The sequence below is a fragment of the Acidisphaera sp. S103 genome, assembly GCF_009765975.1.
Taxonomy (GTDB): Bacteria; Pseudomonadota; Alphaproteobacteria; order Acetobacterales; family Acetobacteraceae; genus Rhodopila.
In genome coordinates this window covers 114,872-172,542 of record NZ_LMUJ01000064.1, presented here as the reverse complement: position 1 = coordinate 172,542, position 57,671 = coordinate 114,872, and the positions used below count along the sequence as shown (strand labels likewise).

General features: G+C 63.3%; 53 protein-coding genes (1 of these 53 cut by a window edge). 32 read left to right on the top strand and 21 right to left on the bottom strand.

Features of this window, described 5'->3' with window-relative positions:
- On the bottom strand, positions 1 to 1,491 hold the 5' portion of the coding sequence (locus GSQ89_RS23015; protein ID WP_158929621.1) for a GMC family oxidoreductase. The gene continues 108 nt to the left of window position 1, outside the view; only the first 1,491 of its 1,599 coding nucleotides appear in the window; its start codon is at positions 1,489 to 1,491; its stop codon lies beyond the left edge, outside the window.
- A gap of 89 nt (positions 1,492 to 1,580) precedes the next feature.
- On the opposite strand from GSQ89_RS23015, the gene GSQ89_RS23010 reads away from it, so the two are divergent.
- A complete protein-coding gene (locus GSQ89_RS23010) occupies positions 1,581 to 2,699 on the top strand; it encodes an LLM class flavin-dependent oxidoreductase (RefSeq protein WP_158929619.1) in 1,119 nt (372 codons plus the stop codon).
- Between the two features lie 69 nt (positions 2,700 to 2,768).
- Here GSQ89_RS23010 and GSQ89_RS23005 read toward each other — a convergent pair whose 3' ends face one another.
- Genes GSQ89_RS23005 through GSQ89_RS22990 form a run of 4 tightly spaced genes read right to left on the bottom strand, consistent with a single transcriptional unit; the run spans position 2,769 to position 7,704 of the window.
- Positions 2,769 to 3,785: an Ldh family oxidoreductase gene (locus GSQ89_RS23005; protein ID WP_158929617.1), complete on the bottom strand. Its 1,017-nt coding sequence runs from the start codon at positions 3,783 to 3,785 to the stop codon at positions 2,769 to 2,771.
- A gap of 14 nt (positions 3,786 to 3,799) precedes the next feature.
- Positions 3,800 to 4,864, bottom strand: coding sequence for an ABC transporter ATP-binding protein (locus GSQ89_RS23000; RefSeq protein WP_158929615.1), 1,065 nt, complete (start codon positions 4,862 to 4,864; stop codon positions 3,800 to 3,802).
- A gap of 3 nt (positions 4,865 to 4,867) precedes the next feature.
- Entirely contained in the window at positions 4,868 to 6,592 is a 1,725-nt protein-coding gene (locus GSQ89_RS22995) for an iron ABC transporter permease (RefSeq protein ID WP_158929613.1), read from the bottom strand.
- Positions 6,580 to 7,704 carry an ABC transporter substrate-binding protein gene (locus tag GSQ89_RS22990; RefSeq protein WP_158929611.1) on the bottom strand — a complete coding sequence of 375 codons (1,125 nt, stop codon included), beginning with the start codon at positions 7,702 to 7,704 and terminating at the stop codon, positions 6,580 to 6,582. The genes GSQ89_RS22995 and GSQ89_RS22990 overlap by 13 nt, the downstream gene beginning before the upstream one ends.
- Positions 7,705 to 7,801: 97 nt before the next feature.
- Between GSQ89_RS22990 and GSQ89_RS22985 the strand changes: the two genes are divergently transcribed.
- Positions 7,802 to 8,401 (top strand): TetR/AcrR family transcriptional regulator, encoded by a 600-nt coding sequence (locus GSQ89_RS22985; RefSeq protein ID WP_158929609.1) that lies wholly within the window; start codon positions 7,802 to 7,804, stop codon positions 8,399 to 8,401.
- 49 nt (positions 8,402 to 8,450) lie between these two features.
- On the opposite strand, the gene GSQ89_RS22980 is transcribed toward GSQ89_RS22985, so the two are convergent.
- Positions 8,451 to 9,728: an MFS transporter gene (locus tag GSQ89_RS22980; RefSeq protein ID WP_216856341.1), complete on the bottom strand. Its 1,278-nt coding sequence runs from the start codon at positions 9,726 to 9,728 to the stop codon at positions 8,451 to 8,453.
- 207 nt (positions 9,729 to 9,935) lie between these two features.
- Between GSQ89_RS22980 and GSQ89_RS22975 the strand changes: the two genes are divergently transcribed.
- The 4 genes from GSQ89_RS22975 to GSQ89_RS22960 all read left to right on the top strand — a co-directional run bounded on the left by GSQ89_RS22975 (position 9,936) and on the right by GSQ89_RS22960 (position 14,683).
- Positions 9,936 to 11,153, top strand: coding sequence for an LLM class flavin-dependent oxidoreductase (locus GSQ89_RS22975; RefSeq protein WP_158929607.1), 1,218 nt, complete (start codon positions 9,936 to 9,938; stop codon positions 11,151 to 11,153).
- Positions 11,154 to 11,180: 27 nt separating this feature from the next.
- Positions 11,181 to 12,410, top strand: a complete 1,230-nt coding sequence (locus GSQ89_RS22970; protein ID WP_158929605.1) for a CaiB/BaiF CoA-transferase family protein — start codon at positions 11,181 to 11,183, stop codon at positions 12,408 to 12,410.
- A gap of 103 nt (positions 12,411 to 12,513) precedes the next feature.
- Positions 12,514 to 13,860, top strand: coding sequence for an MmgE/PrpD family protein (locus tag GSQ89_RS22965; protein WP_158929603.1), 1,347 nt, complete (start codon positions 12,514 to 12,516; stop codon positions 13,858 to 13,860).
- 10 nt (positions 13,861 to 13,870) lie between these two features.
- The gene (locus tag GSQ89_RS22960) at positions 13,871 to 14,683 is read left to right on the top strand and encodes a TIGR03084 family metal-binding protein (protein WP_216856340.1); all 813 of its coding nucleotides are present in this window, start codon (positions 13,871 to 13,873) and stop codon (positions 14,681 to 14,683) included.
- A 76-nt stretch (positions 14,684 to 14,759) separates the two neighbouring features.
- Here the strand turns inward: GSQ89_RS22960 and GSQ89_RS22955 are convergent, their stop codons facing one another.
- On the bottom strand, positions 14,760 to 16,094 hold the full coding sequence (locus tag GSQ89_RS22955; RefSeq protein WP_158929601.1) for an LLM class flavin-dependent oxidoreductase: 1,335 nt from the start codon (positions 16,092 to 16,094) through the stop codon (positions 14,760 to 14,762).
- An 82-nt stretch (positions 16,095 to 16,176) separates the two neighbouring features.
- Complete coding sequence (locus GSQ89_RS22950) at positions 16,177 to 16,626, bottom strand: GNAT family N-acetyltransferase (protein ID WP_158929599.1); 450 nt, start codon at positions 16,624 to 16,626, stop codon at positions 16,177 to 16,179.
- Positions 16,627 to 16,713: 87 nt separating this feature from the next.
- Between GSQ89_RS22950 and GSQ89_RS22945 the strand changes: the two genes are divergently transcribed.
- The 19 genes from GSQ89_RS22945 (at position 16,714) to GSQ89_RS22855 (ending at position 35,660) form a co-directional block, all read left to right on the top strand.
- Positions 16,714 to 17,607, top strand: coding sequence for an NAD(P)-dependent oxidoreductase (locus GSQ89_RS22945; protein WP_158929598.1), 894 nt, complete (start codon positions 16,714 to 16,716; stop codon positions 17,605 to 17,607).
- Positions 17,604 to 18,143 carry a 3-phenylpropionate/cinnamic acid dioxygenase subunit beta gene (locus GSQ89_RS22940; protein WP_158929596.1) on the top strand — a complete coding sequence of 180 codons (540 nt, stop codon included), beginning with the start codon at positions 17,604 to 17,606 and terminating at the stop codon, positions 18,141 to 18,143. The genes GSQ89_RS22945 and GSQ89_RS22940 overlap by 4 nt, the downstream gene beginning before the upstream one ends.
- Before the next feature lie 60 nt (positions 18,144 to 18,203).
- Complete coding sequence (locus GSQ89_RS22935) at positions 18,204 to 19,583, top strand: aromatic ring-hydroxylating dioxygenase subunit alpha (protein WP_158929594.1); 1,380 nt, start codon at positions 18,204 to 18,206, stop codon at positions 19,581 to 19,583.
- Complete coding sequence (locus GSQ89_RS22930; protein ID WP_158929592.1) at positions 19,580 to 19,780, top strand: hypothetical protein; 201 nt, start codon at positions 19,580 to 19,582, stop codon at positions 19,778 to 19,780. Before GSQ89_RS22935 ends, GSQ89_RS22930 begins: the two co-directional genes overlap by 4 nt.
- Before the next feature lie 67 nt (positions 19,781 to 19,847).
- On the top strand, positions 19,848 to 20,924 hold the full coding sequence (locus GSQ89_RS22925) for an amidohydrolase (protein ID WP_158929590.1): 1,077 nt from the start codon (positions 19,848 to 19,850) through the stop codon (positions 20,922 to 20,924).
- Between the two features lie 20 nt (positions 20,925 to 20,944).
- Positions 20,945 to 21,778: an SDR family NAD(P)-dependent oxidoreductase gene (locus GSQ89_RS22920; protein WP_158929588.1), complete on the top strand. Its 834-nt coding sequence runs from the start codon at positions 20,945 to 20,947 to the stop codon at positions 21,776 to 21,778.
- Between the two features lie 20 nt (positions 21,779 to 21,798).
- The gene (locus GSQ89_RS22915) at positions 21,799 to 22,755 is read left to right on the top strand and encodes a peptidyl-alpha-hydroxyglycine alpha-amidating lyase family protein (RefSeq protein ID WP_158929586.1); all 957 of its coding nucleotides are present in this window, start codon (positions 21,799 to 21,801) and stop codon (positions 22,753 to 22,755) included.
- A 114-nt stretch (positions 22,756 to 22,869) separates the two neighbouring features.
- Positions 22,870 to 23,904, top strand: coding sequence for an ABC transporter substrate-binding protein (locus GSQ89_RS22910; RefSeq protein WP_158929584.1), 1,035 nt, complete (start codon positions 22,870 to 22,872; stop codon positions 23,902 to 23,904).
- 4 nt (positions 23,905 to 23,908) lie between these two features.
- The gene (locus GSQ89_RS22905) at positions 23,909 to 24,682 is read left to right on the top strand and encodes an ABC transporter permease (RefSeq protein WP_158929582.1); all 774 of its coding nucleotides are present in this window, start codon (positions 23,909 to 23,911) and stop codon (positions 24,680 to 24,682) included.
- Positions 24,669 to 25,484 (top strand): ABC transporter ATP-binding protein, encoded by an 816-nt coding sequence (locus GSQ89_RS22900; RefSeq protein ID WP_158929580.1) that lies wholly within the window; start codon positions 24,669 to 24,671, stop codon positions 25,482 to 25,484. Before GSQ89_RS22905 ends, GSQ89_RS22900 begins: the two co-directional genes overlap by 14 nt.
- Positions 25,485 to 25,506: 22 nt before the next feature.
- Positions 25,507 to 26,313, top strand: a complete 807-nt coding sequence (locus GSQ89_RS22895; protein ID WP_158929578.1) for an ABC transporter permease — start codon at positions 25,507 to 25,509, stop codon at positions 26,311 to 26,313.
- A gap of 470 nt (positions 26,314 to 26,783) precedes the next feature.
- A complete protein-coding gene (locus tag GSQ89_RS22890) occupies positions 26,784 to 27,797 on the top strand; it encodes a hypothetical protein (protein WP_158929576.1) in 1,014 nt (337 codons plus the stop codon).
- A 124-nt stretch (positions 27,798 to 27,921) separates the two neighbouring features.
- The gene (locus tag GSQ89_RS22885; protein ID WP_158929574.1) at positions 27,922 to 29,226 is read left to right on the top strand and encodes a hypothetical protein; all 1,305 of its coding nucleotides are present in this window, start codon (positions 27,922 to 27,924) and stop codon (positions 29,224 to 29,226) included.
- 29 nt (positions 29,227 to 29,255) lie between these two features.
- Complete coding sequence (locus tag GSQ89_RS22880; protein ID WP_158929572.1) at positions 29,256 to 31,124, top strand: hypothetical protein; 1,869 nt, start codon at positions 29,256 to 29,258, stop codon at positions 31,122 to 31,124.
- Entirely contained in the window at positions 31,124 to 31,987 is an 864-nt protein-coding gene (locus GSQ89_RS22875) for a hypothetical protein (RefSeq protein WP_158929570.1), read from the top strand. Before GSQ89_RS22880 ends, GSQ89_RS22875 begins: the two co-directional genes overlap by 1 nt.
- Before the next feature lie 51 nt (positions 31,988 to 32,038).
- Positions 32,039 to 33,154, top strand: coding sequence for a hypothetical protein (locus tag GSQ89_RS22870; RefSeq protein ID WP_158929568.1), 1,116 nt, complete (start codon positions 32,039 to 32,041; stop codon positions 33,152 to 33,154).
- A gap of 45 nt (positions 33,155 to 33,199) precedes the next feature.
- Positions 33,200 to 34,060, top strand: a complete 861-nt coding sequence (locus tag GSQ89_RS22865; protein ID WP_158929566.1) for a hypothetical protein — start codon at positions 33,200 to 33,202, stop codon at positions 34,058 to 34,060.
- Positions 34,041 to 35,054, top strand: a complete 1,014-nt coding sequence (locus GSQ89_RS22860) for a DUF4438 domain-containing protein (protein ID WP_216856339.1) — start codon at positions 34,041 to 34,043, stop codon at positions 35,052 to 35,054. Before GSQ89_RS22865 ends, GSQ89_RS22860 begins: the two co-directional genes overlap by 20 nt.
- 138 nt (positions 35,055 to 35,192) lie before the next feature.
- Positions 35,193 to 35,660: a LuxR C-terminal-related transcriptional regulator gene (locus GSQ89_RS22855; protein ID WP_174254912.1), complete on the top strand. Its 468-nt coding sequence runs from the start codon at positions 35,193 to 35,195 to the stop codon at positions 35,658 to 35,660.
- 186 nt (positions 35,661 to 35,846) lie between these two features.
- On the opposite strand, the gene GSQ89_RS22850 is transcribed toward GSQ89_RS22855, so the two are convergent.
- Entirely contained in the window at positions 35,847 to 37,013 is a 1,167-nt protein-coding gene (locus GSQ89_RS22850) for a cobalamin-independent methionine synthase II family protein (RefSeq protein ID WP_158929562.1), read from the bottom strand.
- Positions 37,014 to 37,161: 148 nt separating this feature from the next.
- Between GSQ89_RS22850 and GSQ89_RS22845 the strand changes: the two genes are divergently transcribed.
- Entirely contained in the window at positions 37,162 to 38,265 is a 1,104-nt protein-coding gene (locus GSQ89_RS22845; RefSeq protein WP_158929560.1) for a Gfo/Idh/MocA family protein, read from the top strand.
- Positions 38,266 to 38,343: 78 nt separating this feature from the next.
- Positions 38,344 to 39,267 (top strand): hypothetical protein, encoded by a 924-nt coding sequence (locus GSQ89_RS22840; RefSeq protein ID WP_158929558.1) that lies wholly within the window; start codon positions 38,344 to 38,346, stop codon positions 39,265 to 39,267.
- 36 nt (positions 39,268 to 39,303) lie between these two features.
- On the opposite strand, the gene GSQ89_RS22835 is transcribed toward GSQ89_RS22840, so the two are convergent.
- Both GSQ89_RS22835 and GSQ89_RS22830 read right to left on the bottom strand, forming a co-directional pair.
- Positions 39,304 to 40,452, bottom strand: coding sequence for a mandelate racemase/muconate lactonizing enzyme family protein (locus tag GSQ89_RS22835; RefSeq protein WP_158929556.1), 1,149 nt, complete (start codon positions 40,450 to 40,452; stop codon positions 39,304 to 39,306).
- 19 nt (positions 40,453 to 40,471) lie between these two features.
- Positions 40,472 to 41,692, bottom strand: a complete 1,221-nt coding sequence (locus tag GSQ89_RS22830; RefSeq protein ID WP_158929554.1) for a serine hydrolase — start codon at positions 41,690 to 41,692, stop codon at positions 40,472 to 40,474.
- Positions 41,693 to 41,905: 213 nt separating this feature from the next.
- On the opposite strand from GSQ89_RS22830, the gene GSQ89_RS22825 reads away from it, so the two are divergent.
- Positions 41,906 to 42,757 carry a thioesterase family protein gene (locus tag GSQ89_RS22825; RefSeq protein ID WP_158929552.1) on the top strand — a complete coding sequence of 284 codons (852 nt, stop codon included), beginning with the start codon at positions 41,906 to 41,908 and terminating at the stop codon, positions 42,755 to 42,757.
- A gap of 222 nt (positions 42,758 to 42,979) precedes the next feature.
- Here GSQ89_RS22825 and GSQ89_RS22820 read toward each other — a convergent pair whose 3' ends face one another.
- From GSQ89_RS22820 to GSQ89_RS22790, 7 genes are all read right to left on the bottom strand, one after another.
- Positions 42,980 to 43,804, bottom strand: coding sequence for an LLM class flavin-dependent oxidoreductase (locus GSQ89_RS22820; RefSeq protein WP_158929550.1), 825 nt, complete (start codon positions 43,802 to 43,804; stop codon positions 42,980 to 42,982).
- 115 nt (positions 43,805 to 43,919) lie between these two features.
- Complete coding sequence (gene clpS / locus GSQ89_RS22815) at positions 43,920 to 44,225, bottom strand: ATP-dependent Clp protease adapter ClpS (protein WP_158929548.1); 306 nt, start codon at positions 44,223 to 44,225, stop codon at positions 43,920 to 43,922.
- 63 nt (positions 44,226 to 44,288) lie between these two features.
- Positions 44,289 to 45,458 (bottom strand): beta-propeller fold lactonase family protein, encoded by a 1,170-nt coding sequence (locus GSQ89_RS22810; RefSeq protein ID WP_158929546.1) that lies wholly within the window; start codon positions 45,456 to 45,458, stop codon positions 44,289 to 44,291.
- Between the two features lie 13 nt (positions 45,459 to 45,471).
- Complete coding sequence (locus GSQ89_RS22805; protein ID WP_158929544.1) at positions 45,472 to 46,725, bottom strand: MFS transporter; 1,254 nt, start codon at positions 46,723 to 46,725, stop codon at positions 45,472 to 45,474.
- An 18-nt stretch (positions 46,726 to 46,743) separates the two neighbouring features.
- On the bottom strand, positions 46,744 to 47,703 hold the full coding sequence (locus tag GSQ89_RS22800) for an SMP-30/gluconolactonase/LRE family protein (RefSeq protein WP_158929542.1): 960 nt from the start codon (positions 47,701 to 47,703) through the stop codon (positions 46,744 to 46,746).
- Entirely contained in the window at positions 47,700 to 49,043 is a 1,344-nt protein-coding gene (locus tag GSQ89_RS22795; protein ID WP_158929540.1) for an MFS transporter, read from the bottom strand. The genes GSQ89_RS22800 and GSQ89_RS22795 overlap by 4 nt, the downstream gene beginning before the upstream one ends.
- A gap of 140 nt (positions 49,044 to 49,183) precedes the next feature.
- The gene (locus tag GSQ89_RS22790) at positions 49,184 to 50,833 is read right to left on the bottom strand and encodes a carboxylesterase/lipase family protein (protein WP_158929538.1); all 1,650 of its coding nucleotides are present in this window, start codon (positions 50,831 to 50,833) and stop codon (positions 49,184 to 49,186) included.
- 200 nt (positions 50,834 to 51,033) lie between these two features.
- On the opposite strand from GSQ89_RS22790, the gene GSQ89_RS22785 reads away from it, so the two are divergent.
- Entirely contained in the window at positions 51,034 to 51,813 is a 780-nt protein-coding gene (locus GSQ89_RS22785) for a DUF169 domain-containing protein (RefSeq protein WP_158929536.1), read from the top strand.
- A gap of 2 nt (positions 51,814 to 51,815) precedes the next feature.
- Here GSQ89_RS22785 and GSQ89_RS22780 read toward each other — a convergent pair whose 3' ends face one another.
- The 3 genes from GSQ89_RS22780 to GSQ89_RS22770 all read right to left on the bottom strand — a co-directional run bounded on the left by GSQ89_RS22780 (position 51,816) and on the right by GSQ89_RS22770 (position 54,771).
- Positions 51,816 to 52,820, bottom strand: a complete 1,005-nt coding sequence (locus tag GSQ89_RS22780) for an LLM class flavin-dependent oxidoreductase (RefSeq protein WP_158929534.1) — start codon at positions 52,818 to 52,820, stop codon at positions 51,816 to 51,818.
- 76 nt (positions 52,821 to 52,896) lie between these two features.
- Positions 52,897 to 53,466, bottom strand: coding sequence for a hypothetical protein (locus GSQ89_RS22775; protein WP_158929532.1), 570 nt, complete (start codon positions 53,464 to 53,466; stop codon positions 52,897 to 52,899).
- Positions 53,467 to 53,478: 12 nt separating this feature from the next.
- On the bottom strand, positions 53,479 to 54,771 hold the full coding sequence (locus GSQ89_RS22770) for an MFS transporter (protein WP_158929529.1): 1,293 nt from the start codon (positions 54,769 to 54,771) through the stop codon (positions 53,479 to 53,481).
- Positions 54,772 to 55,150: 379 nt separating this feature from the next.
- On the opposite strand from GSQ89_RS22770, the gene GSQ89_RS22765 reads away from it, so the two are divergent.
- The 3 genes from GSQ89_RS22765 to GSQ89_RS22755 all read left to right on the top strand — a co-directional run.
- Entirely contained in the window at positions 55,151 to 55,864 is a 714-nt protein-coding gene (locus GSQ89_RS22765) for an SAM-dependent methyltransferase (RefSeq protein ID WP_216856338.1), read from the top strand.
- Positions 55,865 to 55,980: 116 nt separating this feature from the next.
- The gene (locus tag GSQ89_RS22760) at positions 55,981 to 56,757 is read left to right on the top strand and encodes a PIG-L deacetylase family protein (RefSeq protein WP_216856337.1); all 777 of its coding nucleotides are present in this window, start codon (positions 55,981 to 55,983) and stop codon (positions 56,755 to 56,757) included.
- A 2-nt stretch (positions 56,758 to 56,759) separates the two neighbouring features.
- Positions 56,760 to 57,671, top strand: a 912-nt coding sequence (locus GSQ89_RS22755; protein ID WP_158929527.1) for a glycosyltransferase, incomplete at its 3' end; no start/stop codon positions are given.

The following is a 57,671-nucleotide window of genomic DNA, read 5'->3' as shown; positions in this document are numbered from 1 at the left end:
GCCATCGACGATGAACAGGTTCTTCACGTCGTGGCTGCGGCCCCACGCGTTAACGACGGAACGTTCCGGATCATCCCCCATGCGGGCCGTGCCAAGCAGATGACCCGGACTGTTGAGCGCGACACGGGCCGCGTGCAGGTTGGTAGCGCCGGCGGCGGTCAGGATTTCCTCGGCTCGGGCGATGCCGTGTTCCATCATGCGGCGGCAGTTTTCGGCGATGACGTAGTCGATCCTCGGGGCCGGGATGCCGTGGCTGTCCTTCAGCACCGGGTCGAGCGTGACACGGTTGTGCTCCTCCGGCAGATCCTCGCAGGCGATGCCGATTTGCAGCCGCTTGTGAAACAGTTTGCGATAGGTGCTGTGGTGGTCCTGGCCCCAGGGCAGGCGTCCGGCGGCGGCGCTGGTGATCGCTTCGTTGACGATACCGGTGCCGCGGGTGAACTGCAGCGTATAGCCGCGGACGAAATCGCGGTTCGGATCGGTCTCGTAAAACTCCTTGCTCCATATCGACAGCATTGGCGCTCGGTCGCCATCCACCCGTTCGTCGACATAACCGAAGACCTGCGGCCACGGGTGCAGCATCAGGTTCTTGCCGACCAGGCCGCTGGAATTGGCCAGCCCGTTGGGGAACCGGGACGACGCCGAATTCAGCAGCAGCCGAGGTGTACCGATGCCGTTGCAGGCCACGATGACAACTTCGGCGGGTTGGAACTGCTCGACCCCGTCGGCATCGTAATAGATCGCACCAGAGGCCATACCATGTTCGTTGGTGGTAATCTCCCGCACGCGGCAACGGGTCCGCAGTTCCACCCCTGCTCGTATGGCATGTGGCCAATACGTGATGTCGGTGCTGGCTTTCGCGCCCTGGGCGCAACCGGGGGTGCAATGACCCAGGTTGATGCAGGGCGCTCGGCCGTCATACTCGGTGGTCGCGATGGTGGTGTCGGATGGCCACCAGTGCCAGCCCAGCTTGTTCATCGCCTTGGCATAACGGGCGCCGGTCTTGCCCAGCGGCAGCGGCGGCATCGGCGGCTGATGCGGCGGATAGGCGGGGTCGCCGGCCAGGCCCGAAACGCCCATCATGCGGTCATTCTCGGCGAAAAACGGCTCCAGCGTCGCGTAGTCGATCGGCCAGTCGTCGGCGACTCCATCCAGCGTGCGCACCCGGAAATCCGACGGGTGCATGCGCGGATAATGCGCCGTGTACATGACGGTCCCACCGCCGACGGCATTGAAGTTGGCCACCTTCATCGGGGAGTTGTCATCGTTCACCGGGTAATCCGTGTCCCGCGCCCGCCGGTTCGGGCTGATATCGAAATCGGCGTATCGCCGAGCCTCCCAGTCCCGCCCGTTGCTCGGGAAGTCGGACGGTTTCATCCAATCGCCCTGTTCCAGGCACAGAATGCGCATCCGCGTGTCGGCCAGGCTCCACGCCGCCGCGGCGCCGGACGCGCCGGAACCGATGATCAACACATCCACCATTTCGTTCATGCGGCGGCCCCTGCCCGGCAAATTGTTATGGGCGGAAGGATGCCTCCAGAATCGCAAAAGGTCGAGACGGTTGGCCAGACCCGCGCCGCATGCGTTACAGTCGTCCCGACGACAAGGGAAGCACCGCCGTGCGGACACCGCTCGAATTCGGATGGTTTTTGCCCACTTGGGGCGACACGACGTGTTATGGCGACCGCGAGGCGTTCATTCCGCCATCGGCGGCGTTGTTCGACCGTGTGATGCTCGCCGCCGAGGACGCCGGGTTCGAGTATTTCCTGGTTCCCGTCGATGCCGCCTGCTGGGAAGCCTGGATCAGCGCGGCCATGGCGGTGGCGAAGACCAAACGCATCACGGCGCTGGTCGCCGCCAGGCCCGGCTATGTCAGCCCGGTGCAACTGGCGAAGATGGGCGCCACCTTCGATCGGCTGTCCGGCGGCCGTCTGGCGGTGAACCTGATCGCCGGGCAGAGCGAGGCCGACGCGGCGGCCGAGGGCATCGTTATGGCCAAGGAAGACCGCTACGCGCTGATGGAAGAAGACGTCTCCATCATGAAGGCGCTGTGGACCACGCGCGGGCCGGTGCATTTCGAAGGCCGTTTCCACACCTTGAAGGGCGCCCGCATCTCACCCCACCCGTCGCGGGTGCCGCGGTTCTACCTCGGCGGCGGGTCGGCGGAGGCGTGGGCGCTTTCGGCGAAGCATTCCGACGTCCATCTGTTCTGGGGCGACACGCCGGACCGCATCGCCGACAACATCACCAAGATTCGCGGCATGGCGGCTCGGCATGGAAGGGCGGACACCATCGGCTTCGGCATGCGGCTGCAGATTCTGTGCCGCGAGACCGAGGCGCTGGCATGGGACGCCGCGCATGAACTGGTGCGCGGCGTGACCGAGGCGCAGACTCGTTTCATTCGCACCCATTATGCCGGCTCCGCCGCCAACCAGCGGGTGCAGCAACTGGCGCAAGAGCATGGCGACCTGATCGGCCCGCATCTGTGGACCGGGGTGACCCGGGTGCGGCCGGGGGCTGGGATCGTCGTGGTGGGCAATCCGCGTCAGTGTGCCGACACGCTACAGCAGTTCATCGACCTGGGCTGCACATCGTTCTGCCTGTCCGGCTACCTGCACGATGAGGAAGCGACGCGCTTCGGACGCTGGGTGCGGCCGCTTCTCGCCGAACGCAATCCAGACCGCATGCATGCGGCGTAACGGTGGTCGATGCGGACTCTTCGCCCGGCGGCCTGAGCATCCTCACGGCCTGAACGGCCTCCATCGCCCTCACAGCGCCCGCAACGACTCCACCACCACGCGGTCCAGCACGATTCCTTCCTCCCGCCGCCGGGCACGCTCGTGAAATGCACGTTCGGAGGGGATGCGTATCCCGTCGACGCCCGAAGCGAGCGGCGTTGCCTTCATGCGCTCCACCAGCTCCGACATCTGGCCCGCGAACACGCCGGGGCCCAGCAGGATAGCCGGGTCGATCGCGATGAACAGGAAGCCATAATCCTGCACCTGCCCACGCGGGATCGCTGCGCCGGCAAGCAACCCCAGCGCCTGTATGGCGAATGACAGCCCGTAACCCTTGTGGCCGGCGAAGGGCACGACACCGCCCTTGACGACTTCGTTGGCGTCGGCGGTGGGTTGTCCCGCCGCGTCGAACCCCACGCCGTCGGGGATCGGCAGCCCGAGCTGGGCGTGCAGCAGCACCTCACCCCACATCATCGATGCGGTACCGATATCGTAGACGACAGGCTCCCCCTCGCTCGGGAACCCGATTGCGATCGGGTTGGTGCCCAGCGCCGGCCGTGTGCCACCCGGCGGCAACACCCGCGGTTTGGCACTGGCTGTATGGATGGCGACCAGCCCCGCTCGGGCAATCATTTCGACATAGTATGCGTTGCGGCCACTGTAATAGCTGTCGGACACACCAATGACGGCGATCCCGGACACTTTCGCCTTGTCGATCGCCATCTCGGCACCACGATACGCGGCGACGTAGCCGACGTTGTTGCCGCCATCCAGCAAAGCCGAAACTGGCGTCTCGCGGATCACCGTCACCGGCCGGCGCGGCTGCCGCGTTTTCTCGTCGCCGGCGATGGCAAGAATACGGGGCAGGCTGGCAAAGCGGTAGCCGCACAGCGCGTTGTCGATAAGCTGGTCGGTGATGATCGCCGCCTCGTCCTGAGGATAACCAAGCCGGCACAACGATTCCTCGCCGAGGGCACGCGCCTCGTCAGGCGTCATGCGCACCGTGTCCGGGCCGTCCGCATCGAGCAACGCAGGCTGCTGGGCCATCTCTGATGTTCTCCCTAAATAATGATGCACAACGCGGCCGGCAGGACGGCGCGGATCCGGCTGCCCGGCATGGGTAAGCCGGGTGAGGCAACAGCATCGGCAATCAGCGTCAACCCGCAATCGGCCTGCAACGTGAAACGAACGCGATCGCCCAGGAACACGGCGTCACGCACGGTCGCGTCGATCGCGTTGCAGGCCGTCGCGTCGGCGGGCAGCAACTGAACATGGTGATGGCGAATGACAAGGCGCGACGCCGAACCCGCATTCCAGTTCGCGACATGAATGCGCACGCCGCCGGCAATGCCGACCTGCTGCCGAGCGCGGTCCTGTTCGACGATCGGCAGTGCGTTGGCGCCGCCGATGAACTCAGTCACGAACATGTTGCTGGGATTGTCGTACAGCGCGCGGGGCGTCCCCTGCTGCACGATGCGGCCGGCCTGCATGATGCAGACCCGGTCCGACAGCACCATCGCCTCGGTCTGGTCGTGGGTCACGTACAGCGCCGTCGTGCGGATGCGGCCATGGATGTCGCGCAACAGCGTGCGCATGGCGTCGCGCAAGCGGGCGTCCAGGTTGGACAGCGGCTCATCGTACAGAATGACATCGGGATCGGCCACCAGGGCGCGGGCCAGCGACACGCGCTGCTGCTGCCCGCCGGACAACTGGCTGGCGTAGCGGTCGGCGAAGTCGGAGGCTGGCAGTTCCACCAGATCCAGTATCCGCCCAACACGGGCCTTCTCGTCGGCGCGCGAGACACGTTGCACGCGCAACGGAAAGGCAACGTTCTGATAGACCGTCCGATGCGGCCAGACGGCATAGCTCTGGAACACCATGCCCATGTTGCGCTTGTGTGGCGGGACGAACACGCCCGGCCCGTTCATCACCCGGCCGCCCACCTGTATCGTTCCCGAATCCGGCCGTTCCAACCCCGCCAACATCCGCAAAGTCGTTGTCTTCCCCGAACCGCTCGGTCCCAGCAGCGTCAAAAACTCCCCTGCCGCAATCTCAAGGTCCAAGCCCTCGACCGCAAAAGCAGGTCCAAAACGGCGATTGAGGCCGGCGATACGGATCGCGGTCACTGGCTACTCCGACCGAGCACGGATGTCGGCCCCGAACAGCCAGCGCAACAACATCACAACAAGTCCAACCGCGACCACCTGCACGATCGCCAGCGCGCTGGCGGTGCCGTAGGAACCATCGTTCAGATAGTTCCACGTCAGAATCGGTACCGTCACCGAGTCAGCGCCATACAGGATGACACTGGCGCTGATCTCCCGCATCACGATCAGGAACACCAGAAGCCAGGCCGATGCGATCGCCGGCTTCAGCAAGGGAAGATCGACGAACAGGAACGTCCGTAGTGGCGTGCCGCCGGCGATCGCGGCGCTTTCTTCCAGCACCGGATCGATCTGCATCATGCTGCCGCCGACCGTACGAACGGCATAGACCAGATAGCGCACCGTGAACGCCAGCAGCAGGATCCACAGCGTCAGGTAAAGTGGGGTCCGGACATACGCCCACAGCATGCCGACGCCGAACACCGTGCCGGGGATGCCGATCGGCAGTGCCACCAGATAGTCCAGCGCCGACAGTCCAGCGGATCGGCGACGAACCAGCAGCGATCCGATCAGCAGGCCAAGTCCCGCACAGATCGTGGCGGCACCGAACGCCAGCCAGGCCGTGTTTTGCAGGCCGAGGAGGAAGTCTCCGGCAGCGAACAATTGCGTGAAATTGCCAAAACCTAGTGCCGACAGATCGACCGATGCCGTCCGCACCGGCAGCAAGGCGCGCAGCAGCACAGCGGCCAACGGCAACGCCACACCAATCGCGAACAAGGCCGCGCAGATAACCGTCAGCACCATCCCACCACGCCCCAGCGCTGTCGGCACCGCTCGGTAGCCACGCGCGGTCACACTGATGAACCGGCCGGCATGGCGCGTCAGCCGGCGATAGGCGTACAGCCCGATGGAGGACAACACCAGCAACAACGTACCCGCCGCGGCCGCTCCCGGCAGGTCGCTCGGATATGTGCTGGTGCGCTCGAAAATCGCATAGGCGAGCGTATCGAAATGCACATGTGCGCCCAGAAAGCCGGGGATAGCGAATTGCTCCAGCGCCAGCGTGAAAATGAACAGGGATGCGGCGCCAATGCCCGCAAGCATCAGCGGGAACGTCACGAACCCTAGGCGCCGCAACAACCCCGCACCGGACATCGCCGCCGCTTCCTCCAGCGTGCTGTCCAACGCCCGAAACGCACCGGCGCACAGCAGGAACGCATAGGGCGCGAAGTAGAACACCATGACGAAGGCAATGCCGCCATAAGAATACACATCGAACAGCGGTGCATGTGCCCCGGTTACCCCCGCCCATGCCCGGTTCAGCAGCCCGGCGCCGGGGTCGGCCAACACCGTCCACCCGATCACGCTGACCAGCGGCGAGTAAAGCAGCGGGACCAGGAACAGCAGTTCCAGCGTGCGGCGCCCCGGCATGTCCGTACGCGTCACCGCCCAGGCGAGCGCGACACCCAGCGCGGTCGCCACGATCGTTACAGGGATGGCGAGCAGGATCGTGTTGACAGTGGGTGCCTGGGTCCAGCCACCGGTGAAGATCCCGCCCCAAGCTTGCGCCATCTTCGCCAGAGTGAAGGCTGCCCGCGGCGCACCGGGCGGGCGGGTGCGGAACGCGCCATAGATCACGGCGAGAACCGGTGCCAGCACCAGCGCGGCGGATACGGCCAGCACCACACTCATGCCAAGACGGCGCGGCAATGGTCCAAAAAGGTCCAGGTTGGGCGTTACCGTTGCCAACCCAGTGCCTCACGCATATCCGGGATCAGGTCTTCGGAATTCTTGACCCAATCGTTGGTGTCGGGAATCCAGCGGATCTGCTCCGGGAAGGGTCGCCACCAATCCGTTTGTTTCAGTTTGGCCACCGCCGTCCGCTCATCCGGAATACCCTGCAGAGTTGGTTTGGCCTGTGCCAACTCCATCGTGCGGGCGCCTTCCGGCGTGAAGAACCAAGCGGTGAACAGCCGCGCGGCGGCCGGATGCGGCGCGTGGCTAGAGATGCACAGATAGGTGTTGGCGAAGGTGGGGGCGATCTCCGGATAGGTCCATTGTGTCCGGTCACCTTTCAGGAAGGTGATCATTGCGATCGACTCCCAGTTCGGCACGTACACCGAGATCGCACCAGCCGCGAGGTCTTCACGGCCTTGCGCCGAACCGGGGTACAAGCGCGGCTTCTGCTCACCCAGCTTGGCAACGAAGTCACGGCCGTATTGCGGCAGCCGATAGAACATCAGATACGTCGCCAGGGGCACACCGCCTCCCGCCGGCTCGTTCATTCCGATTTTGCCCTTCAGCTTCGGATCGAGCAGGCCATGCCACGTCTTGAACTGCTCCCGAGCCTGCGCCAAGGGGATGTGGTCGGGATTGTAGGATATAACGATCTCGGTCCATTTCGGACAGTAACCAAGTTCCGGGATATACGCGCCTTTATCAAGCAACGGCAGTGCGTCCGGCAGCGTGAAACGAAGATAGAACCCTTCCTCCGCGAGATCGGACATGCCGGCCGGATCGGCGGAGTAGTTCACGTCCATGACGTGCCGGCCGACGCGTTCCTCGGTCGCGAATTGCTGTGTGCCCACCACGCCGACCTTGCGATCCACCTGAACCTTGATGCCAAACCTGGCCTCGAAGGCGGTGGCCATCTGCGTCATCTCATCCACTGGGCTGCTGTAGCGCACGACGACGGTGCCCTCGCGCTTCGCGGCGTCGATCAGCGTCGGGGTGACGGTGACCAATTCGACCGTGTCGGCGGCGCGTGCCGCGGTCAACGGTCGCGCAACCGCCGCACCGGCCGCCGTCAGCAGCAGGCGCCGGCGTTGGATGGACGTTTCCAATCCCGTGTGTAGCGGCATGACGTTCGCCCCGTGATTTCACCCAGGCTTTCCAAGAACGCCCTGGCTGTCAATAGTTGGACGACGGTAAAGTAGCGTGGCGATGGGACGAAGCCGGATGACAACGAAAACAAGGACACGCGATCCGGAGCGGACGCGCCGCCGGGTGATCGACGCGGCGGCGAAGGAGTTCGCCCAGCGCGGCTTCGACGGCACCACCCTATCCGGCGTGGCGCGCCGCGCTCGGGTCAGCAAGCAACTGATCCATCACCATTTCGGCGGCAAGGAAGCGCTGTTCCAGGCGGTTCACGACAGCAAGTTCCGGCCCGCGATACACTGGCGGGAGACGCTTCCGGAGAACCCGGCGGACTTGATCGCGACCCGGTTCGAGAAACGCAAAGGTGACCAGGATTACCTGCGCTTTCTCGCCTGGGAGGCAGCGAGCGCGCGCAATCGCGTCGTCCCCGGCGAGGAGGATCGGCGCCAGCGTCTCGCCGCTTACGGCGAAGCCATCCACGACATCCAGCAACAGGGTGGCCTGCCCGCCGACATGGATTGGCGGCTGATCCAACTGGCCACGCTCAGCCTGGCCACCTATCCAATCGCGTTCACCCAGATCACCCGGCTGGTGACCGGGAAGGACGCCAAAGACCCGGCGTTCCAGGCGGAATGGGCCGAGTTTCTCCGGGTGGTTGGCCGCAAGCTGTTCGGCTGCTGATGCTGCTGCCGCGATCACCGCGGCGAAGGCTTGCCTTGCCGACGCCGGCTTAGCGAATCTCGGTTCCTCGCGTTTCGGGGCAGATCAGGATGACGCCGATCGCCAGGATGAAGGCGACGATCGTCGTTGCCATCCCAGCGGCAAATCCCTGCGCGCTGGTGGCAAGAGCCCCGATCAGTACGGGTGCGATCAGCCCGCCAATGCGCCCGCCGTTATAGGCGAGACCCATCGCCAGGCCACGCGAAGCGGTGTTCGACATCATCTCCGCGGTGAATGGTCCCATGCCGGCGAAGATGCCGGTGATGCCGAACCCCGTGAAGAACATGGTCGCCAACAACACGCGCGGATCGGCCTCCAACACCAGCACACCCACGGCGATTGCGCCGATGACAAGGAAGCCGATAAAGGTCGGCCGGCGGCCAAGCCGGTCGACCAGCGCCGCGAAAACCAGGAACCCGATCAGCGATCCGAACTGCTGCGACAGCACGAAGCCGAGGCCCCGCACAAAATTCAAATGCTTGACGCTGACCAGAAAGGTTGGCGTCCAGGTGAAGACACCCCAGTAGATGTATTGCGCGAAGAAAATGAAGCTGAAAGCCAGCAGCATCCCGCGCGCATTGCCGCCGCGGAACAGATCGGCGATCGACCCAGACTTGCCTGTCGATGTCGCTCGGGCACGCCACACAGGCGATTCCGGCGTGCGCAGGGCAACCGGAAGCAGGATCAGCGCCGGCAGGAAGCCAAGACCGTAGATCACGCGCCATCCGCCGTGGTTCAGCCCGCCCATCAGGCTGGTGATCAAAGCGGTGACGCCGATCGCCAGCATGGAACCGAGCGGCAGGCCCATCTGCATCAGGGCGCCACCTTTGCCGCGATGCTTCGCCCCCCATGTCTCCGCGACCAGTGCCGCACCGGACGTCCATGTTCCACCCATGCCCAGCCCGCCCAGGAAGCGCAATGCCGCGACCCAGGTAGCCGAAGGTGCGATGGCGGTGAGGCAGGTGAACAGCGAGTAGACAAGGATGCTAAGATACAGCGTGCGTACCCGTCCGATGCGGTCGGCGACCCAGCCCATGACGATGCCACCGACGATCAATCCAGCGGCGAGAATGCTGCCGATGGTGCCGGCTTCAGCGTTCGACAGCGCGAAGGCCGCGATCAGCGCGGGTATGGTCAGCGACAGAACGAACGAATCGTAGACGTCGAACATCCAGCCGAGACCGGCAAACCACAGCACGCGCCAGCTTTGTGGTGTGATCTCGCGATACCAGGAAGTCGCGGCGATGTTATCCGCCGTGCCGGCCGGAGGTATCCAATTGCCTGCCACGTGTCCGTTCTCCTTCTGCGCCGCCGTCGAGGCAGCTTCTTTCCGATTGAAAGACGATCGACTGCGGCCGGATGCTGTGCCGTTTGATGAGTCGGTGCAATCCGGCCGGGTGCAAAGATGGACAGGGCCGTCACGCGCGATAGACTGTTATCCGACGACCGCGATCCGGCCGGTAGAAGTCGGCAACGAAACAATAGGAGCGGACCGATGAAATTTGGGATATTCTACGAACTGCAGTTGCCGCGCCCGTGGCATCCGGGCGATGAATTGACCCTTTACCAAAACGCGCTCTCGCAAATCGAACTCGCCGACAAACTCGGCTACGATCACGCGTGGCAGGTGGAGCACCATTTTCTTGAGGAATATTCTCACTCCCCCGCGCCAGAGTCCTTTCTCGCCGCCGCCAGCCAGCGGACCAAAAATATCCGGCTGGGTCACGGCATCTGCCAACTGACCACCAACCATCCGGCCCGGGTGGCGGAGCGGATCGCGACCCTGGACCTGCTGTCGAACGGACGATGCGAATTCGGCATGGGCGAAAGCGCGTCGGAGACCGAGCTGGAACCGTTCGGCGTGAAGATGGGCGACAAGCGGGAAATCTTTGAGGAAGCCGTGCGGGCGATCTTCCCCATGTTCAAGGACGGCGGCAGCGAGCATCACGGCAAGTATTTCGACATGCCGTTGCGCAATGTATTGCCGAAACCGGCACAAAAGCCGCATCCCCCGCTCTGGGTGGCATGCTCGCAACTGGATACACTCGCCAAATGCGGGGAATGGGGCATGGGTGCGCTCGGTTTTCAGTTTGTCTCGGCCGATGCCGCGCATGCCTGGGTCCATGCTTACTACAACGCCTTCGTCAAGCGGCAGAAGAAGCTCGCCGACTACCAGGCAAACCCCAATATCGCGCTGGTTTCGTTCTTCATGTGCGCCAAGACCGATGAAGAAGCCCGGCAGCGCGCCGATGGCGACACATTCTTCCAGTTCTCATTGAAATACTATGGTGCGAGCAGCAGCCGGCAGCGGCCGCCACCGGGCACCGTCAACATGTGGGACGAATACAACAAATGGAAAAACGCCAATCCGGAGGCGCACGCTTCGGCGTTGCGCGGCGGCCTGATCGGTTCGCCTGATACCATTCGGAAGAAGCTGCAAAAGTTCCAGTCGTCAAACATCGACCAGGTCGTGTTGCTGAACCAGGCTGGAAAGAACACCCACGAACATATTTGCGGGTCGCTTGAACTGTTCGCCAAGGAAGTAATGCCGGAATTCCAGGCAGCCCATCCGACACTGTTGAAGTGGAAGGAACAGGTGCTCAATCGGCAGATCGACCTGGAAGAAATCGATACCGCCGCATTCAGGGAACGCTTCGGCGGCAACATGGCGAAAATCAAACCGGTGGTGCCCGCCACCATCGCGGCCGAATAGAAGAAGATGCAACCGGAGGATACTGTCATGGCTGAAAGCAGCACCGACCTCGACTTCCTCGCCGGCGTTCGGGTTGTCGATTTTACCCAGTTCGAAGCTGGCCCGTCCTGCACCGAAGCACTCGCCTGGCTGGGTGCCGAGGTCGTAAAGATCGAGAACCCACGCACCGGCGATCCCGGCCGCCGCCTTCGTCCCGGTCAGCCGGATGACGATCCGTACTACTTCCACATGTTCAATGCGAACAAGAAATCGATCACGGTCAACCTGAAATCCCCGCTTGGGCTGGAGATCGTGAAGGATTTGCTGCGCAAGGCGGATATCTGCGTGGAAAACATGGCGCCCGGCACCATCGAGCGTCTGGGCCTGGGTTACGACGAGGTGAAGGCGCTCAATCCACGCATCATCTTCTGCCAGATCAAGGGCTTCGGCACCGGCAGCCCGTACGAGAAAAATCTGGCGTTCGACATGATCGCCCAGGCGACCGGGGGCACCATCAGCGTCACCGGGGAACGCGGCCGTCAGCCGGTGAAGCCCGGCATCTCGTTGGGCGATACCGGCACCGGAATGACCATGGCGATCACCATCCTCGGCGCGTTGCGCAAGCGTGACAAAACCGGTGAGGGATGCCGGCTGCAGGTCGCCATGCAGGATGCGATGCTGCATTACATGCGCACCAATTTCTCAACCCAGGCCAAGTTCGGCAAAGCCGTCGAGCGTGACGGCACCCGTTCGGGAGGCGGCACCAACGGCCCATCCGGCCTGTATCCCTGCGCACCCGGTGGCCTGAACGACTACGTATGGATCATGACCAGCCGGGGCAATCCCGAACACTGGTCGCGCCTGTGCAAGGTGATGGGCCGCGAAGACCTGATCGACGATCCGCGCTTCAACACGCCGACATTGCGGGTCAAAAACGACGCCGAACTCGACCCGATCATCCGGGAATGGACGCAGACCCGGACCAAGCATGAAGCGATGGCGCTGGTCGGCGGCGCCGGTATCCCCGCCGGCGCGGTTCTGGACACGATGGAGTTGCAGAACGACCCCAGCTTCGTCGAACGCGGTATCATGCAGACGATGGAGCATCCGACACATGGCGGGTTCAAGATGCCGGCCTGGCCGGTGCGGGTGAACGGCAAGCCGCCGAAGGTCAAGGCGTCGCCGATACTGGGGCAGCATACCGGGGACGTGCTGCACGGATGGCTGGGGCTGTCGGCCGCCGAGGTGGAGAGTCTGAAGGGCGAAGGGGTGCTGTAGGGCAGGGCGTCTGTCCCCGCCGCGAATTGCCCGCGTCCCACGGGATGTGTCACGCTGATTCAAGCGTGGAGGTGCGGCCCGCGCCTGCCCGGAGGCAAGAAGGATGGCGGCGTTGACGATTACCGAACAACTCGGGCGGTTTGTTGCGGCCTCGGGGCGCGACAGCATACCGGGCGCCGTGTGGCACGAAGGCAAGCGGTCACTGTTGAATTTCATCGGCTGCGCGCTGGGTGTTGCCGCCACCCCACCGGTCGAGATGGCCGTGCGGGTGCTGCTGCCGCTGTCCGGCGCCGATCGGGTCACGGTCATCGGCCGCACCGAACGCCTCGACCCGGTCAGTGCCGCCTTCGTCAACGCGATCGGCGGCAACCTGCTCGATTACGACGACACCCACCTGCGCACCGTCATCCACCCGACGGCGCCGGTCGCGCCCGCGGTACTGGCTTTGGCGGAGCAGCGCGGACTGTCCGGTGCGACGCTGCTGCACGCCTTCATCCTCGGTGCCGAGGTCGCCTGTCGCATCGGCAACGCGGTATCACCGGGTCATTACGCACGCGGCTGGCATATCACCTCCACCTGCGGCGTTTTCGGCGCCGCTGCCGCCGCCGCGAAACTGCTGGGTTTCGATGCCGAACGCACCGCCCACGCGTTAGGCATCGCCGCCAGCCAGTCGGCCGGGATTGTCGAAAACCTGCCCAGCGCGGCCAAGAACGTCAGCGTCGGCAATGCCGCCCGCAACGGCCTGTTCGCCGCGCTGCTGGCGGAATCCGGCTACACCGCCGCGCCATCCGCCATCGAGGGCGCATTGGGCTGGGCCCGGGCAATGGGCGACGAACCGGATGTCGCCACCGCGACGGCCGGCTTGGGCGAACAATGGGAACTGGCGGCCAACACCTACAAACCCTATCCAGCGGGGATCGTCATGCACGCCGTGGTCGATGCCTGCCTGGCACTGCGCCGGGATCACCGACTGACCGTGGCCGAGATCGCCGGCATCACCGTTTCCGGCGACCAGCTTCTGCTGGACCGAGGCGATCGCACCGTCGTGAACGACCGCGACGCGCGTGTCAGCATCCACCATTGCGCCGCCGTCGCCTTTCAGTTCGGCCGGGCAGGGCTGTGGGAATTCTCCGACGCCGCGGTCCATGACCCGGCCGTCGCCGCACTGCGGGCACTGACGCGAGCGGAACTGGACGCCAACAGCCCGCGCGGCGCCGCCACCGCCACCGTGCGCACCCATGACGGCCGCGTGCTGACAGCAACCGTCACACACGCCAAGGGCAGCACCGCCGACCCTCTGACCGACGCGGAAATCGAGGCGAAACTGCGTGACCTCGCCCACCAAGGTGGTTTCACCGGTTCGGTTGACGCCGTCATCGGCTCGGTCTGGCAACTGGACACTCTGGCGACCATCGCCCCCCTGGTCGCCGCACTCCATCCCGCAACCTGAGGACCATGTCATGCTGGCACAGGCCGAAGATTTCCGAGCGGAGGCGAACGAACTGCACACCCTGCTCGCCACGCTCGACGAAAACGACTGGCAGCGCGCCACCCTGTTCAAAGCCTGGACGGTCAACGACATCGTGCAGCATCTGCACGACAGCGACCTGATGGCGGCGGCGTCCGTCGCCGGTCCCGAACCCTTCACCCGCCTGAGGATACAAATCCAGGCCGCACGCGACGCCGGCCTGACCCGAGTCCAGGAAGCCCGCCAGCGCCTGGGTTCGCTGACCGGACGACGCCTGCTCGAACGCTGGCACGCCACCATGGCCGATCTCTGCGACAGCCTCTCCGCGCTGCTCCCCAATGCGCGTCTGACCTGGTACGGCCCCGACATGGGGGTGCGCATGTTCGCCACCGCACGCCAAATGGAGACATGGGCGCACGGCCAGGCGATCTACGACCTGATGGGCGCGACACGCCAGGCAACGGACCGGCTGCGCAACATCGTCGAAATCGGCGTCCGCACCTACGGCTGGACCTTCGCCAATCGCGGCCAATCGATTCCCGGACCCGCGCCCTACGTCCGCCTGAACGGCCCATCCGGCGCCGTCTGGGAATGGAACGATCCGGCACCTGGCAACAGCGTCGACGGCGACGCGCTGGACTTCTGCCAGGTCGTCACCCAGGTCCGAAACATCGCCGACACGAGCCTGAAAGTCACCGGTGAACCAGCCCGCACCTGGATGAGCCTCGCCCAGTGCTTCGCCGGTCCACCCGAAAATCCCCCACCCCCAGGAACCCGCTTCACCACCCCCCAGCGTCAGCAATAAGGACTTGCGGCGAACCGGATCGTTTGACGAGAGCCGTCACTCTCTCATCGTCATGGCGGGCCTTCGCTCCGCGGACCTAACCGTCGCCCACCGCCTTGCGCCGCGGCACCATGGCGGTCACACGGTCCAGCCCAAGATGATCGCGTAACGTCTGTCCCTGGTAGTCCAACCGGTACAGACCGCGCCGCTGCAGGATCGGCACCACCAGATCGACGAAATCCGTGAACGCGCCTGGGAAATACGGTGGCAGGATATTGAACCCGTCCGCCGCCATCCCAGTGAACCATTCTTCCAGCGAATCGGCGATGCTCTCCGGCGTGCCGCACAGCACCCAGTGACCCCGAGCCGCCGCCGTCAGGTTGTACAGATCGCGCAGGGTCATGTTCTCCCGTCGCGCCGTTTCATACAGCACGGTGGAAAACGTCCGGCTGCCCTGGAACGGCGGCGGAGGCGGCACCGGTCCATCCAGCGGATGCCCGGACACGTCATAACCGATCCGGCTGGCCACCAGGGTCGCCGCATTGGTGGGCGTCAGCCACGCCTGCAGCGTAGACAACTTCTCCCTGGCCTCGTCCTCGGTGGCGCCAATGATCGGCATCACCCCCGGCAGCACCGCCAGCTCATTCGGCGACCGCCCATACTGTGCCATGCGCCCCTTCAGGTCGGCATAAGCCCGCTTGGCCGAGTCCAGATCCTGCACCACCGAGAACACGACATCCGCCGTGCGCGCCGCCAACGCCAGCCCCGACGGCGACCCGCCTGCCTGGATGATGACCGGATGTCCCTGCGGGCTGCGAGCGATATTGACCGGCCCCCTGACCTGGAAGAACTGCCCCTTGTGGTCGAGCGTCCGGACCTTGCTTTCGTCGATGAAACGCCCGGTGGCCTTGTCGGCGACGATCGCGCCATCATCCCAGCAATCCCACAGCCCCCTGACGACATCGACGAATTCGTTGGCGCGCTGGTAGCGCAACTCGTGCTCCAGGTGCTCCTCGCGGTTAAAGTTCAGCGCCGCCTTCGGGTTCGAACTGGTCACCACGTTCCACGCCGCTCGGCCACCGCTGAGATGGTCGATCGAACTGAACAGACGCGCGACGTTGAACGGTTCGGTAAAACTGGTGGAGACCGTCGCCCCCAGCCCGATATGCGTCGTCAACGCGCTGAGCACCGAAATCAGTGAGGTCGGCTCGAACCGGCACATGAAGGACGGATGATCGGTCGGGTCCATCGCCATCGCGTCGGAGATGAACAGCAGGTCGAACTTGCCGCGTTCGGCGATCGCGGCGATCTGCTGGATCACGGGAAGATCGATGTGGCTGGCGGCGGCGCCCTCATAGCGCCAGCCGGCGGTATGGTTGCCGGTTCCCAGCACGAAAACGCCCATATGCATCTGTCGGTTGGTCGCGCGCATCGATCGATGTCCCCCGCTTCTCCGATTAGCGCTCAGCCTATAACCGCCGCTGCCTCCCCGATAGTCCTGGACGGGGAACGCCCTATCGATTCTTGCGGAGCGGCCGCAGAAACCGAGGCCCAGTCTCCTGGAACCCGGTGGCCAGGCAGAATGCGTGCAGTGTCCGTTCCTCCGGCGCCGCCAGCAGTTCCAGGGCACCACAGCCGGCAATCCGAGCGGCCTGTGCCGCGGCTTTGATGAGCAGCCGGCCGATCCCCCGTCGCCGGTCGTCCGGGGCTACCAGCAGCATGGTGATCTGTGCCGTCGGCTGCGCGGCATCCAGCGTCCGGTACCAGTGCAGCAGCACCACCCCGGATGGAGGCCCCCATTCCGCCGCAATCAGTGCCGCGCCAGGCCCGTCCCGCATGGCCTCCAGCCGCTCCGCCATCACCCGAGGTGCGATGACATGCCCAGCCGCGTGCAGCAATTCGCACAAACCCTGCGCGTCCGCCCCACCAGCCGCTCGGATTTCAAGCCCGTAACGGCTTTTCAACCTCCGTCTCCATCGCTCCGCACACGTGATTCGCTTGTCATTGACGACCGGCCGGCCAATGATGCCTTCCCAAAGGGAGGGCGGCAAATGCGAATTGGCTTTGTTGGCACCGGCACCATGGGAACCCCGATCGCCGGCTGCCTGATCCGCGCCGGCCACACGCTGACGGTGCATGACCGCAACCCGGACGCTACCGCCGCCCTGTGCGCCCAAGGCGCCATCCACGCCGAAACAGCCTTCGCCGCGGCCCGAGACAGCGAGGTGGTGTTCACCTCGCTTCCCGGTCCGACGGAATTCGAGGCAGCGATGTTGACGCCACAAACCGGTATCCTGGCCGGTCTGCAACCGAACACCGCCCATATCGACCTGACCACCAACGCACCCAAAACCGTCGCCCGTGTCGCCGAGGCCTGCCGGCAGCGCAGCGTCGAACTGATTGACGCCCCGGTTAGCGGCCGTCCACCGGCGATGACCATGATGGTCGGTGCCAGCGACGCCGCCTTTGCGCGGTATCATCCTCTGTTCCAAGCCATCGCCGCAAATGTCTTCCACGTCGGCCCCAGCGGTGCCGGCGCCACCGCCAAGCTGGTGACGCAGTACCTCGGCTACACCAATTTCATCGCCTCCATCGAAGGCATGCTGGTTGCCGCCAAGGCCGGAATCGACCTCGACATCCTGGCCCGTATCGTGCCGGTCAGCGCCGGCCAAAGCCGCACCTTCGACAACATCCCCCGAGGCGTGTTTCCCGGCACTTTCGCCGCCGGCGGCACACTCGACATCGTTGCCAAGGATATCGAACTCGCCTGCCAGTTGGCCCGCGACGTTGGTGCCCCGGCGGCGCTGGGCGCACTCGCGTCCGATCTCTACAAACGCGCCCAGGCGTTCGGCTGGGGTCAGGAAGGCTTCCCCGTTGTCGCCCGCGTGCTGGAAGCGATGGCCGGCACCGAATTGCGTTCCCCGCCACAGGGAGGCAAACAATGACCGACGATCGCATCGCCGGACTGCTGCTGACCCAGGAGATCGCCAGTTTCCTGTACGCCGAGGCGGAATTGCTCGATGAACGCCGGCACGACGAATGGTTGGCATTGCTGGCCGACGACATCCGTTACTGGATGCCGATGCGACGCAACGTCAAATACGGCGACACCACCCGCGAGTTCACCCGCGAGGCCGAAGACATCAGTTGGTTCGATGAAGGCAAGGAGACCCTGGTCCGCCGGGTGCGTCAGATCCAGACCGGCATCCATTGGGCGGAGGAACCGCAATCGCGCATCACCCACATGGTATCGAACGTGCAACTGCTTCAGGTGACGCCCAACGCCGCCTCGGCACGAGAGGTCATCGCCAAAAGCCGGTTCCTGATCTACCGCAACCGTGTCGAAACAGAAACCGACATCCTTGTCGGCAAACGCGAGGACACGCTGCGCCGTTCGGACGACGGCTGGTTGATCGCCCGGCGGAAAATCATTCTGGACCAGAATGTCCTGATGACGAAGAACCTGACGTTTTTCTTTTAGCTCAACCGCGTGGTTCGCGCCTTCCACGGTCACGCGTGAAATGGGGGAACAGCGATGCCGATGAACGCAACGCGAGGCTACCATTCCGGCCTCGTCGACCTGACCTCGGGGCAGATCAGCCGCGAGATCTTCGTCAACGAAGACATCTACGCGCAGGAACAGGAACGTGTTTTCGCCCGCTCCTGGCTGTTCGTCGGCCACGAAAGCCAAATCCCCAACAATGGTGATTTTTTCGTCTCCCGCATGGGCGAGGAGTCGGTGATCCTCTGCCGCGATCGCTCCGGTGCGGTGCGCGTGTTCCTGAATTCATGCCGCCATCGCGGCATGAAAGTGTGCCGCTACGACGACGGCAACGCCGCGGTCTTCACCTGCCCCTATCACGGCTGGAGCTACGGCACCGACGGCGCCCTGGTCGGCGTGCCGTTTTTCCGCGAGGCCTATCATTCCGAACTCGACAAGACGAAATGGGGTCTCGTTCCGGTCGCCCAACTCGCCTGCTACAAGGGCACCGTCTGGGCCAACTGGGACGCCTCGGCCCCACCGTTCCTCGAACACCTCGGTGAATTCCGCCGCTTCCTCGACCTGATCCTCGACGGCTGGGATGGAAGGGAAGGGCAGGCGGAACTGATCGGCGGCGTGCAGAAATGGATCATTCCGTGCAACTGGAAGTTCCCGGCGGAGAATTTCAGCGGCGACACCTACCACAACATCTCACACCGTTCGGTCGACCTTGTCGGCGCCGGCCCAAGCGGCCGCAGCCGGCGCGATTACAATGAGCTGAACGTGGCCCGCAAGCTGCACGTCGCGCTGCCCGATCGCGGCCACCAGACAATCACCTACGCGCTGCCGAAAGATCACCAACCACAGGCCGCCTACCAAAATTCCCCCGAAGTGGCCGAGTATTTTCGCCATTGCGAGGAAGAACGGCGGCGCCGACCCGGTAGCAACAACCGTCTGATGGGCGCGCCCGGTGAGATCTTTCCCAATGTGGCGCTGCTGCCCCGGCAGCCACGCACGCTGGCAGTTTGGCACCCGAAAAGCGCACACGAAACCGAGGTCTGGCGTTTCTTCTTCGTCGACCGCGACGCACCGCAACAGGTCAAGAACTTCCTCCGCGATTACTACATCCGTTACTCCGGCCCCGCCGGCATGACGGAACAGGACGACATGGAAAACTGGAACTACGCCCACGCCGCCAGCCGAGGCGTCATCGCTCGGCGCTACCCTTACACCTACGAAATGGGCATGGGCCACGCCGTGGAAAACTACGAGTGGGACGGGCTGCAAATCCCCGGCCGGGTGATCGACCTGACCAAAGCACAAGCCAGCGAGGAGCCCATGCGCAACCTATATCGCCGCTGGGCCCAGTTCATGGAAGCCGACAGTTGGGACGAACTGATGCCATGGCGGCATGAAACCGCGGCGCAGGCGGCACAATGAGCGATCCGATCAACGTTCGCGCCCTCGCCGTCGGCACACGTGTCATGCTGGGCAGCGGCGCCGAAGTCGAAATAATTGTTAATCCGGAAGACGGCGTCTGGCTGTTCGCGCGGTACCTGTCGTCGGCTGACGATCCGGCTATGGTCGGGACGGAAGACATGATCTTCGCGCAGGACGTCGTCGAGATCCGCCCGTAGCCTCGCGATTTTGAGATCGCCCTCTCTTCCGGTTAGTCTCGCCGCAACCCGAACGGAGGAAACAGTCATGCCCCAGGTCGCCGAAGCTAAAGGCCCCTACCGAGGCACCACCCGCCCCGATGACGTCGCACTGAACGCCTGGCTGGCGAAGCGTCCGGCCGAGACGGCACTGGAACCCGATCTGCCGATCATCGATCCGCACCACCATTTCTGGGACCAGGCGCATCGCGGCCACTACCTGCTGCCGCAACTGCTGTCCGATATCGGTGGTGGCCACAACATCGTCTCCACGGTCTTCCTGGAATGCCGAGCGATGTATCGCAAGGAGGGGCCGCGGGAGATGGCGGCGCTGGGTGAGGTCGAATTCGTCAACGGCATCGCGGCGATGAGCGCATCCGGCGGCTACGGCCCCTGCCGTGTCGCCGAGGGCATCATCGGCGGCGGCGACCTGACGTTCGGCGCCGCCAAGGTGCGCGCGCTGCTGGAAGCCGAGATCACCGCCGGCGGCGGACGTCTGCGCGGCCTGCGTCACGGCGTGGCCTGGGACGACCACAAGGCGGTCGCCGACTACGCATCCCGCGCGGTCCCGCTGCATCTGGTCATGGACAAGACATTCCGCGAAGGCTTCGCCCAACTCGCACCACTGGGATTGAGCTTCGAGTCATGGCAGTATCATCCGCAACTACCGGATGCGATCGATCTCGCCCGTTCCTTCCCCGACACCACCATCATCCTGAACCATGTCGGCGGTATCCTCGGTGTCGGACCCTATGCCGGCCACCGTCAGGAAAACCTGACCACCTGGCGCAAAAACATCCAGGAACTAGCCAAAAGCCCGAACGTCTACTGCAAGCTGGGCGGCCTCGGCATGATCTCGGTCGGTTTCGACTTCCACGAGCGTGACATTCCACCCTCGTCCGAGGACCTGGCCGCGGCATGGCGGCAATATATCGAGCCCTGCATCGAAGCCTTCGGTGTCGAACGCTGCATGTTCGAAAGCAATTTCCCGCCGGACAAGCAATCCTGCAGCTACACCGCGCTGTGGAACGCGTTCAAGCGTATCACCGCCAACGCCTCGGCCAGCGAGAAGACCGCGCTGTACAGCGGCACCGCGGCGAAGGTCTACCGGCTGACCACGCCCTAAGCATTCGAAAGGTTCAGCACATGGACATCTCCGGCAAGACCGCCATCGTCACCGGCGCCGCTTCCGGCATCGGGCTTGGCATCGCCACCGCGCTCGCCGAAGCCGGCGCCAACGTGGTGATGGCCGATATCCAGAAGGAAGCGGTGGAGACCGCCGCCCACGGCCTGTCCGGCACCAACAAGCGCGTCATGCCGGTGCGGATCGACGTGACCCAGGAACAATCTGTCATCGATGCGCTGGCGGAGGCGGAACGCAATTTCGGCAAACTTCATATCGCCTGCAACAACGCCGGCGTGCCGACACACGGCACTAAACTGGTCGATGTGCCGGTCCGCGACTGGGAATTCGTCATCGGCGTGAATGTCTGGGGGATCATCCACGGCATCCGTCACTTCGTTCCCGCCATCCTGAAGCACGGGGAAGAAGGTCACATTGTCAACACCGCCTCGGTCGCCGGCTTCCAAAACCGCCGCGGCACCGACCAGGGCCCGTATTCCATGAGCAAATACGCCGCCGTGTCGCTGTCCGAGGAACTGGAGCACGAATTGGCGGGAACGCCGGTCGGTGTCTCCGTCCTGTGCCCCGGCCCGATCGCCACGAACATCGCCCGCGGCGCTCGCAACCGCCCGGATCATCTGGGCGGCCCGCAAGTGCGCGACAAAGAGGAAGCCTCATTGGCCGAACGTCTCGCGGCCACCGGCCTGGACCCACGAAAAGTGGGTGACCGCGTGGTGGACGCGATCCTGACCAAGACATTCTACGCGTTCGTCAGCGCCGTGCCCGCCGACGTGATCAAGGCGCGCCACCGCCGTATCGAGGACGCGCTGAACTCCAAGTGGACGACCCATTACTGAGCGCCGAACGGAGACAATCCATGACGATCATCATCGGTGAAGGCGAGTACCGTTACGAGGTCATAGAGAACTGGGGCAGGCTGCCGGATGGATGGCGATACGGCGAAGTCGCCGCCGTCGGCGTGGACAGCAAGGACAATGTCTACGTGTTCAGCCGCGGCAAGCATCCGATGATCGTGTTCGATCGGGAGGGCAATTTCCTGCGCTCATGGGGTGAGGGTCTGTTCGCTCGGCCGCACGGCGTGCATGTGGCTCCGGACGACACGTTATACTGCACCGACGATGGCGATCACACCGTCCGACGGATGACCACGGACGGCAAGATGCTGTTGCAGATCGGCGTCCCTGGCGAACCGGCCCCGTATATGAGCGGCGATCCAATGAACCGCTGCACCCATACGGCGCTGTCACCGCAAGGGGACCTCTATGTCGCCGACGGCTACGGCAACGCCCGCGTCCATAAATACGATCCCAACGGCAAGCTGCTGTTTTCCTGGGGACAACCAGGCACCGATCCAGGTGAATTCAATATCGTCCACAACATCTGCTGCGATGAGGACGGCTGGGTCTACGTCGCGGATCGGGAAAACCATCGGATCCAGGTGTTCAACGGCCAGGGCAAGTTCGAGACGCACTGGCACAACATGCACCGTCCGTGCGGACTGTGCATGACGCGCGGCCGCAACCCCATCGCCTATATCGGTGAGAGCGGACCCAGCATGGCGGTGAACGTCCGGTCGCCAGGCATTGGCCCCCGTGTCAGCCTGTGGACTTTGGATGGAAAGCGGATCGCCAGGGTGGGCGATGCCTCGCGGGAGCAATCGAGCCAGTTTACGTCACCGCACGGCGTGGCCGTGGATTCACGCGGCGACATCTATGTGGGGGAGGTTGCCCGGACCGCGATGAAGAACAAAGGCACCCCGATCCCCGAGGATCAAGACATCCGCTGCATGCAGAAGCTGGTGAAATTGGGGTAGGAATCCCTCCAGTTGCGGCCATGGGGCAAGCGTCTTATGGTCGCGACAAGGCGCGAAGGGGCAAACCCAAGCGGCATTCTTGCCGATATACGTGCCAATCAGGGGGATGAACGCGTGGCTGCTTGGTCGAGACGGCAGGTCGTCAAAATTTTCACGGCCGGAACGGCGTTGGGCGTCAGTTCCCTTGCACACGCTGAAACGCCGTTGCGGAAAGCGACGCTGACCGTCGGCGGCCAGGGTCTTTTCTTCATGACCCCGTACTTGGCCGTGGATGGTGGTTTCTTCAAACAGCAGGGCCTCGACATCACCATTCTTGATGTCGGATCGGGTACGCGGCAGGCCGCCTCGATCCTGGGTGGCAGCGCCGAAATGTCGACGCTCGGCATCGAACAGAACATGCAGGCTGATGCGCGCGGTGGCAGTCTTGTCGCCGTGTCCTCCTGCTTCAACGCCTTTCCCATGAGTATCGTGCTGTCGCGCAAGGCCGTGGAGAAGAACGGCTTCACCGCCGGCCTTTCTCTCGGCGACAAGGTCAAGCGCCTGCACGGCCTGCGCCTCGGTATCAGTTCTCCCGGTTCCAGCACTGAAGAATTCGTTCGCACGCTGTTTCTGGCCCGTGGCATGACCCCGGAAACCGAGGTCAGCCTGCAGCCGGTCGGTGGCGGTGCGCCGATGCTGGCGGCGCTGGAGGCCGGGGGCATTGATGGCTTCGTCTGGGGACCGCCGTTTTCCACCACCGCGGTCGCCAAGGACAACGCAATGGTTGTCATCGACGCCATGACGGGCGAAGTGCCGGAATTCACCAACTATGCGTATCTGTGCCTGTCCACAAGCCGGCAGACGCTGGAAACCAAGCGGCCGTTGCTGCTGTCGGCCGTGCGCGCATTCGCGGCCACGATGACATTTGCCCATACCCAACCGGACAAGGCCGCCGCGGCCATACGCCATCGCTTCGTCGAAATGGATGACGGTGCATATCGCCAGGCGTTCGACCTCTTCGTCAAAGGCGTGCCGATGGTGCCCGATATTGAAGAAGCGCGGTACACCAAGACCTTGTCCACGCTGAACGTCAGCCTGAAGCCATCGCTGTCGGTGCCGTACTCGCAGGTGGTGACGCCCGACCTCGCGCATGAGGCGATGAAGGGGTAGCACAATGGCGACCCAGGCGCTGGCGGCCGGCGACCGTATGATCGGCGTGTGGCGCGTTGTGGTCGCCTTGTCGATCCCACTGGTATGGGAAGCGGCAGGGCGGCTCTCCGGGTCCCCGTGGGTCAGCACGCCCGGCCTTGTGGGACTGCGCCTGCTGGCCTGGGCCTCCGACGGTCTCGTGTTCCACATCACCACGACGATCGAGGAAATCGCCACCGGCCTCGCCCTGGGCTCCACATGCGGCGTCCTGTGTGGCCTGGCGCTCGGACGTATGCGGGTCCTGGCGGGTATATTGCGGCCGATCATCGTGGCGCTTTACAGCGTGCCGCTTATTTCGCTGGCGCCACTGTTCATCATGCTGTTCGGATTGGGGCAGATGCCGCAAATCGTCCTGGTGTCCATCGTCGTGTTCTTCCTGATCTTCTTCAACACCTTCGCCGGCGCGGAGTCGGTGGATGAAGACCTGATCCGCGCCTTGCACCTGATGGGGGCCAGCCGGACCGAGGTGTTCCGCAAGGTGATCGGCCCGGCCAGTGTCGTGTGGATCATCGGCGGGCTGAAGGTCGCGCTGCCCTACGCCCTGGTCGCCGCGACCACGGGGGAGATGCTGGGCAGCCGCGGCGGTATCGGCTTCCTGCTGAACAATGCGGCACAGCAGTTCGACATGACGTCGCTGTATGCGGCCCTGGTGATCCTTATGGCCCTCGGCATCCTGACCAGCGGGTCGGCCACCAGGCTTGAAACCTGGCTGCTGCGGTGGCGCCATGCAGCGCAATAGCGCCGCCGAGGCGGCAACCCCGAAGATCCAATTACTTGGCGCCAGCCGCGACTTCGAAGCGCGAGGCCGCCGTGTCCAGGCCCTGCAGCCCATCGATTTGTCCGTGAAAAAAGCCGAGTTCGTGGCCTTGGTGGGCCCCAGCGGGTGCGGGAAATCGACCATTTTAAACATGGTGGCCGGCTTGCTGGGGCCGACGCAGGGCAGGGTGGCCTATGATGGTCAGCCTATTGCCGGCCTCAATCGCAAGGTCGGCTACATGACCCAGAAAGACACGCTGCTGCCCTGGCGCGACGTTGCATCCAATATCGGCGTCGCGCTGGAGCTGAAGTGCCGTCCCATGCCGCGTGCCGATGCCGCCACCAAGGTTGCGCAGATGATCGAACTCGTGGGACTGAAAGGGTTCGAACATCATTATCCCAGCGAACTGTCCGGCGGCATGCGCAAACGGGTGGCCTTGGCGCGGACGCTGATCTACGAGCCGGAAACGTTGTTGATGGACGAACCGTTCGCGGCACTCGACGCGCAACTTCGGCTGGTGATGCTGGACCAACTTCAGTTCCTGACGCGGCTGCGGAAGATGACGGTCCTGTTCGTCACTCACGATCTGGGCGAAGCCATTACCCTTGCCGACCGCGTCGTGGTCATGAGTGCCAGGCCCGGCCGCATCCGGGCGATCCGCAATGTGCCGATCCAGCGGCCCCTGGACGTGTTCAAGGCACGTTTCTCGCCGGAGTTCGCCAGCCTGCATGAGGCGCTGTGGGATGAGCTAAAAGATGAGGTGACGAAAGGAACCGACCTATGAAGCCCCGCCGGCGGTCCGGCTGATGTCCGACCTCGCATTGACCGCCAGGATCGGCTTCGCCGAACGCGCCCGGGCCGTGTTCGACAGCACGCCGGGCCGCATCCTGGCGCGTATTGGCATCCTCGCGGCTCTGCTCGCGGCGTGGCAGTACCTGCCCGGCCCAGGCATGCGTTTCTGGGCGAGCGATCCCCAATCCATCGTCATGGCGCTGCTGGGCTGGATCATCGATGGCACGCTGTGGCACCAGTTATTCGCCACGCTGACGGTCATGAGCACGTCCTATGCATTGGGCTGTGCGATCGGTGTGGGCCTTGGCCTGGTGTTCGGCCTGCTGCCCCGGCTCGACAAGGTTATGTCGCCCTTCATCTTCGCCGCCTATTCACTGCCGAAAATCGCCTTGGCACCCCTGTTGATCATCCTGTTCGGGATCGGCGTGCTGTCGAAGGTCGTACTGGTTACCTTGGTCGTCTTCTTCCTTGTCTTCAGCAGCACGATCGACGGCGTCCACAACATCGACCCCGATTTGCCGCGAGCGCTGCGGCTGATGGGAGCGACACGCGCCGAGATCATTCGCAAGGTGCTGATCCCCGCCGCGCTGCCGTGGATCTTCACCAGCATGCGGATCGCCGTGCGCTATGCGTTTTCCAACACATTGCTGGCGGAACTGATCGCGTCCAACAGCGGTATCGGTTACCTGATCGCCTACCATTCGGGCATCTATGACGCGGCGGGAACCTACGCGGCGGTACTGATCCTGGTGATCCTGAGTGTCGCGCTGACCGAGGTGCTGACGCGGATCGAGAAGGGAATGTCGCGATGGCGGGCTTAGCCGGCCGCGCGTAAACAGGACATGCTGCGGACGGGGACGATCCCGGCCGGTATCCGATCGCGAAGAAGCGTGAGTCGCGACCCCGCCCGTCACTCAGACAAGCTACCCAGCCCGCGCGACCAGCATCGTGTGACTATCCTGCCGCAAATCCATTGTGGCTCAATCTGGCCTGGAACAGGGGGCTGATGATTTCGTCCCCGGGAACCACCGAGGATTGTCATGCCGCCTGAAGCAAACCCGCGATCGTTTCCTGTCCGCATCAGGGTTGGCAGCGACACACCATCGGCCGATGTGTTTGACCGCCGCGAGAAGACCCGCGGACACGCCCGAACTCTGCGCCGGCGATCGGGTCCGCCGCGCCGCAACGCCATTCGAGGCCCGGTAGAAACCGCGTCCCCAGCGTACTGACCAGGGCACATCGCCCGATCACCAGGAGAGCAACGATGAGCGATAGATTCGATGAAGACCTGTTGGACGAAATGGCGGAAGAGCCCGAAGGCAAAGGCGGTCACAGCGCCTTTGACGAATTCGAAGGCGCCGACGAACTGGAGGCATCCGATGAATTCGACGACGTCAACGAATTCGATGACGACGGATTCGACGCTCCCGCGGAGTTCGAAGCCATGGACGAATTCGACGAACTGGACGACCCGGGCGACACGTTCGACGAGGAGTCGGCGGACGAGCTGGAAGAAGGCGTCACTGACGCGCTGGAGGCAGCCGATGCCGACGAATTCTGGAGTGGGCTCGGTAGGGCCCTGAAGAAGGTCGGCGGCGCCATCGGCAAGGGTGCCCGCTGGGTGGCACCGCTCGCCAAGATGATTCCCATCCCGCAAGCCCAACTCATCGGCCGCGCCGCCGACATCGTCGGTAAGGTCATGGCCGATGAAGCCGACGAAATGGATGGGTTCGACGATCTCGCCGATTTCGCCGACGATGAAGAGGCGATCGATGCGCTCGCCCCCGCCATTGCAGGCGTGGCGATCAAGTCGGCCTTGAAGCATCATACGGCTGCTCTGCCGCGTCCGCAGCGCCGGGCGCTGGTGAAGACCGTTACCGCTGCAACCAAGCATCTGGTGCGCAAGCACGGACCGAAGGCGGTGCAGGCGATGCCGGCCATCGTCAGCCACGCTCGGAAAGTGATTGCTCGCAAGCGTCTACCGGTACGCCATCTGCCACGCGTGGTTGCCCAAACCGTGAAGGCGGCGGCTCGTTCGCCACGGGTGTTGCGCAAACTGGCGCAGACCACGCACCGCATGCGCCTGCGCCCCGGGCGGCGTCATCATCGGGGCATGGCCCGCGGGATGGGCCGGAACCGGTTCCGGACGCACCGGACGGGTACCGCCATGACGGGTACCGCCATGGCGCTCGGTACTGCGCGCCACAGCGGCCTGCGGGCGTCGGGTGCGGTCTGCCCGAGCTGCGGACGGCGGCGCACGATGCGGTTCCATGGACCGATTCACCTGACAATCACGTCGGGCTGAGTAAGCAGACCACCAATGTTGGGGGAAGCCGGTGCAACAGCCGGCCGCCCCCAACGACCCCGCCGCCTTCCGAACACGCCGACATGCGACCCTGCATGTCGCCCGGCCAGTAGGACGTCCAGCCATGGGTGCGAAGGCAATCCTCGAAGTCAGCGCGTTCCTGCGGGAGCGGATCATCGGGCTGACAGCCCGAGCCCGCCGCCTTTCGCGGATCGACTATGACTCCGTGGGCATCCGGCCGCAGGACCTGCCCTTTGCTCCGTCCCCCGACCATTTCAAAGCAGCGAACGATCGCCTGACGTCCATCGATCACGAAATAGCCCGCCGTGTGCGGACCGTGCAGCGTGAGTGGACGAGCACAAGGCCGCAGCGCGTCCTGATCGATATCGCCCTGGTCGAGCGCGAGATCGATCGCGCCCGCCGCGCCTTCGGCATGTTCTTCGAGGTGTTCAGCCAACGCGGCAGCACCTATGCACCGGCCCTGGCGGCGCACGACGTCATCGCCCGCGACTGTTACGACGCGGTGCGACAGCACGCGCCACGCCTGCTCAGCGGCAAAGCCCTGGCACCGGTCACGTACATGGAACATGGCTACTCGCCGGCGACGATGCGCCGGGGTGTGGTGCTGACCCGGCTGCTGGGTGAATCGAACCCGTTTCCGGTGATTCGCATCCCCTGGGATCGCGACAACCCGTGGGAGCCGGTGTTCGTCCATGAAATCGCGCACAACCTGCAAGCCGACATGGGAATCTGGTACGAAAACAAGATCGCCGTCACCAAGCGGGTGATGACCGTATCAGGCGATCCTCGACTGGCCGTGATTTATGGCCGCTGGCACAAGGAAATTTTCGCCGACCTGGCGGCGATGCTGCTCGGCGGGCCGGCGGTGGCCTGGGGCATGGCGCTGTTCCTGGCGCATCCCGCGCCGCGCGCGCTGACCTATCGGGCCGGTGCCCACCCGACCGGATTCCTGCGCGTCCTGCTGTTGGTGGAAATGCTGCGCCGCATGGGTTTCACGACGGATGCGACGCGGCTCGATCGCGTGTGGCGAACCCTGTATAATCCGCGTCGGTTCCATCGCCTGCCCGAACGGCTGCTACGTAGCACGGACAAGCTGATGCCGCATATTGTCGATGAGATCGCCTACCAGACACGGCGAAACCTGGCACACCGGGCGCTGGCGGATATCATCCGGTTCCGGCGGGAGGACCAGGACGCGATCCTTGCGGGAAAGCGGCATCTGGTTGAGGGCCGCCTGCCGGACCGGTCGTTGCCGCCCCGCTATCTGGTCAGCGCCGCCAGCTACGCCTTGCAGACCGGCCGGCTGCAGCCTCGATCACTCTCGACGCAGTTGGTCGGCCGCCTGACTGAAGACCATCCGTCCGCCCCCGTCACCATCAGTGCCGCGCAAGCGGCGCTGGCATCCTGATCCGCGAACCCAACGAAACGAGGTAGGTCATGTCCCTTTCCCCGAACAGTTACTACAGCGGAGGCGGGTCCCACAGCTCGTCGCTCAACGGCGCATCGCATGGCCAGGGTGGTCAAGGCGGCCATAATAGCCACGGCAGCAACGGGCATGTCGGCCTCGCGCTGGATAATATGCTGCGCAACCACCTGAAGGTGAGCAATCCACGGGACGCCAGGCAGATCGCCGAAGGGCTGATGTCCTATTATCAGGATCTGCCGCAAGCCGCCGGACTCCGGCAGGAACTGATGGGTCTGCCCAGCCTGCCGCCCGCTGCGATGCTGGCGCAGCAGCCATCGCTGGCGGCGCAGTCCAGTTCGTCGGACACCGAATTCCGCATCGCCAACGGCGACGTGGAGAAAGCGCTGATCGACCTGGCGAGCAACCCGCTGACTAACGACATAACGCCTGAAATGCAGGGCTGGGGCGACTCGATCCGGGCCGCCGTCATCCAGGGCCATGCCGCCGCGAGGCAGGGGTTGGACCCGACCCAGCGCGACAAGGTGATCGCGGTGCGGCGCCAGCTCGGCGAATACGCACGTATGGCGCGTTTCGTCGGGTCGCTGTCGCCCGGCATGACTCAGAACTTCCGCCGGCTGGGACGCGCGCTGGATGAGGTTGCGGCCGTGCTGCTGGTGATGCTGGGCGAATCGCTGGCCAGTGTCGGCTTCGCGACCGGGTATTACTTGCTGCAAGTGCCGGTACCCGAACTGCAACAGCGGCGCGACGCGGTGATCTACGCACTGCGCAACTTCAATGGCGGCTCACAACAGTCGGTTACGCCGAATGACTGGCCGCGCGGCATCGACGCCTATCGCCGGCTTTATCTGTGGCTGGAGGAGCAGGGCCAGGGCGATCTGCGGTCGCTGCTGTTGGAAAACGAAATCGCCCAGACCATGGATGGGCTGATCACACGGGCACACAATGGCACGTCCGACGGCTTGCGGGCTTTAGGGGTGACAGCGCAGCTCGATATCGAGCGGTTCCGGCGCATGGCGATCGTCGCGCCCGGCGCGATGTCGCGGGAGGACGGGCATTTCGACCGTTCGCCGCCGCTGGAATCCTATCTGCAGGCTCTGGAACTGTTCGCCGAGACTTTCCGTCCCGCCGGCGGGCTGCGCCTGCTGCGCATCGCCCGGCCGCCGATCCTGCTGTACGGCCTCTACAACATGAACCAGTTGGAAGACGACAACAGTCTTTTCGACCTGATTTCGGTACGCGGCACCCTGGCGACAATTTTCGACGGGTTGTTCCCAAGCAACAGCGCGCGCGGGGTGCAGCCACAGGTGTTGCTCGACATGCTGCTCCTGGAACTGGACCGCGGGATCGACTTGCTGGCGCTTGGTTCATTGACCAGCGAGGGCGGCCCGACCGAGTGGCGGGCTATGGCGTTCTGGTCGATCATCGATGTGATTTACAAACTGGTGACGGGCGGCTCTGCCAACTTCGCCGGTGGTCCCATCAACGAATATGCCGTACCCGGCTCGAAATTACAGGCCGATCTGGCACAGATCCGGGCCGACTACGCAACCGCGACCATGGAGGTCAAAGGTCTGGACCGGGCGTTCACGCGCTACTACCAGATCCCGTCAACCAAAGTGCCACCGCCGCTATTGGATGAACGGCAGAGACGGGGCCTGGCGGAAGAACTGCGCGTTCAGGAAAGCCTTGAAGAGCGCTGGGAAAATCTGGTGCGCACGGTGTCTTTGGAGGCCGGCGATCAGCAATACGTGTTCCGGCTGCTCAAGCTGGTGATCCGGCAGGCGGCTTACGAGGCCAACGTCGGCAAACTGCCGCGCATGGCGCCGGCCCTGCCGCAGCAATACGAACAGAGCCTGGATATTATCGCGAGGAAAGTGTGATGAGCGATTCACTCATTGTCGTAGGGAGCGGCAGTTCCAGCGCAGGCGGAGCAGGCACGCCACCGCCTGTGTCGTCCCTGGCCGCGCTGATCGTGCCCGATGTGTTGGGCGATCTGAGGGAGCTGTTGGATCGCCACGAGGTCCGCGGCACGCTGGTCGGGATTTCGGCCATCAAAGCGTTACTGCTGGCGGAACTGGTCGGCGAAGTAAAGGCTATCGAGAAAAACATAAAGAAATATGTCGACTATATCGTTCCGGGCGCGGCGGCAGGCAGCAAACATTCGGCAGCCACATCGCCGACAGGAGGATCGTCTGGTGCGGCGACCCCGCTTGGCGGAGCTGTTGGCACGGCGGCTCCGCCGGGGGCCGCCAGCCAAGGCACCGCTGGCGCAGCAGCGGCCGCCCAAGACGTCGCCGCGGAGCACACGGTCAGTCCGTTCATCTCCGACTTCGGGGAAATGCTGAAACCCTTTGTAAAAATGCCGGTCGAGCAATTGCACGCGGTAGTCGATAGCCAGGAGAAGGCAATCGAGAAAGGGGCTGCCGGGATCACCGAACTACAGACCGCGAAGTCCGCCAGCGATGCCAGGATTCAGGCATTGGAAGCGCATGTCCTGCGGCTTGATGCCGCGCATCGCGGCCTGTCCGATCGTGTCGTTGAAATGGGCTTCGAACTGGGCGAATCGGAAGCCGCAACGGAGGCGCTGGGAGAAGCCGTGCGCGAAGCCGGTTCGCCCGTCATCGTCGTGGTGGAAGAGGGCGAGAATAGGGACCCCGACGAGCCAGTCCGGACAACCCAGGCCCGCCCGATGCGACAGGCCGGCAACCCCGTCCGCAAGGTGCAGGCTCGGAAGAAGAAGTAAGCGCCATCAGCGTGGCGAAGTAATCGGCACCATCAGTCTAGGAGCTGTTCGATGACCATCCAGCAAACGGAAACGATCCAGCGACTCTGGGACCGCTTTATCCGCGACCAGCTCGCCAATGTCCCGCCCGAAGACCGTCAGGCGTACGCGCAGCAGTTCGAGGAGCGCTTTGCCGACTTGTCGGAAAAAGGCGCCGAGGCCCCGGGCGGCGGCGACGGGTTCCTCGACATGATCGGTGTCGGTCCGAAAGGCCCGGTGGGCTTCGAGGAAATCGCGTACCCGTATCTGAAGCCGGACTTCGACTATAGTTACGTCTCCAGTCAGTTGCACGCATCGGCGGAACTGTACTTTATCTATCAGTATGAACGCTCGAAAGTATTCCAGGTGGTGAACGTGCTGCTGCGCCTGTTCCATTCCGGCAGCATCAAGTTGACCCGCGGACCTGGCGCCAAGGGGCTGTACCTGTTGGAAAAATGGCAGCCGCAACGATATTCGCTACGGCATCGGGAAGCAGCGTATCGCCGGGCGTTCAACTATGGCGGCAACGGAAGCACGCAAGGCGTGGTCAACCGGAATTTCCATCGCCAGCTCGTCGGGTTCATGGGCGCGGTCGCACAATACCTCCGCGATCTGCGGATCGGCGACGTCATCCGCGGCGGCCAGCAGATTGGAAACCGAGCATTCGGCAGCGTCGCGACGGTGCAACGGCTTGGCATCGATCTGCGCTATGCGCTGAACCGTGCGACTTACGGCAGCATCTATGCACTGTCGATGGAAACCGGGCATTATCTGAAGCAGGTGCTGACGCTGCTCGATGCCCCCGATATCAAGAAGGCGTTCGATGCGAATACGCGGTGGAACGTGGTCGAGGCGGTGTCGCAACGTTACCTGGGCGGCATGGCTGACATCTCGCAGCGCGCCAAGATGGCCGAGAGTGGGCGGCGCATCCTGCTGTTCGTCGCCGACCATGATTTCAAGACCGGGATCGACCCATCACTGTTCCAGACGGAGATGGGGCAGATCGGCCAGCATGCCGAGGCGTGGCTGGCGGCCTACCGCATGACCCCCGAGGGCCGCGGTTTCGTCGGCGCGCCACCCCAAGTGCAGCACGATGTGTTCGGGACCAAAATGCGGCGGGAACTTCAGCCTGCGTTCGCCGATCTGTAACCGGGTCCAGCCCGGAATGGTCACACCCTTGAGGGAGCGGCGCGCATGGTCCGGAGCCTGGAGCCCGACTTATCGGTGCACATCAGCCGCCGGCGCTGGCGCTGCGTCGTCGACCCCCATCTTTGCCTGTCGCATGATGGGGCGGCCTTCATACGCGGGCTGGCTGGCCACGCCGAGATCTGGTTGGGACCCGAGTTCCTGAACATCCTGGACAGTTGGCTGCTCTACGACCGCGAGCCGTCCGCATTGATGTGGTCCAAGGGCGGCAGTCCCGATGCGGATGAAGTGCGTCAGGCCCTGCGCATCTGGCAAGGATTGCGCGATACAGCCGGGCCAGGCAGCGGGCGGCTGTGCTGGGTGCGCGACGCAGTGCGGGAAAGCTGTTTGCCGCCCGGCATGGATGAATCGCTGGTGCCGCAGTGGGAAGCCATGGCGGAAGCGCTGGACGGGCGTCTGTCCCGAGCGGTGGAGGCCAGTGGGCCGATGGTCGCGGCCACGCGCGATGCGGCCGCGCTGACGGCGTTGCTGCCGGGGTCGGTTCTGCTCTGCCGCGGCGGCCAGGGTGATCCTCCACTGTGCCACCATCTGAAAGCGTGGCACCTGCCGTGCCGGCGTTTGGAACTGGTCGACGACCTGGTCTCGATCGAGCGCGGCCTGCTGATGCAGATGCTGGTCGAGGCCGGGCTGGCCGGATTCCTGTGGGGCGGCCTGCGTCTCGTCGTCGTGCATATCGTTGCCCCCGGACACAGCAGGCTGCCGCTCGGGCACGACTTCGCCAATGGCGGGGAAGATGGCGGTTTCCTGGCTGAACTGGAGCCCAGGCCGGTCAAAGGGGCGTGGGAAGACGCCCTCGCATTCTGGTACGATCTGGCGGGGGAGGATTACCGTGGCAAATGGTCGCATTGAACCGCTGCGGCTGAACGCGGGTGAGTTGGTCATCCAGGCGGTGATGGGACAGATCGCCCATCCGGTCGGCCGCGCGAACCCTTACAGGATCGGCCAGGATGGCGTGCCCCGGGTACTGCCCGGCACCGGCGGAATCTCGCTGAATTGCCGGATTGGCGATCCCTGCGTCGGTCTCGCGGCCGACCATGTGGAGCCGGGTGTGTCGCTGCACAATAACGGCCGCGAAATCATTGGCGCCGCAAATGGTCCGAATATGGCTTTGTTGACCAGCGCCTGTGTTGGTAATCCGGCGCGGGTGGTCAGCGGTCCGGCGACGGGCGCGGTTGGCATGGTGACCGGCAAGCATGGCGGTGCGGACCATGTGCTGGTCGATTTCGATAAAAAGACACTGTATCGGCTTAATATTGGTGACAAAATTCAAATCTATTCTTGTGGCATGGGACTGCAATTACCTGACTTTCAGCAAATTACCGTCACCAATTGTGCACCAGGCCTGTTACGGCGTTGGAAGCCGCGCGCGCACGATGGCGTGCTGGAGGTGCGCGTAACCCACATGGTTCCGGCCGCGATCATCGGATCCGGGCTTGGCAAAAACAATGTCTGGCGCGGCGATTTTGACATTCAGCTATTTGATCCGCCAACGCGCAGGCGCCATCGTTTGGATACGCTACGGTTTGGTGACCTGGTCGCGGTGCTGGACAGCGACGCGCGCTTCGGTGCCGCCTGGCGCGGGGGCCACATAACGATTGGTGTTGTGATCCACAGCGACAGTACGACGGCCGCCCACGGACCTGGCGTGACACCGCTGCTGACCGGCCCGGCGTCATGCCTGCGACCCGTCCGCGATAGCGACGCCAATATTGCCTATATTTATCAACGCCGCGCGGTCCTTCCACCACGCGCACGGCAACCGCTTGCCGGACGTACTGTGTCAGCCAAACCGCCTGTCCGTCAACAGGTTTCAACTTTTCGTGAAAAGATGGCCTTTACTTGATTGGCGAGGACATTTGATCTTACTAGTTACACAACGGGTTCGACGCCAAGAAAATGTTTTCGGTTGATACAACCTGTTTCAGCGGACATTTTTCTTCTGTTCTCTGTTGTCGCCGTAAATAGGTGGAGTTGCATACAAATGGCCGAGCAGTCCACTGCCAACGGCTTTATGTCTGCCCGAAATGGCCGTGACAAATCCCATATTCGTCAGGTTGGGCGGATTGAACTGGGCGACCGCCAGTTCATCGTAACGCTGGCATCGGACTTGCACGCCGATGCGGAGCATACGCAAATCTGCCGATTTGAACTGGGTGGATTGGGATTGATCGTTATCGAGGAGCAGCACAAGGACGAGGTCGTAGACGATGTGGTGGCCCGCCTGACGAGCCGGGAGCTTGAAATCGCCATCCTGGTGGCGCAGGGGCATGCGAACAAGAATATTGCCTATCGGCTGCGGATCAGCGAATGGACGGTGGCAACATATCTGCGCCGGATATTCGCCAAGCTGAATGTCGAAAGCCGGGCGGCGATGGTATTTCGGTGTGCTCCACTGATCACAGCGTCACTTGAACCGGCACGAGGGCGCAACGCGAACTATGCGAGGTGACCGTTTTAGTTGGATTCGGACTGTTCATCTACAGTAAACGACGAATACTAACAGTGTAGAACCGCCGCCAAGGCCGTGTGAGTACTGGCCGCTTCATCGGGTCAGGCTTGCGCCATCATGCCGTTGCCGCCGGAAGGTGGTTGCGTCGGGGGTGTCTTGCCGACGGACCAGGCCTCATGGCCGCGATCATCGTTTGCCGAAGTAAAGCGCGGGATCGGATGCCCGCACGCGTGCTTCCGGCAGGCCGAGTTCGCGACGCACAATGTTGGTGCCCTCCACCAGCGAGACGCATTTGTAATAGGCGATGCGGCGACTAAGCCCCTCACGCCCGAAACCGCAATCCGTGGTGATCACCAACCGCTCCGGCGGAATGAACTCAAGCGCTCGGCGGATCAGGCCGGCCACGTATTCCGGCGGTTCCACAACAGTGTTGCAGTGGTTGACAACGCCGATGCCGATCTTCTTGTCGGTCCCGTATTTGCCGAACAGATGCAGGTCCTTGCCGTCGCTGCTGGCGCATTCGAAGGTGATCACATCGGCATTGAGCTGCAACAAATGCGGCATCGCCCGTTCATAGCTTGGCACTTCCCAGTAGACGCGCTGCTGGTTCGGATTGCCCCAGCAGGTATGCGCCCAGATTTCCGCGTCGACACCGGCAAGCTGCCGGTTGAAGGCCTCGGTCAGGAATTCCAGGTCGGCGTCGGTGCAATCGGGACGCAGCGAACGGCCGTGATGCGGCGGTTCCTCGACCTGGATCAGCGGGCAGCCCGCGGCGGCCAGTTCACGCAGTTCCGCGTTCATGATATCGCACAGATCGAGAATCATCGCCTTGTCGTCGACGTAAAACTCATTCCAGAGCATGCTGGCGAGCGCCGGCGCACAGATGGCGCCAAACTTCACCGGACGATCCGTCAGGCGCTGGGCGACCTGCCACAGCGCCGTGTATTCCCAGGGACCGCGGGTCAGTTTCCCCGACACGATGCTGGGCTGATACGCCTCCTGCACCTCCCACAGGATTTTACCCGGGCGCAGGTCATGCCGGCCCATCCAGCCTCGCGACGTATCGCGATGCCCGCTTATCCCACCCAGGCGCTCGATCGGGTAGAAAAACCAGGACTTGCCGCCGACAGCCAGGTCGAAGCGGCTGTCGCCGTCGGTCACGATGTCCAGCCCGGCGGCTTCCTGCGCGTTGATGACCGCGGCGACGGCGTCCAGGTACTGCTCTCGAAACAAAGATTCGCCCAGGGCTGATTTGAACGATCTGCCGTTCAGGCTCATGTCGAACCACAGCGGACGCGGATATGACCCGGTGATCGCGGTCGGCAGCACCAGATTACTGGTCGTTTTCAGCATTGACGTAGCTCCCTGTATCGAACACGCCGTCTTTCGCTCGCGAGGCATGGTTTGCACCGCGCACCGTGACTGTCAACTCGCCGAGGCGGCTTGCGGATTTGGGCACGCTGGCACATTATGTTTGGCAAATGATAAGGACATTTTTGACATGACCAGTAAAAGCAAGATCCGCGTCGGCATTGTCGGTGTGAATGCCGGACGGGGCTTTGCCTCTATCGCGCACGTTCCGGCCCTGAAAGCATTGCCGGATTTCGAAATCGTGGCCGTCGCCACCACTCGCCAGGAATCAGCCGATGCGGCTGCAAAACATTACGGTGCTCGGCTTGCCTTCGCCGACGCCGCGCAATTGGCGGCACATCCGGACGTCGATCTGGTGACCGTCTGCGTGAAGGCACCCGACCATTACGCACCGGTCATGGCGGCGATCGAGGCCGGCAAACACGTTTACTGTGAGTGGCCCCTGGGCCGGAACACCGATGAAGCGGTTCGCATGCACGCGGCGGCGGACAAAGCCGGCGTCCGCCACGCGATCGGTTTGCAAGGCCGGGTGTCGCCGTCAATCAGCTACGTCAGGGACCTGATCGCCGACGGCTACATCGGGCGCGTCCTGTCCGGCACGATGTTCGTCAACGCGGCGAACTGGGGCGCCACACTCGGTGAATCATATCAGGCGGATCGGAATAACGGCGCCAATCTGATGACGATCACCGGCGGGCACAATCTGGATGCGCTGTGCTACTGCCTGGGAGAATTCCGGCAACTCGCGGCGTTCGTGGTCAGCCAGCGCGATAAGATCGCCTTGGCGGGTTCCGGCGAACTCATTACGAAGACGTCGCCGGATCAGCTTGTGGTCAGCGGCATTGTCGGCGATGGCGCGGCAGTATCGTTCCAGGTACGCGGCGGCATGGCCCGCGGGCTGGAGTTCCTGTTCGAAATCCATGGCGAAACCGGCGACCTTGTGCTGGAAGCGACAATGCGCGCATCGACGCAACGGCAGGAATTGTCGGTGCGCGGCGCACGTGGCGCCGGCACGCCGCTGGCCGAGCTGCCAATTCCCGCCCAATATCGCTGGGTGCCGGACGCGACGCCACGCGAATCACCCTACAACGTCGCGCAACTCTACGCCGCATTGGGGACAGCCATTCGGGAGGGTAAGCCGTTCGTCCCGGGGTTCGATGCGGCGGTCACCAGGCATCGCATGCTGGACATGATCACGCGAGCCTCGGAAACTGGACAGACGCAGATCGCCTGACACCGCGCGGGCCGCACTTGCGGTCGCGCCGCCGTCTTTCTAGGATCACACAAACCCCTCCAACAGGAGCGTCCGACCATGCCACAGTCACAAGGAACCAGCTTTAACGCCGATCCGCTAACCATCATCGTCCGGCACCAATTGTGGGATGCCAACGTCGAGGATCACACCGACCAGGGTGTCTCCATCGACGTGGCCGCCGATGTGGACGGCAAGCAAACGCCACTGCTACGCTTCAACTGCTTCGACATCGAGAGAAGCTATGTCTACGGCCCGGAAAATCCCGAGCTGATGACGCCCGGCCGTGTTGGCGGCGGCATGGGCGTGCATTGCCGGATGGACCCGATCACCGATGGCAATCCCATCGGTTGGACCGTCCGGGTGCTGAGCCAGAAGCTTCCCAAGATGCTGGAACGGGCGGGATACAAAGAGATCGCGCAGGCAACCAACCTCGCCGCGGTGCAGCGCATTCTGCCCGACATCGAGGCCTGCGCCCGGGAAACGTTCATCAGCAAGCGCAACACGGTCAAGCACAACCGCGGCACGGACATCTATGAAGCCGGCAACATCCGGTTCGGCCTGGAGATGCGGCGCCAGCGGAACGGTGACGGCGGCCTGGCACTTCACGTCCTTGCCGACGTGGGCGGATCGAAAGGCAAGGCCTATGTCGAGGAGACGGAGGTTCTGGCGTTCGACTGCTTCTGGCAGGGCGCGCATTACCATTACGGTCCGCGCAACAAGAACCATCGGACCAACTGGGACCTGACCATCATCGACGATCCGCTGGACTGGACTTTCGAGCAGATCGAAAACCGCAAGCTCGGGCCAATGATCGAGCGCGCCGGTTACCCGGGGATCGCCGCCGACCTGGACCTGGACAAAATCGCCTCGGTCCTGCCGGCATTGAAGAAGCGCGCCTTCGAGATGTACGCGGAAGGCGAGCGTCTGACCGGCCACAAGGGCTTGCCACTCGAATTCACCCCCAACCTGGCCGCCGAATAACCCGCTGTGCGTGATGGAGGGTTCGGAAGCCCTCCATCACGCACGGAATTTCTCGACGCCCTTCCAATCGATTTCCACACCGAACCCCGGCGCTTCCGATAAGCACAGCAAGCCGTCGCGCACCTCGGCCCCGCCCTGGTAAATCGCGTGATGGATCGGATGCCGCGAATTGTCTCCGTGCGATTCCGCGGCAAACGCGGCATCGCCGAACGCCGACACCAGATGCCCGTGCAAATAACCCACCGAGTGCGGTGCGATCAACACGCCTTTCTGTTCCGCATAATACGCGATACGCAACGACTCGGTGAACCCGGCATGCCGGGTGGAATCGAATTGAACGTAACGGATCGCGCCGGAGTCAATAAAATCGCGAACAGTGTATCGGTGCCACTCCCGCTCACCATGCGCCAGCGGAATGGGCGACGCCGCGGCCAGGCGCTGGAAATCGGCCGGCTGCAGATACCAGTGCAACGGCTCCTCCAGCCAGAATATATCGTAAGGTGCGACCGCCGCCGCGAACTTGATACAGCCCGCCACGTCATACGGGGCATTCATGTCCAGCATGAACAGCACATCGGGACCGATCGCCTCCCGCACCGCCCTGATCCGCGTGACCTCATCCGGCAGTGACAGGGCCCCGCATTTCAGCTTGACCGCACGATACCCGGCAGAAACAAAACCCGAAAGTTCCTTCGCCGCGGCGTCAAGCGGTTCGCCTTCCAGATAGTATCCGCCGGTCGCATAGGTAAATACTTCAGTCCGCGTGCCGCCGAGGACACGAAACACCGGCAACCCGGCTGCCTTGCCCTTGATATCCCACAAGGCGATGTCGATCCCGCCGATCGCCGCCATGACCTGCGGCCGCTGGTTGCGGGGCAGGGGCGCCGGCATGCCGTCCCAACCGCCAAGCCCACCGGGACGTGGTGACGTCAGCGAAAACAACTTCGTCCAGATTTCCGTGTGGCCAAGCGGGTCCATTCCCCGCACCACATCGGCGAACATCTTCACCAGATCGCAGATGACGGTCTGCGGGCTGCCGGCGATCTCGCCGAACCCGGCGATGCCTTGATCGGTGCGGACCTCCACAAGAACGATCAACGAACGATCCATATTCTCGTGCGCCGTCCATCGGCCTTGCGGCAGCGTGGCGGACAGCGGATGGGCGATGATGTCAGTGATTTTCATAACGATTCCTCCAACCTAGTCATTCCGCCAGCGCCTGATAGACCAGCGCATTGATCAGCACCCGAAACCGCCGCTTCTGCTCGCCGGGCACCTGAGCCATGAACACCACCGCAAGATCCTCCGCCGGATCGGCCCACCACAGCGTCCCATAGGCGCCGTTCCAGTAAAATTCCCCCGGGCTGCCCATCAGGGTGCTGACCTTCTCCCGAACCGCGACCGTCAAACCAAAACCATACCCTTCCGCATTGGGATCAAGTTCGGCGATCCGGTTCTCGATGTCAGGGGTCACACGGTTGGTACGCATCGCTTCAACGGTTTTGCGGCCCAGGATGCGCGTTTCGCCCAACACGCCGCCACCCAACAGCATCTGCGCGAAACGCAGGTAATCCAGCGCGCTCGACACCAACCCCCCGCCGCCGCATTCGAACCGCAATGCCTGGGTGCGATCCGGCACCACCTGCGCCGCGCCGGTATCGGGATCGCGCGGCAGCGGACGGGCGAGGCGCGCCACTTTGTCCCGCGGCACCTGAAAGCTGGTGTCCACCATACCAAGCGGTTGGAATAACCGCTGTTCCAGGAACGCACCCAGGGTCTGGCCGGAAATCGCCTCCACGACCAGGCCGATGACGTCGATGGAAAGCCCATAATCCCACACGGTCCCCGGTTGATACAGCAACGGCGCCGCCGCCAGCCCATCGAGAAACGAAGCCGCATCCAAACTGGCGCCCGCGACGTTGGAAGATGCCGGGTACAGCGCATGCACCGCCGTCGTGCCGCGTCCCCCATAGGTCAGGCCGGAGGTATGACGCATCAGGTCCTGTATCGTGATTGATCGCTCGACCGGCACCGTTTCGATCGGCCCGCGTCCGGCAAGGACGCCTTCCGTCAGCATCGCGACGCGCCGGTCGCCGAGTTGCGGCAGGAACCGCTCGATCGGATCGGCCAGCCCTAGGCGTCCTTCCTCCCACAGCATCAGCCCGGCCACGCCGGTGACCGGCTTGGTCATGGAAGCCATGGCGAACAAGGCATCAAGCGGCATCGGGGTGTTTCGATCCGGACCCAGGGAACCAACCGCCTCATGGAAAACCAGATGCCCCCGCCGAGCGATCGCGATAACCGCGCCAGGCAATTGGCCGGCTTCGATTTCTCTGTTGAGTGCAGTAACGATCCTGGCTAGCCGAACGGACGACATGCCAACCGCTTCCGGTTCGGCGCGAGGCAACGCGGGTTTGTCGGTCATATCGTGTCTCCCGGTTCCTCGGGTGTCTATGCCTGGAACGCCGTAAGCCTGTCGGACAGCGGCGACAGGGTCAATCCAGCGACACCGAATGGACGAAAACGACGCGATGCGGTAGCCCTGCGGAACACGCGCAACGACAGGGGAAGTGTCACGGACTCTTCATCGATCCTTGGCGCCGCGGGCCGTGCTGCAAAGACGTGTTAAGGTGGAACGATGACCAATTGGATTGAGACCTATCGCGGTGCGGTACCGCCCTGGCAGTGCGACGTCACCGAACATTTCACGGTCGCCTATTACTTTGACCGGCTGGAAGAGGCGGAAGCCAATCTCGCCGACGCACTCGGCATCAACCATCTCTCGCACCGAGGTGATGTTCCCCGCCGGATCAGCGCCCGCTTCGCCCGCGAACTCCGTGCCGGCGCCAGCTTCCATGTCGAAAGCGCCGCGCTCGGCCTCGAGGACGGCTTGCGCCTCGGCCATCGTTTTATCGATTCGACCAACGGTGAGGTCGTGACCTGGTTCGATGAACACTGGGACCTGTCCGCGGCCCCACTGACATCGCAACAACGCAGCACCGTCGAATCCCGCATCGCGGGCTGGAACGGTCCGGCTGCCGAACCCCGGTCCGATCCCGCCACGACAGACGGTTTCATCCCCACCGCACGCGGACGGGTCAAGGCCGGCGACGTCGACGCGTCTGGCCATTTCGCCCTCGGTGCGATCGTGCATCGCTTTTCCAACGCGTCTGGTCAGTTCGGCGCCGCCATCGGCATGGACAGCACCTTCATGCAGCAGCAGCGGCGGGGCTTTTCAACCTTCGAACTGATTTTGCAGATCTCTGGCGTCTTGCGACTGGATGTGCCGTACCTGGTCCAGACCGGCATTGGTCACTTCGGCGGCTCCTCGTTGCGCATGATCCATCGCATGGCCGACCCGCGAACGGACACCGAAGTCGCGCGGCTCAGCCAGTTCGGCGTGAATCTCGATCTCGACGCGCGCCGTCCCGCCCGTTGGCCAGAGGAAATCCGCCAACAAGCGGCCGCGTTACTCGGATCCAGCAGCTAGTGTCCTGCCCCAGAAGTTCGTCGCATTTTGCGACGGATTTCTGGGATCGGCAGGCCACTGAAAACAAAGAGCTAGTGTCCCGAATCTGAAGTTCGCCCGCTGTGGCGAACTTCAGATTCGGGGCACTAGCGCGTGGTCGCCCTGGGCGGAACGCCAACAGGGCGTGAATCACGCGATCAAACAAAGAGTTAGAGCGCACTGACCGTTCACAGTCAGCGCGCTCTAGAGGAAATCGCGCACCCGCTCGATGTCCTCCAGCACACTGGAATGCGACACCAGAAGCACCTCATCGAAACCAATCTGCTCGATACGCTTCAACCGCCGGCGGGCCTCGTCCGGCGGACAGGCCAGGGAGGTTGTTACCTCCTTCAGGCTGGCGGATTCGGGCCGGTCGCCCAGGTCGACAGCGACGTTGGCAAGCACGGCGTTGGTGCCGCCGGCCTCGCGGTAGATCTTCATACCCAACTCAAGGTCGTCCCAACTGCTGTAGCGGCCCGAGGGCGTCCACCCCTGGCATTCCTGCGCGGCGAAGGTGATCCAGCGCGGACTGCGCCAGGCGCCCATCAGGATCGGTGGTCCGCCCTCGCAGCCCGGCCACACCGACAGGGTGCCGCCTGAGTTGACCGCTTCACCGCGCCACGCGTGCCGCATGGTTTCCAGTGAACGCTTCATGATGCCGAAGCGATGGTCATAGTCGTAGCCCAGAAGCTCGAAGTCCGCGCGCGTCGAGCCGCTGCCCACGCCCAGCCGCAGGCGGCCACCGGATAGGGCCTGGACGGATTGGACCCGGTGGGCGAGCTCGATTGGGTTGCGCAACGGGAGTTGCAGCACGGAAATGCCGAGTTCCACCCGTTCGGTGACGGCGGCAACGACCGATAGCTCAATCAACGGATCCAGGGTGGCCCGACCTCGGCCCAGCGAGTCGCCGACCCATATGCCGGGGAAACCGCCGGCTTCGATGCGCCGGGCATAATCGGCCATGCGAGCGAGTAGCCGGTCATGCGGTTGAACAGTGGGATCGGGACGGATCATGGTGCTGACTTTCATGGCCGTCCTCCGGTCATTGGTGACATGTCTTGATTTCCTTCCGCCCGTGTTGGGCACGACACGTAGCGTGCCGCAAATCCGGCCGCGGGTAAAACCGCGGCGGCTGCCAATCGGACTATTCCTCGGGTTCGGTGGTAAACAGCAACGGATAACCCTTGCGCCGACCGGCGTCCGTCGCGTTCGTCGCCTTGGCTTCCGCCACATCCTTTGTGTAGACAGCGACCACGCACGCGCCGCGCCGATGGGCCGTTACCATCACACGGTGGGCCTGGTCTTCCCCCATACGAAATTCCGCCTTCAGAACCATCACGACGAATTCCCGGGGCGTGAAGTCGTCATTGACCAAAATTACTTTGTGGAGACGGGGACGCTCGACTTTTATGTCGGTCTTGGTGTCGGAGTGGGTGGTGATGTCAGGCATCGGCGGCACCGTTCCTTCAGGCGTGAACCGAATGTCGTGGGTCGATCGTGGTCATGCAAGGCTCTACAGGGTCACCATGCCCATCCAGAACATGGTTTTGTCGCCAACTTCGACTTCGTATGCCCGCTGGAAATGCAGCCGTCCGTCCTCGGTTATGCGAAAAACGGACAGGCCGGCGGGTATTCTGCGTATCCCGCTGCCCTCGCGGACCGACATGGCCATGATATGTGCGGCGACCAGCAGACGGCCCGACGGATCGATATGAAAAGTCCGGCAATGGATGCCGCCCGTGTCGATATGCTGGATCGCGGTCGGCTCCCCGGTCGCCGGGTCGATCGCGTAAACCACCAAGGTGTTTTCACCACCGGCGAACACCTTTGCCCCCTCGAATTCCGTCGTATCCGACGCTCGGTTGACCGCATACACGAACCGGCCGTTGGGATGGACATGGACGGTGCCCGCCAGTTGCCGCACCCCGCCCACGCCGGGCGCTGCCAATGTGGGCTTGGTGAAAAGCGGGGCCGTGGACAACAAGCCGTTTTGAATACCAAACATCGCCAACGCGTTCTGCCGCTCCAGCGACACATAAACCCAAGGCTGGGACGGATGAAAATCCAGATGACGGGGTCCGAAGCCATAGCCGCCGTTGGGGGCGATCGAGACCTCATCGCTCAGCAGGCCATCGGCATACCGGAAGACCTTCAGCGCACCCGGTTCTTCCGGCTTGCCTTTCGCGGCACTGTGGCCGCGAGTGACCAGAATGACGTGCTTATCGTCAAGGGTCGCGCGCACCTGATGCGGGTAAATGCCGGGATCGACCGGTTCGGCCTGCTGGATTTCATCGCCCGGCGTGGCATCGGCGTTGATGCGGTAGACGCGGAAGGCACCGGGATTGCTGAAGGCCGCCAAAATGTGCGTGGACGCGATATCGGTGGCCATATGGATCGGCCGTGTCGGCAGCGGTATCGGCGCGCCATGTGGCGCCAGCACGCCAGACTCCGGATGCACTGAATACGCGGTGACATGATGGCTGTTGCCGACCGGCCCCATCCCGGATGCGCTGTTGCTCGACGCGACATATAGATAACGTCCCGAAACATGCGGCCAGGCGTATTGCACGTTTTCCGCGACGGTGACCGACTCCTGCCGCAGCAGTTCGGCGCGATCGACATCGACGGCGTATCGAGTCAGTTCCGGCCCCACGCTGGCATACAGAACAACGGTTTCAGCCATTACATATCACTCCTTATGCCGATGCCGCTGATGGTGCCCGGTCAATCACATCCGCACCTGCCCTGATCGGCCGCCGGGTCATGGTCATGCTGATGATCATACCCGCTATCAGCAACGCACCGGAAATCACCCAGGCGGCGTCATAGTGTCCCGTGCTGGCGATGACATAGCCCGTCACGATCGGGGCCAGCATGCCGAAGGCATTGCCGCCCACCACCAACACGCTGTTCGCCGTTCCCGCATTCGACGACGACGGCAGCAGATCGGTCAGCAGCGCGGCGTTCAATCCGGTTGCCGCCGAGGTTCCGGTCAGTGAAACCGTGACCAGGACGAGAATAAGCCAAATGTTGGTGACCAGCGGTGTCAGCAGCACGACGGTGGACACCAGCATCATCCCGGCCACCATCAAGCGCCGTTGGCCGGTCCGGCCGTCTCGGCCGCGCAACAGACGATCGCTGAGCGCCGCTATGGCCAAGCTGCAGATCACGGTGACGGCAAACGGTATCGCCGAAAACAACCCTGTCTTGAGGATCGTCAGGTGGCGCGTGAGTTGCAGGTAACTCGGCAGCCAGGTCAGGAACAGGTAGTGCGAATAGACGCAGGCGCCCTGTGTCAGAAGCAGGCCCCACATGGTGCTGCTTGCCAGAAGCGCCCTAAGGCCGCTGGGCCGGTGGTCGACCGGTGCGGGCGCCGGGTTGCTCGCGGACGACGACGGCTTTCGGAACCACATCAGCGACGCCAGCAACCACAGGAAGCCGATGCAACCCAGGGCAACAAATCCGCCGCGCCATCCCAGGGATGTGGCGAACCAGCCGAACAGCACCGATCCGATCGCCGGCCCGGCATAGCCGCCGCTGATGACCAGCATGCTTGCCAAACCATACTCGCTGGCTGGCACCCATTCGCGAACCGCTCGGCCTGCCGCGGGAAACGCACTGGCCTCGCCGGCACCCATGGCCAGACGCGCCCCGAACAGCCACGCCAGACCGGGCGCGAAGCCGGTCAGCACAGTGGCGGCCGACCACAGCGCGATACCGATGCCACCGACGGCGCGAATCCCGATGCGATCCGTGATCATGCCCCACGGGATCAGGCACAACACGTAGCTCCACAGGAAGCAGGAGAACAGGAAACCCATGCCGACAGGCGAGATATGGAATTCCGCCGCGATAGGCGCCGCACCGATCGAAAGCGCGATGCGATCCGCGTAATTGATCGTGATCAGAAAGAACAGGAGCAGATAGAGCGTCAGCCGACCCCGTGCCAATGTCGTCTCCTCCCGTGTTTACCCGCCCGGCGCGCCTTGGGCTTCGACGTAAAGCGCATAGACCGACTGGCTGGCGGTCATGAACAGTCGGTTGCGCTTGCGGCCGCCAAAGCACAGGTTGGCGCAACGTTCCGGCAGCAGGATGCGACCGATCAGGGTCCCATCCGGTGCGAACACCGCGACCCCGTCCTGATCAGCGCCGCCGGAGAAGCCACACCAGACATTCCCCTCGGTGTCGCAACGGATACCGTCGGCATAACCCGGCGTTCCGTCGAAAAACACGCGTCCGTTGCGCGCCGTCCGGCCATCTTCGGCCATGTCGTAGACATGCGTCGTCTTCCGGCCCGAAGGCGTATCGACGACATACAGCTTGGACTCATCCGGCGAGAAACACAGTCCGTTCGGCCGCTCCATGTCACCCACAGCAATGGTCATCTCACCGGTCGTGCCATCGATCCGATACACCCGGAACGGCAGGTCCTGCGACGCCTTGTCGCCCATGTAATTGCCGCGAATTCCGGCGCCGTTGTCGCTGAACCAGATGGAATTGTCGGATTTGACGATCACGTCGTTGGCGCCGGTCAGTCTTGTGCCTTCGAAATGATCGGCCAGCACGGTGACGCTGCCGTCGTATTCGGTGCGTGTCAGCCGCCTTGTCCCGAGTTCGGCACTGATCAGGCGGCCGAACCGATCGCGCGTGTTGCCATCGGGGTGCCCAGCGGGCTTGCGGAGCAGGCCAGCCTGGCCGGTTTCCTCATCCCAGCGCATCAGGCAGTCATTGGGAATGTCGCTGAACACCAGTTGACGCAGGTCGCCGAACCAGGCAGGGCCTTCCGTGAACCGGCATCCCGTCACGATCCGTTCGATCGCGGCATGACCCAGCACCAGCCGTTCGAATCTTGGGTCCAGCACAACGATGTTCGGGTCTGGATAACGGATCGGCGCCGTCGACTCCCACCGGCTGTTGTCTTTCGTCATGATCTTCCCTTTTCTTCTTCAAATCGAATGGCGGTGCTGCCTCTTCTGGCGGGGTTGCCGAGCATCAGCATCATGATCGTGCTGCAGGCAAGGAAGCCGGCGAGCACGAGCAGCGCGATCGTGTAGCTGTTGGTGGCTTCCTTGACGCGGCCGATCAGATAAGGGCCCGCGAACCCGCCAAGATTGCCGACCGCCACAATAAACGCGATGCCAGCCGCCGCCGCTCGGCCGGTCAAGAATGTCGCGGGGACGGCCCAGAACGTCGCTTGGAACGAAAGTGTACCAACAATCGTCAGGGTCAATGCCACCAGCGACAATGTTGGCGAACCGACACAAGACGCGATCGCCAGGCCCACCGCCGCCAACAGCGTCGTTGACGCAACGTGCCATGTGCGGTCGGTGGCCCGGTCGGAACTGCGCGCCCACAGGATCATCGCAACCGCGCCGAACACATACGGGATCGCATTGATCCAACCGACCTGTGCGTTGTTCAGGCCAAAGCCCTTGATGATTTGCGGCAACCAGAGTTGCACCCCAAAGCCGCCGATGATGGAACAGAAATTGATCCCCGCCAGTGTGATGACCCGCCCATTCGCCAGCGTCTCCGCCAGCGTGAAGCGATGAATCTGTTCGATCTGCCGACGTTCCGTGTCGAGCCGATGTATGAGTTGCTGTTTTTCCTCGGGGTCAAGCCAGGGCGCTTGCTCCGGGCGATCGACCAGGACGAACAGGCAGGCAAGACTTAGAAGAATGGCAGGTACGCCCTCCAAAATCAGAAGCAACTGCCAACTTCTAAGGCCGCCGATCTCGTGCATTGACAGAAGACCCCCGGATATCGGTGAGCCGATAATGCTGGCCACAGGGATTCCGACCAGAAAGGTGGCGGTGGCCTTCGCGCGCCAATCGCCCGGGAACCATTGGGTCAGGTACAGGAAAACACCCGGCACGAAGCCGCCTTCCGCTATGCCCAGCAGAAATCGAGCAAGACCAAACGTGATCGGCCCGCTGACAAAGGCCGTTGCGGTTGAAATCACCCCCCAGGTCACCATGATGACGGCTATCCAGCGCCGAGCTCCAACGGCCTGAAGCATAAGGTTGCTTGGGATCTGAAACAGGAAATAGCCGATGAAGAACAAGCCGGCGCCCCAGCCAAACTGAGACGGACTCAGGTTCAAATCCTTGTTCATGGCGAGCGCCGCCAGGCCAACATTCACCCGGTCAAGATAGTTGACCACATAGCAAAGAAAGAGAAACGGCAGGATACGCCAAAGCACCTTGCCCAGCGTTTCGGCTGATACGGTGCCGCTACCCGGGAACGCTCCCGCGGCAGGTTTCGCCATCGCTTCTCTCCCGGGCAACGGCGATATTCCTCGCCTGCGATTGGATCATCGCCTGCAAGCTTCCATGCCCTGCCAACGCGGTCAACACAGCGCGGTCGGTCGCTACCACTCATTGCGTTGGACGAACAACTCCTCCAGGTTCAATAAATCAGGACGGTATCCCAGAACGCACACTTATGCGCGGCAGCGAATTGCGCACCCGTGATCGTGGATGATTTCGGCACGTTCTCGGAGAAGTAGACCTCCGAATTGGCGGTGAAGCGCGGCCATGGTTGGTCGCCCTTCAGGTTCGGGTTGCCCGCGTACATGAAGTTCGTCCAAGCCGCCACCAATTGGGCCGACAAGGTGCGTTCTGTCGCGTTGAGTTTGTGCGGAATCCCCAACGGACCGCCGTGCCAGTCGGCAAACAGGAACGGAATGTCGATGGTGTGCGCTGCGCCATGCGCGAAACTCAAAGGCGGAAAATACCACGGCGCGGTCTTGTCGGCGAACTCATAAGCGTAAAGCGGAACATACGCCGAGACGTGGCGGTTGAGGAACGGATGCCGGCACACATTCGCATCGGTGCCCACCGCGACCCACGCCGAACTGGGATTGGGGTAAGCGCTGAGCGGGTATTGGGCCAGCACTGCATCAGGCGTTCCGGCGGCATAGTCGGGTGGCCCCGCCCCGGGTCCCGCCGGGCCGCCATAGGTCGATTTGATGAGGCTGACATATTGATCGGCGGATAGCGGGCCGAAGAACAACTCGTTGATGCTGGCGGTGAACGCGCCTTCATCGGCGACACTGCCGTTCATGATCGGCATATGGTTGAACTGGCCGGTGGACCACGCGGTGTCGGCAGGGATCGGCAAGACCTTACCATCCACCAACAGCCCGTTCACGTATGGCCCATTCGCCGCGGCGGTGCCTTGCAGCGACAGGATTTTCTGCACGGTCAGCGCGCGCAGGCACGCGGCGGCTGCATCGCCGCCGCAACCGGCGGCGGCCGCGAAATCGGAGCCTCGCTTCTCCGCCAAGGCGAGCGGCGCGACCGTCAGCAGCGGGCCGCTCTCGAAGATCGCCCGATGAAACAGGCCCTTGCTAGCCGGTGAGATCACCAGCGCAGCGGTACTGGTGGAACCTGCGGATTGTCCGCCGACGGTGACGTTACCGGGGTCGCCACCGAACGCGGCGATGTTGCGCTGGACCCAGCGTAGCGCCGCCTGCTGGTCCATCAGGCCGTAATTGCCGAAGTCATGGCCCTCGGCGTCCAGTGCGGGGTGCCCGAGATAACCCAGCAGACCCAGCCGGTAATTGACGGTGACAACAACAGTGGGACCGGCTGGTCCACCCTTCACCAAGGCGCTGGCGTCGTAGTCGTTGCTTTCACCATCGAACAGGCCGCCACCGTGAATCCACAGCAGGACGGGACGTTTCTTGCCACCCGCCGCCGCCGGTGCGAAGACGTTCAGGTAAAGACAATCCTCGCTGACGCTGACCGGGCCAGCGAATACACCCAGTTCGGTAATCTGTGGACAGGTATTACCGAATTTCGTCGCATCCAGCGTTTGCGTCCACGCCGGATGAGGCTGTGGCGGCTGCCAGCGCAACGCACCCGCGGGCGGGGCGGCGAAGGGAATGCCCAGGAATATGTTCATGCCGTTTCGGGTCAGGCCCTGAACAGGCCCCTCGGTCGTCCGCATTTCCGGCCCGGTTCGGTCCGCAGCCGCAGGTCCCACCACCGTCAGCAACAAGCCCATCAGCAGCGCGGCCAGTCGTACCGCGTATTGTCCGGATCGCATCATCATCGTTTCCACTCCAGATGTTTTTATTCTGTGGAGTCATGCGCTCGCGACAGGCTAGGCACCTTCCCGTCCAGTTGGCAAGGTTGTCGGTCCAATCATCATATTATATCCGGAATGACAAGGGTTGTTTCCGGCCCGCGGAATCCGTCTTAACATCGCCCTCGCCAGGGCCGATGATGCCGGACAAACCGGAGGATACCGCCATGACCCAGGACTGGACAAAGCTGGCCGCCGACCTCGAGCGCCTGTTGAAGCTGCGCAATCCGCCGTTTGGCATGAAACTGTTCGAGCGAGCCGAAGACATGGAGGCGATCCCGCGCATCCGCCGGCCGAAAGCCGTTCACGCCTTCGATCAGGTGGTGGCGCAGGCCGCCAGGCTTGGCTGGACCGTGGGCGTGACCGCCGACAACCTGGTAGGCGCGCAATGCCGAGCGGTGATCGGGCTGGGGAATGCGAAGGATGATGAGTGGAAATCCGGCCAGCGGATGGTCGGGGTGTGGTACTCGACACCGGACGATGCCGGCGCACACCAGGCGGCGATGAACTGCGTGGCGGACGGCAAATATCAGGCGATGGTTGTCTCGCCGCTGGCGGCCGGCCGGCTGAACCCGCCGGATATCGCGCTGTTCTACGCGACGCCGGGGGCGATGATGTATTTCATCAACGGCCTGCAATGGTCCGGTTACAAACGGTTCGACTGGAGCGTCGTCGGTGAATCCGCCTGTGCGGATTCATGGGGCAGGGCGCTGAACACCCGCCAACCCAGCCTGTCGATTCCCTGTTTCGCCGAACGGCGCTACGGCGGCGTGCTGGACGATGAGATGCTGATGGCCTTGCCGCCGGAGCAACTGACCCAGGCGATCACCGGCATGGAGGCCCTGTCGAAGAACGGCCTGCGCTATCCTTTCCCGCAATACGGCATCCAGCAGGATGTGCGCGCCGGCATGGGGGTCAGCTACGCCGATCGCAAGCCGCCGGCGTGAGGTCAGGGGCGAAGCAGGGGACCGACTTCCTCGGCGAGAAGGTGCAACTGTTCCAGTGCAAGACTGTTCGGCATCCCCGGCCAGTGAATCGAGGCGACGAGGTGATTCACCCCAAGACGCTGATTGAGCCGATTGAGTTGATCCGCGACTTCAGCGGGTGAGCCCAGAAGGAAACGATCCTCCAGCAAGGCGTCGAATTCATGATCGAAATCGTCGCCTGCCGGCATCACCTTGTCCTGCCCCCAGGCGCGATAGGCTTTGTATTTTTCCTCCAGGTAAGGCTGGGCGCGGCGGATCGCCTCGGTTCGGGACTTCGCCACGAAGACCTCCCGCCGCATCGGCACTTCGATTGGGAACGGCCGCCCATATTCGTCCAGGGCACGCTTGTACAGGTCCATCTGCCGCTCGATCGTCGCCAGTGTGTTGTGCGGGTTGATGTACCAGCAATCGCCCATACGGGCGGCCCGGCGGATCGCAACGTCGGCATTGGCACCGATCCAGATCGGCGGAGTCGGCTTCTGCAACGGTTTGACAGAGCAGGTGGCGTGGTCGAGTTCGAAATCAGAACCCTTCATGTCGACGAAATCCTCAGTCCACAGCCGCCGAATCGCCGTCAGGCATTCCTCGAACCGAGATCCCAGCCGGCCGCGCGGCACGCCGAACGCCTTGAATTCGACGTCGCGGTAACCGATCCCAGCGCCGAAAACGAGTTTACCGCCGCACAGAACGTCGAGCGTCGCCAGTTGTTCCGCAAGGTCGAGCGGCTTGTGCAACGGAACCAGCACCAGGCCGCAGATGATCCGAAGCCTGGGCGCGATCGCGGCGCAATAGGACAGGAACGGGATCTGCTGCACGGAGGAGAACGGGTGCGCGCTGAAATGCGAACCTTTGACGATGCCGTCGAAGCCTAGGCGTTCGGCACATCGCACAAGGTCCAAATCGTCGCGCAAATGTTGTGCCGTATCCCCGGGGGGATGCTGGCCGCGAACGATCATGCTGAGCTTCATCGCGCTGTGTCCCTCGGTCGGTGTTGGGGAGTGTCTGGATACCTTCGGGATCGGTGTCAAACAGGACGGAAGCGGACTACGGGGTCAGAATGGGTGAACGACGCATCTTGTCGCCCTCGCCAGCGATAACGACGGCCGGTGTCGCGACATCGCCGCCCGCCAGGTAGTTCTGAAGGCCCCCGCAAAAATAGCTGTTGCATACATCGGATCTCAACGATCGATTCAGTGTGCAGCCTTGTTTGCCATGAAATATGCAGGATCCCTGGTAGGCATCCGCCGGCACAAGGTCGACAAACAGCCGCAACACCGCGCGTGCATTCAGCGCCGGATTTGCCCGCCGCACACGCAACAGCGTCGGTTCATCCAGAAAGGCGTCATCTTCACCGTTCTTGCAGCACCAGCCTTTGCACAGACCACAGGCGGTGCCGGCAACACGCGCCGCGAAGCCCTCTGGTTCCGGGGATGCGGGCGACGTGGAACGCCCGGTCTCCTTCATCCGGCGTATTGCCCGCAACGTCACGATAAGGTGCCTCCGCAGCCGTCGAACCCGCTCCGGCGGCGTCTGTATCAGCACCTTATCGCTACGCGGCACCATCACCGGCAGGTGGTCGTCGTCCGTCTCGTTACGAAAATCCTGCCGTCGCATACTGGACCCCGTCTATTCCGCCAGGGATGCCGCCACCCGGCTTGGCGCTCGCACCGACATCAGGACCACGATCGCGGCGATGAAAGTGCATGCCCCCAGGAAGTAGAGACCACCCGAGAAACTGCCGGTGGTCGTCTTTACCCACCCCAGCATCGTCGGCCCTGCGATCCCGCCCAGATTGCCCAGCGCGTTGATCAACGCAATGGCGCCGGCCGCCGCCGTCCGGCTCAGAAACAGCGACGGCAGCGCCCAGAACAACGGGCGTGACGCGTTAAGGCCAACCGAAACCATCGCCATCGCGATCAACGACCAGGCCGAAGCACCGAACAGTCCGAGCCCGACGAGACCAACAGTGCAGACCAACAAAGCAGTGGCGGCGCTGCGCCGGCGGTCGGTCGAACGGTCGGAGTAAAAGCCCCAGACCACCATGCCGATCGTGCCGACGATATCCGGTATGGAGGACACGAACCCGGTTTGCAGGTTCGACAGGCCCCAGCCCTTGATGATCTGCGGCAGGAAATACACCACGCCATACGTCGCTGTTCCAATACCGAAATAGACCAGCGACAGCGCCAGCACGCGCGGATCGATCAGCGCCTGCCACAGGCTGAGCCGGCTGTGCGCGTTCTCAACCTCCTGCCGTTCCCGGTGCAGCGTGTCCTCCAGCCATTGTTTCTCCTCGGGGCGCAGCCAATTTGCCCGAGACGGCCGGTCGGTCATGAACGCCAGCACGACGAAGCCCATCAGCGCCGCCGGAATGCCTTCCAGCAGGAACATCCATTGCCAGCCGGCCAAGCCCAGCGTGCCATTCAGTTCCAGCATGCTGGTCGCCAGTGGTCCGCCGATCACGCCGGTCACCGGGATTGCGAGCATGAAGGCGGCGATAACGCGCGCCCGATAGGCGGATGGAAACCAGAAGGTGAGGTACAGAATCATGCCGGGGAAAAACCCGGCTTCGAAAAAGCCCAGAAGAAAACGGACGACCAGGAAGCTGGTCTCACCACTGACCAAGGCCATCGCGGCGGAGGCCAGGCCCCAGGAGATCATGATCCGGGTGATCCACAGGCGCGCGCCGACGCGGTCGAGCAGCAGGTTGCTGGGGACCTCGAAAACGAAATACCCGATGAAAAAAATCGAGGCGCCCAGGCCGTAGACATAGGCGTTGAGGCCTAGGTCGCGGTTCATCGTCAGGGCCGCGAAACTCAGATTTATGCGGTCGATCAGGCATACGACATACAGCAGGAAAATGAGCGGCAGCAGCCGTTTCGCCACTTTTCGTATCGTTATGGTCTCGATTTCAGGCACGCGGTTTCCTCCGTTCGAAGCGGCGGACCCGACACCGTGTCCGCCGTGATGGGAATGCTACAAGGATCCGCAGGAGAATCACGGGGTGGCTGACCGTGATCAAACTGTCGTGCAGCACGTTCGAGTGATTTTGTGACAACCTTCGCATCCACCAGTCGACAACCGGTCGACAGTTGCCTTTACAGAGGGTGGATCGCTTCACCGCTCACGGCAACCTCTCAGGTTGAAACGTGGCCGGGCAGCGTCGCGGCCATCGCCTGGGAGAGGGCGTCCGATCTCACAACAGCACCCGCAAATCGTCCGGTGCCGGAACAGATATGTGGCAAAACCCATTGGGGTATGCTGCGGCCCGGGCGATCTGTCCGCACCCGATCACGCGATGATGGAGACCGTCATGCTTCGCACCATTACCACGGCCGGAAGGGCCGTGTTCTCGGCCAAAAGGCTGCATCGGCTGTCGCACGCGCTGCCCGGGGGCAGGCGTCTCGCGGCACTGATCCGCAATCGTTCGTCCCGGAATGCCGCGCACTTCCAGGATATGTACGACGCGGACCCCGACCCCTGGCACTTTCGCACCAGCGAATACGAGCAAGCGAAATATCGCAAAACGCTCGAAGCGCTGCCAACCCGGCGCTTCGGTTCGGCGTTTGAGATAGGGTGCTCGATCGGCGTGCTCACACATCTGCTGGCACCGCGCTGCGATGCCCTGTTGGCGGTCGATATCGTCGAACAACCACTCCGCGACGCGCGGGCCGCATGCGCCGATCAACCGTGGGTCCAGTTCCGCCGGATGCAGGTGCCGGACGAATGGCCCGAAGGCAATTTCGATCTCATCGTGCTGTCGGAAGTATTGTATTTTCTATCACCAAAAGACGTTGCCAAGGTCGCTGACAGGGTGCGCGCAAGTCTCGATGCGACGGGGCTCGTACTGCTGGTGAACTGGCGAGGGCGCTCGGGTGATCCCTGCACAGGGGACCAGGCGGCCGATCTGTTCATCCAGCGCACGGGGTTGGAACCGCGCGTGCAATACCAGGAGGATACGTATCGACTGGACCTCCTGGGGCATCCTCAGGCCGCGACACGGTTTCGTTAGCGTCACTTGAACAGGTCTGATACCCGCCGTATTTCTTGCTGGCACTATCGCCCGGCGCACTTCGTTTGAAAGCGTTGCGGCGAAGACTTGATTTGATTTCAGATGGAGATACCGCGATGCTACGTCTGCCGGCGCGGGTTCGGCGTTACCTGCAGCCCATGGTACGCGTGGGCGCCGTGCTCGATACGTTGCGTAATCTCCCTGTGGCCGATTCGCGGACAGTGGTTGGCGACCAACCCCTGCTGGTCCTGGCGCCGCATCCCGACGACGAAAGTCTGGGATGCGGCGGACTGATCGCGGAGCACCATGCGCGCGGCCACGACGTGCATGTTATGGTGTTGACCGACGGTACCGGATCGCACCCTCACTCGCGCGAGTATCCGGCTTCGCGGCTCTCCGCACTGCGAATGCAGGAAGCGCGCCGGGCGATCGCCGCCCTCGGGCTGCCGGAAGATCGGATCGATTTCCTTGGCCTGCCCGATGGACATGTATCGTTGCGCGGCAAGCAATTCAACGACGCGGCAGCACGTATCGCACAGTATGCCCGTTCGCACGGTGTGCGTGCTATCTGCACGACATGGCCGCATGATCCACATTCAGACCATCAGGCGGCCTATCGGCTGGGACAGCATGTCGCTCGGGAGATTGGCGCAAGGCTCCTCGGCTATCCGGTGTGGACCTGGACCTTGCCGCCCACCGGCTGGCTTCCGGTTATGCCGTTACGGGGGGCTCGTGTGGACATCGCCCATCATCTCGCGGCCAAGCAGCGCGCGATCGCCTGTCACCGGTCGCAGATCACCGATCTGATTCAGGACGATCCGACAGGGTTCCGCATGTCGCCTGCCTTCCTCGCGATATTCGACTGGCCGTTTGAGGTACTTATCGATGCGTGACCATGCAGAATGATCCGCTGCAAGACGGGCCGATCCGCGCATCGGTCGTCGTCCCCGCGTACAATGCGGAACGTACCATTCGCCGGGCGATTGCCTCCGCGCTCGCACAGACCGAGCAGCGGTGTGAGATTCTGGTCATAGACGACGCCTCCAGCGATGCCACCGCGGCGATTGTGGAGAACTTCGCCCAGCAGGACAGGCGGGTTAGCCTGTTGCGGAACACCACCAATCTCGGGCCGTCTGCATCGCGCAATCGTGGGCTCGCTGTGGCGCGCGGTGACTGGGTCGTGCTACTCGACGCCGACGATGAAATATTGCCAGAACGCATCGAGACCCTGATCGCGCTCGGCCAGCGACATGAAGCAGACCTGGTTGCCGATAATCTGCTGATCTGCCCGGAAGACGGCACCGAACAGCCCGAACCAATGATCTCGGCTCGGGCGTTGCCAGCGGGTAAATTCCTGTCCACCGCCGCCTTCATCGCCGGCAACGTCGGCAGCAGATGGACCCCGCGCGTCAGCTACGGGTTTCTGCAGCCGATCATGCGGCGCGACTTTCTGCGGCAGCACGATCTTCGCTATGACGAGCGAAATCGGTTCGCCGAGGATTTTATGCTGTACACCGCTTGCCTTTTACGGGGTGCCCGATGGTGGCTGACGCCGCAGGCAATGTATCGCTACTGGGTGCGTGCCGGATCGTCGACGGACGTTCAATCCGCCGCGGATCTGCAGCGTATCCGATCGATGGAGCAAAAGTTGCTGCGTGACGAGCCACGCGTTGCGTCCGATCCCGAACTCGCACGTGCGCTGCGCCGCCACTTGGCGGTGATCGATCGTTTCTACCTTTATCGGGCATTTACCGACGCCGTGAAGGCGCGAACGGGCGCAAGAGCGTTCCAGCTTCTGTTCGAGAGT

Bases quoted from the DNA above. Each gene is read 5' to 3' on its own strand.
- GSQ89_RS23010 (WP_158929619.1), top strand. From the start codon at position 1,581: ATGCGTTACAGTCGTCCCGACGACAAGGGAAGCACCGCCGTGCGGACA.
- GSQ89_RS23005 (WP_158929617.1), bottom strand. From the start codon at position 3,785: ATGGCCCAGCAGCCTGCGTTGCTCGATGCGGACGGCCCGGACACGGTG.
- GSQ89_RS22990 (WP_158929611.1), bottom strand. From the start codon at position 7,704: ATGCCGCTACACACGGGATTGGAAACGTCCATCCAACGCCGGCGCCTG.
- GSQ89_RS22985 (WP_158929609.1), top strand. From the start codon at position 7,802: ATGACAACGAAAACAAGGACACGCGATCCGGAGCGGACGCGCCGCCGG.
- GSQ89_RS22975 (WP_158929607.1), top strand. From the start codon at position 9,936: ATGAAATTTGGGATATTCTACGAACTGCAGTTGCCGCGCCCGTGGCAT.
- GSQ89_RS22970 (WP_158929605.1), top strand. From the start codon at position 11,181: ATGGCTGAAAGCAGCACCGACCTCGACTTCCTCGCCGGCGTTCGGGTT.
- GSQ89_RS22965 (WP_158929603.1), top strand. From the start codon at position 12,514: ATGGCGGCGTTGACGATTACCGAACAACTCGGGCGGTTTGTTGCGGCC.
- GSQ89_RS22960 (WP_216856340.1), top strand. From the start codon at position 13,871: ATGCTGGCACAGGCCGAAGATTTCCGAGCGGAGGCGAACGAACTGCAC.
- GSQ89_RS22955 (WP_158929601.1), bottom strand. From the start codon at position 16,094: ATGCGCGCGACCAACCGACAGATGCATATGGGCGTTTTCGTGCTGGGA.
- GSQ89_RS22945 (WP_158929598.1), top strand. From the start codon at position 16,714: ATGCGAATTGGCTTTGTTGGCACCGGCACCATGGGAACCCCGATCGCC.
- GSQ89_RS22940 (WP_158929596.1), top strand. From the start codon at position 17,604: ATGACCGACGATCGCATCGCCGGACTGCTGCTGACCCAGGAGATCGCC.
- GSQ89_RS22935 (WP_158929594.1), top strand. From the start codon at position 18,204: ATGAACGCAACGCGAGGCTACCATTCCGGCCTCGTCGACCTGACCTCG.
- GSQ89_RS22930 (WP_158929592.1), top strand. From the start codon at position 19,580: ATGAGCGATCCGATCAACGTTCGCGCCCTCGCCGTCGGCACACGTGTC.
- GSQ89_RS22925 (WP_158929590.1), top strand. From the start codon at position 19,848: ATGCCCCAGGTCGCCGAAGCTAAAGGCCCCTACCGAGGCACCACCCGC.
- GSQ89_RS22920 (WP_158929588.1), top strand. From the start codon at position 20,945: ATGGACATCTCCGGCAAGACCGCCATCGTCACCGGCGCCGCTTCCGGC.
- GSQ89_RS22915 (WP_158929586.1), top strand. From the start codon at position 21,799: ATGACGATCATCATCGGTGAAGGCGAGTACCGTTACGAGGTCATAGAG.
- GSQ89_RS22905 (WP_158929582.1), top strand. From the start codon at position 23,909: ATGGCGACCCAGGCGCTGGCGGCCGGCGACCGTATGATCGGCGTGTGG.
- GSQ89_RS22900 (WP_158929580.1), top strand. From the start codon at position 24,669: ATGCAGCGCAATAGCGCCGCCGAGGCGGCAACCCCGAAGATCCAATTA.
- GSQ89_RS22895 (WP_158929578.1), top strand. From the start codon at position 25,507: ATGTCCGACCTCGCATTGACCGCCAGGATCGGCTTCGCCGAACGCGCC.
- GSQ89_RS22885 (WP_158929574.1), top strand. From the start codon at position 27,922: ATGGGTGCGAAGGCAATCCTCGAAGTCAGCGCGTTCCTGCGGGAGCGG.
- GSQ89_RS22880 (WP_158929572.1), top strand. From the start codon at position 29,256: ATGTCCCTTTCCCCGAACAGTTACTACAGCGGAGGCGGGTCCCACAGC.
- GSQ89_RS22875 (WP_158929570.1), top strand. From the start codon at position 31,124: ATGAGCGATTCACTCATTGTCGTAGGGAGCGGCAGTTCCAGCGCAGGC.
- GSQ89_RS22870 (WP_158929568.1), top strand. From the start codon at position 32,039: ATGACCATCCAGCAAACGGAAACGATCCAGCGACTCTGGGACCGCTTT.
- GSQ89_RS22865 (WP_158929566.1), top strand. From the start codon at position 33,200: ATGGTCCGGAGCCTGGAGCCCGACTTATCGGTGCACATCAGCCGCCGG.
- GSQ89_RS22855 (WP_174254912.1), top strand. From the start codon at position 35,193: ATGGCCGAGCAGTCCACTGCCAACGGCTTTATGTCTGCCCGAAATGGC.
- GSQ89_RS22850 (WP_158929562.1), bottom strand. From the start codon at position 37,013: ATGCTGAAAACGACCAGTAATCTGGTGCTGCCGACCGCGATCACCGGG.
- GSQ89_RS22845 (WP_158929560.1), top strand. From the start codon at position 37,162: ATGACCAGTAAAAGCAAGATCCGCGTCGGCATTGTCGGTGTGAATGCC.
- GSQ89_RS22840 (WP_158929558.1), top strand. From the start codon at position 38,344: ATGCCACAGTCACAAGGAACCAGCTTTAACGCCGATCCGCTAACCATC.
- GSQ89_RS22835 (WP_158929556.1), bottom strand. From the start codon at position 40,452: ATGAAAATCACTGACATCATCGCCCATCCGCTGTCCGCCACGCTGCCG.
- GSQ89_RS22830 (WP_158929554.1), bottom strand. From the start codon at position 41,692: ATGACCGACAAACCCGCGTTGCCTCGCGCCGAACCGGAAGCGGTTGGC.
- GSQ89_RS22825 (WP_158929552.1), top strand. From the start codon at position 41,906: ATGACCAATTGGATTGAGACCTATCGCGGTGCGGTACCGCCCTGGCAG.
- GSQ89_RS22820 (WP_158929550.1), bottom strand. From the start codon at position 43,804: ATGAAAGTCAGCACCATGATCCGTCCCGATCCCACTGTTCAACCGCAT.
- clpS (WP_158929548.1), bottom strand. From the start codon at position 44,225: ATGCCTGACATCACCACCCACTCCGACACCAAGACCGACATAAAAGTC.
- GSQ89_RS22810 (WP_158929546.1), bottom strand. From the start codon at position 45,458: ATGGCTGAAACCGTTGTTCTGTATGCCAGCGTGGGGCCGGAACTGACT.
- GSQ89_RS22800 (WP_158929542.1), bottom strand. From the start codon at position 47,703: ATGACGAAAGACAACAGCCGGTGGGAGTCGACGGCGCCGATCCGTTAT.
- GSQ89_RS22795 (WP_158929540.1), bottom strand. From the start codon at position 49,043: ATGGCGAAACCTGCCGCGGGAGCGTTCCCGGGTAGCGGCACCGTATCA.
- GSQ89_RS22790 (WP_158929538.1), bottom strand. From the start codon at position 50,833: ATGATGATGCGATCCGGACAATACGCGGTACGACTGGCCGCGCTGCTG.
- GSQ89_RS22785 (WP_158929536.1), top strand. From the start codon at position 51,034: ATGACCCAGGACTGGACAAAGCTGGCCGCCGACCTCGAGCGCCTGTTG.
- GSQ89_RS22780 (WP_158929534.1), bottom strand. From the start codon at position 52,820: ATGAAGCTCAGCATGATCGTTCGCGGCCAGCATCCCCCCGGGGATACG.
- GSQ89_RS22775 (WP_158929532.1), bottom strand. From the start codon at position 53,466: ATGCGACGGCAGGATTTTCGTAACGAGACGGACGACGACCACCTGCCG.
- GSQ89_RS22765 (WP_216856338.1), top strand. From the start codon at position 55,151: ATGATGGAGACCGTCATGCTTCGCACCATTACCACGGCCGGAAGGGCC.
- GSQ89_RS22760 (WP_216856337.1), top strand. From the start codon at position 55,981: ATGCTACGTCTGCCGGCGCGGGTTCGGCGTTACCTGCAGCCCATGGTA.